Source organism: Denitromonas halophila, assembly GCF_007625155.1.
GTDB classification, from domain to species: Bacteria; Pseudomonadota; Gammaproteobacteria; order Burkholderiales; family Rhodocyclaceae; genus Nitrogeniibacter; species Nitrogeniibacter halophilus.
In genome coordinates this window covers 1-53,904 of the sequence record NZ_VMNK01000007.1, presented here as the reverse complement: position 1 = coordinate 53,904, position 53,904 = coordinate 1, and the positions used below count along the sequence as shown (strand labels likewise).

Sequence of the window (53,904 nt, the reverse complement as noted above, 5' to 3'; positions counted from 1 at the left end):
GTCGTGCTGCACGTCGGTGAGCAGGGCGCGCACGTCGTCGGGCAGGGTTTCGGTGAGCAGCAGGCCGACGCAGGCGTTGAGTTCGTCGATTTCACCTAGCGAGTGGATGCGCAGGCTGTTCTTGGAAACGCGGTTGCCGTCGCCGAGGCCGGTGGTGCCGGCGTCGCCGGTGCGGGTGTAGATCTTGGAAAGGCGGTGTCCCATGGCGGTGTCTTGTGGTTGAGTGAAGTTGCTCGATTGTAGCGGCGCTAGCGGCTGGGTGCATTGCGGCGGCTTACCAATGCTTACAACCGGTTTGTCTTCCGTTCGCGGTGGGTCGGCGTTATTGCCGGTGTGGGCCCCACTCACACACACTGAACAGGAGTTTGATCATGAAGACACTTATTACGCTTGGCGCCATTATTGCGGCCTGCACGCTGTCGGTGCCGGCCATGGCAGAGCGCGGCGGTGATCGGGTGGATGCTCGCCAGGATCGCCAGCAGCATCGTATTGACCGTGGCGTGCGCTCGGGCGACTTGACCCGCCCCGAAGCGCGCCGACTCGAGCGCGGTCAGAACCGCATCGATCGCATGCAGGATCGGGCTCGGGCTGACGGGCATGTGAGCCGCCATGAGCGGGCACGCATCCACAAGGAAGTCGCGCGTCAGGACCGCCACATTTACCGTGAGCGGCATGACCGCCAGGTGAGCCGCCGCGACCACAACGACCGCGGCTGGCATCGCGGCCATCGCAATGCGCCGGCCTATGGCTACTACGGCTATCGCCCGGTGGTGCATCACGCGCCGGTGGTTCGCCGGGTCTATGTGGACCGTGAGCCGAGCATCTCTTTCGTGCTTAATCTGCCGTAACTCAAACGGTGTTCGATGGATCGCCCCGCCAGGGCGCCGGTGCGACCGGTCCGGCGGGGCGATGTCCGATTATTGGCGGGCGTTTTGTGCGCCCTGAAATTGGTCGCCTTGAAGGCGGTTTTTGCGCCCGGTGGCTGCCCCGTTTGTGCAAAGCGCCATGCTAAGATGCCCGCTTTGATTTGATCGCGGCCCGTGTTGCCGCCAGACGCCAAACGCCATCATGAAAAGCGCCCAGATCCGCCGCACCTTCCTCGAATTTTTCCAGTCCAAAGGGCATGAGATCGTCGACTCCAGTTCGCTGGTGCCGCACGAGGACCCGACGCTGTTGTTTACCAACGCGGGCATGAACCAGTTCAAGGACGTGTTTCTCGGTTTTGACAAGCGCCCCTACACCCGCGCCACCACTTCGCAAAAATGCGTGCGCGCCGGTGGCAAGCACAACGACCTCGAAAACGTCGGCTACACCGCCCGTCACCACACCTTTTTCGAGATGCTGGGCAACTTCAGCTTTGGCGACTACTTCAAGCGTGACGCGATTCAATATGCGTGGGAACTGCTCACCGTCAAGCTTGGCCTGTCCGCCGACAAGCTGACGATTACGGTCTATGCTGATGACGACGAGGCCTACGACATCTGGGCCAAGGACGTCGGCGTGCCGACCGAGCGCATCATCCGCATCGGCGACAACAAGGGCGCGCCCTATGCCTCCGACAACTTCTGGATGATGGGTGACACCGGCCCCTGTGGCCCCTGTACCGAAATCTTCTACGACCACGGCGCGGAGATCCCCGGCGGCCCGCCGGGATCGCCCGATGAAGACGGTGACCGCTTCATCGAAATCTGGAACGTCGTGTTCATGCAGTTCAACCGCGACGACAAGGGCGTGATGCATCCGCTGCCCAAGCCCTCGGTGGACACCGGCATGGGCCTGGAGCGTGTGGCGGCCGTGTTGCAGGGCGTGCACGCCAACTACGAGATCGACCTGTTCGTGACTCTCATCGCTGCCGCGGCGCGCGAGACCTCCGCGGCCGACATGGACAGCCCGTCGCTGAAGGTTATCGCCGACCACATCCGCGCCTGCGCCTTCCTGATTGCCGACGGCATCATCCCCGGCAACGAGGGCCGCGGCTATGTGCTGCGCCGGATCATCCGCCGCGCCATCCGCCACGGTTACAAGCTGGGCGCCCGCGCTGCCTTCTTCTACAAGCTGGTGCCCGATCTGGCCCGCGAGATGGGCGAGGCCTATCCGCAACTGGTGGACGATCAGGCGCGCATCATGGATGTGCTGCGTCAGGAAGAGAGCCGCTTCTTCGAGACCATCGAGCACGGCATGGCGATTCTCGATGCCGAGCTGGCGGCCATGGCCGACAAGGGCGGCAATGTGTTCGATGGCGAGACCGCTTTCAAGCTGCATGACACCTACGGTTTCCCGCTCGATCTCACCGCCGATGTCTGCCGCGAGCGCAGCGTGACCGTCGACGCCGAGGCCTTCGACGCCGCCATGGATCGCCAGAAGTCGCAGGCCCGCGCGGCCGGCAAGTTCAAGATGGCGGCCGGGCTGGAATACACCGGCGTCAAGACGCAGTTTCACGGTTACACCACGCTCTCGCACGAAGGCCGTATCACTGCGTTGTACCGCGATGGCGCGCCGGTCGAGCGCCTGATGCCGGGCGAGCAGGGCGTGGTGGTGCTCGACAACACGCCGTTCTATGCCGAGTCCGGCGGTCAGGTCGGCGACCAGGGCGAGCTGTCCAAGGGCGGTGCCTGCCTCACCTTGTTCAAGGTGGAAGACACGCAAAAGATTCAGGCCGATGTGTTTGGCCATCACGGCGAAGTCATCAACGGCGAGCTGGTGGTGGGCGACACCGTGGCGGCGCAGGTCGACATCGCCGCGCGCGCCAGCACCGTGCGCAACCACTCGGCCACGCACATCATGCACAAGGCGCTGCGCGAAGTACTCGGCAGCCATGTGCAGCAAAAAGGCTCGCTGGTCGACCCCGACAAGACGCGCTTCGACTTTGCTCACAATCAGCCGATGACGGCCGACGAGATCCGTGAAGTCGAGCGCCGCGTGAACCGCGAAGTCTTCGCCAACGCCGCCACCGATGCAGCCGTGATGGCGCTCGACGACGCGCAAAAATCCGGCGCGATGATGCTCTTCGGCGAGAAGTACGGCGACGAGGTGCGCGTGCTGAGCATTGGCAGTTCCAAAGAACTGTGCGGCGGTACCCATGTGGGCCGTACCGGCGACATCGGGCTGTTCAAGATCGTCGCCGAAGGCGGCGTGGCTGCCGGCGTGCGTCGGGTGGAAGCGGTTACCGGCGAAGCCGCCGTGGCCTGGGTGCAGAACCAGCAAGCGCTGCTCGACGGCGCGGCCGCCGCGGTACGGGCGCCGAGCAGCGAACTGCCCGAGCGTATCAGCCAGTTGCAGGACGGCATGAAGTCGCTCGAAAAAGAATTGGCCCGCCTCAAGTCCAGGCTGGCCGCCAGCGCGGGTGCCGATCTGGCCAGCCAGGCCGCTGACGTGAAAGGCACCAAGGTGCTGGCCGTGAGTCTCGACGGCGCGGATGTGAAAGCGCTGCGCGAGACCATGGACAAGCTCAAGGACAAGCTCGGCTCTGCCGTCATCGTGCTGGCCTCGGCCGCCGACGGCAAAGTCACGCTGATTGCCGGCGTTACCGCCGATCTCACCGCCAAGGTCAAGGCCGGCGAGCTGGTCAACTTTGTTGCCCAGCAGGTCGGCGGCAAGGGCGGCGGCCGGCCGGACATGGCCCAGGCCGGCGGCACCCAACCCGAAAACCTCCCCGGCGCGCTCATGCGTGTGTCCGAGTGGGTGGGTGAGCGCCTGTAAGCGACGCACATTCAGTAGTACCCACGGGCCGGCACAACCGGCCCGTTTCTATTTCAGCGATAAGATTGCGAAAAAACGGAGACTGCCATGCAACAACATTTCGCCAGCGACAATTACGCCGGCATTTGCCCCGAAGCCACCGCCGCCCTGCTCGAAGCCAACACCGGGCATGCGCCGGCCTATGGCGATGACGACTACACCCGCAAGGTCTCCGACCGCCTGCGTGACATCTTTGAAACCGATTGCGATGTGTATTTCGTGTTCAACGGCACGGCCGCCAATTCGCTGGCGCTGGCGACGCTGTGCCAGTCCTACCACAGCGTGATCTGCCATCAGCTGGCGCACGTCGAAACCGATGAATGCGGCGCGCCGGAGTTTTTCTCCAACGGCGCCAAGCTGCTGACCATCGCCGGCGAGCAGGGGCGGCTCACGCCGGAGGCCATCACCGAGGTGGTGACCCGGCGCAGTGATTTGCACTTTCCCAAGCCGCGCGGCCTCACGCTGACCCAGACCACCGAAGTCGGCACGCTCTACCAGCCCGACCAGGTCGCTACCATTGCCGACACCGCCCGCCAGCTCGGCCTGCGGGTGCATATGGATGGCGCGCGCTTTGCCAACGCCGTGGCGTCGCTCGATGTGGCACCGGCCGATATCACCTGGCGTGCCGGGGTCGACGTGCTGTGCTTTGGCGGCACCAAGATGGGCTTGCCGGTGGGCGAGGCGGTGGTGTTCTTCGACCGGAAGCTCTCCGAGGACTTCGCCTGGCGCTGCAAACAGGCCGGCCAGCTGGCCTCGAAGATGCGCTTCCTCTCTGCGCCGTGGCTGGGTATGCTCACCGATGACGTGTGGCTCAAGCACGCTCGCCACGCCAACGCCATGGCGCAGCGCCTGAGCGCCGGCCTGGTGGCGGCCGGTATCGAATTGCTGTTTCCGACCGAGGCCAATGGCGTGTTCGCGCGATTGCCGGCACCGGTGGACGCCGGTTTGCGCGCTAAAGGCTGGCGTTTCTACACCTTCATCGGCGCGGGCGGTGCGCGCTTGATGTGCGGCTGGGACACGTTGCCGGCCACGGTCGATGCGCTCCTCGCTGATATCCGGGCACTCTCTGGCGCTGCCGATGCGCTTTGAACCCGACGATTGGCGCTATTGCCCGCGCTGCGGCAGCGGCCTCATCGATGCCCATCTCGGCGACCTGCCGCGCCGTGTCTGCCCCGATGCCGCCTGCGGTTTCATCGCCTGGGGCAACCCAGTGCCGGTGGTCTGCGCGTTGGTCGAATGCCTCGACCGCGAGGGCCAGATGCTGCTGGCGCGCAACGCGGCCTGGCCGGAAGGCAAGTTCGCGCTCGTCACCGGCTTTCTGGAGCGCGACGAAGCGCCCGAGATCGCCGTGGCTCGCGAGGTGAAGGAAGAAACGGGCCTCGATGCCCAGGCGGTGCACTGGATCGGCAACTACGGTTTTGCGGACGCCAATCAAGTGCTGCTGGTGTATCACGTGCAAGCCACGGGCGAGATCACCCTGAATGAGGAGTTGGCCGAGGTCAAGCTGATTCCCAAGGACAAACTCAAGGGCTGGGAGCGGGGCACCGGCTATGCGGTTCTCGACTGGCTGGCGAAAAATGTCCTCGAATGAGGGAAAAAGCCATGTGTCTATGTCTTTGGTGCGATTCCAAAAGCATTGCCAGTCCTTAGAATCGAGTCTCGCATTCGACGAGGCTGGCCGGCGAGCGCCGCGATGACGGTGGGGCTGCTTCCATCTGGGCGGCGGTTGCGCCCAGACACCTTGCATGCACACTTTGAAAGCGAGACATCGCGATGACACTAGCCAGCGGGCAGGCCCTGGATTTCGATCTCGGCGCTCACGAAGCTGATGACAACATGGCGGCTCTGGCCAGCGGCCAGCGCTTAGCCATTGCCGGCGTGCTGGGTTACTTCGTCGGCGCCGCCTTCCAGACGCGCGGCTTCTTCGTGTTTGCCCTGCTGTTGCTGGCGAGCTTCGTGTGTTTGTGCATTGGCGCGGTGCGCATTACCCGCGCACTCGGCTACAGCCTGCCGGCGCGGGTGCTGGTGGTGTTGGGGCTGCTGGCACCGCTGCTCAATCTCATTACCTTGTTGCTGGTGAGCAATCGCGCCACGTCCGCCCTGCGTGTGAATGGTTGGCAGGTCGGTCTGCTCGGCGCCAGCGGCGGACGAGGTTTCTGGTTCAAGGCGGTCTGCGTCGGCCTCGTGCTGCTCGCCGTCGGTGCGGCGCTCGACTACAAGTGGAAGGGCGTGCGCTTTGAGGCGGCATCGTCGGTATCGGGCCTTGCTGCTGACTTCAATCGGAGCGTCGGTGCGCCGCGCATGGTCTCCCCCGGCGTGCGGATCGAAGGCGCTGACGCGCATGGCGGAGATTTCCGCGTGCGCATGCGCCTGCTCGAATTCACCGGCAACGCCCTGCGCCCCGAACAACGCATCCAGATGCGCGAGGTCGCCGCTCAGGCCATCTGTAAACTTCCCGCAGCCATCCGCAGCGCGTTCGACAAGCACAAGGCGCGTCTGATGTACCAGATCGAAAACAGCCGTGGCGACAGCATCGCCCAGATTCTCGTCACGCTCGACAGCTGCCAATGATGGAGCGCTTCCGTCGGCCAGGATGGCTCGGCTAAACTGGCCGCGTTAACGACCGATCTCGCAGGAGTCCGCCATGTCATCCGCCTGGAGTTGCCCTCACGATATCGACGGTATTTGCCAGCGCGTCAAGGGTGCAGTGTGCGAGCCCGGCATGCGCGGCTGCGAGCTTGAAGGCAAGGTGCGCTTCGCGCGGGATGAAATGAATCAGTCGAGAAAGCCGGTCAAGGCGAAAGCGGACGAGGAGAAGCCGGCCGTGAAGGCGCCGAAGCGGCGGGTGCCGTTTTGATCCCTTGTGGTTCAAGCTGAACGCCTATAGCCATGCTCGACGCTATCCTGGAATTTGCTACGAGGTTTTTGGTTGAATTCCTCTTTTACACGTTCTTGTACGGTGTGGGCTGGGTGATGCTTAAGGCGATGACGCTCGGGCGTTATCCGCCGCATCCGTCACAAAAACACAATCGGGAACTGGTTGCGCTGTTCCCGGTGGCAGCGTTCTTTGTGGGTGCCACCATCGCGTTTTCGTGAGCTCTTGGCGCGCCAGGCACGGTGCGTCCACCAGCGAGCGCCGTTGGCATTGTGATACGCATGCTGAGCCCGAAGCCGTTTCGGCAGCGTTGGGTGTGAAAAGCGCTTTTTCCTGTGCTGACCCATGGAGAAGCGCCTGCCAGTCTGGCAATTGCGCCCCACTCATTGCCCAACGCCCGCGCGGCGATTAAAGTTCGGCATGGCCACCGCGTCGGTGGCACCACAAAGGGATTTCCATGACACTGCCTGCCGACTTTGTTCACGAACTGAGCTTGCTGATCCAATACGACGCGAGCAACTCGCAGACGGGCTTGAAGGTGCACCACGATGCGGCCCCGGAAGCGATTGCCGCGGCACAGCGCTTGTTCGACAAGGGCTTGGTGAGCCAGCATGACGGCGGCTATTTGACCAAGCTGGGGCAAGACGTGGTTGAGCATCTGCAAGCAGTGCGTAGCATTCTGGCTTGAATCTGTGTGGCGGGGCGTGGCCTGCGCCCCACTCGCCACTCGCCGCCGCCTTGATGCGTGGCCCGGATGCAGCGCAGCGGAATCCGGGCCCATCGCCTGATCAAGCACCGCCCCTGAAGTCCGGCAGCGGCCTTTAGTCGGCCGCTGCCGGCCCCTGATGAAACACCAGTTCCTCGACCGCTGCGCCGCCAAGCAGATGCTCCTCCACGATCCGCTGCAGGTTGGCGGGGGTGACGTTGTAGTACCACACCCCGTCGGGCTGTACACACATCACCGGTCCTCCCTTGCAGGCGGCAAAGCAGCCGGCGCGGGTGCGCTTGACGCGGGCTTCGCCGGTGGTGAGGCCGGCGGCCTTGAGGACATTGCCAAGGCGGTCGAACAGCGCGTCTGACTCCCCATTGGGGGTGCAGCGCGGGCCGGTGCACACCAGCAGATGGCGTTTGTAGGCGCCGATCTTCGGTTTTTCTACGTCACTCATACGGCTTCGGCCTCGGTTTGGGCGAGCACCGCTTCGATGTAGTCCACGGGAAGTTGATACTGCGCGGCAATCTGCGCCGCGCTGTGGCCGCTGGCGCGAATGGTGTCTCGCCAGCCAGCCAGGCCGGTGGACAGCGAGCGCCCGGCCTGTTCGCCGTCGCGGGTGTCGCCATTGGTGACGTCGTACTTGTTGGCATAGCCCCGCGGCGTGACCATCAGGCCGTCGCGGATGAAGGTGGCCGAGTTGCCGATCAGCACCGTCGACAGCATGCCGATGTCGGCCTCGCACATGGCTTCGAGGGTGGTCATCTCGATACGCTGCTTGGGCCGGTAGGCGGACTTGACGATGGCCACCGGGGTGTCGGGCCGACGGTAGCGCAGGAACAGGCGCCGGGCTTCGACGATCTGCTGCGTGCGGCGGCCGCTCTTGGGGTTGTAGAGCGCGACGACGAAATCCGAGGCGGCCACGGCGTCGAGCCGGCGGGCGATCACCGGCCAGGGCGTGAGCAGGTCGGACAGCGAGATGGCGCAGAAGTCGTGGGTCAGCGGCGCGCCGACCAGCGCGGCGCAGGTGTTGAGTGCTGAGGCGCCGGGCACGATCTCGACCTCGATGTCGAAACCCGGTGTCCAGCCGGCCTCGAACAACACCTCGTAGGTCGGCCCGGCCATGCCGTACACGCCGGCATCGCCCGAGGAAATCAGCGCCACCTTCTTGCCCTCCCGCGCGCGGGCCAACGCCTCGATGGCACGGTCGAGTTCTTCGGTCATCGATTTCTTGACGACTTCCTTGCCTTCGATGAGATCGGCCACCAGGCGGATGTAGGTGACGTAGCCGATGATGGTGTCGGCCTCGGCAATCGCCTCGCGGGCGCGCTGAGTCATGTGTTCGACATGGCCGGGGCCGATGCCCACGAGCATGATCTTTCCGGGTGTGGTCATTGGGGAATCCTTGCAATGGAAACGGTGGCGTTGCGGCCGTCGGGGCCGCGCAGCTTGTGTTTTTCGAGGATGAGATCGTGCATGTCGGTGCCGGCGGCGAGCAGGGCGGCCGCTTCGGACACCGACGGTGTGCCGGTGTACTTGCGCACGGTGTCCGACGGGTTGGGCACTTTTACGCGGGTCAGTTCGGCGGCCGGGTAGAAGCGCACCGGCCAGGCGTTCCAGGCGATCACGGTGAGCAGGCCGTCTTCGTCGGCCTTGAGGTCGATGCTGGCCACCCGCGCCACGGCGGCATGGCTCAGGCCGCAGCGCGCCAGCGCCTCGGCGATGGTGCGGTCGATGGTCTGCCAGGGGGTGCCGCGGTCGCAGCCGAGGCCGAGTGCGACCTTCATTCGGCCGCCCCCGGTGCGGGGCGGTAGACCACCAGCCGGTCGGCGATGGCGGCGTATAGCGCGGCGGGCAGCTCGCCGGTGTGGCGGTGGGTGATCCACAGCACGGCGCCGTGGCGGTGCGGATCGATGGCGTCGATGCGGTCGACCACCTGGATGTTGCCGGGCAGCGCGCCGCTGCGGCCGTTGGCGTGGCCGCACCACCAGTCGGCGCTGCCGGTCTCTTGCACCACGGCGACGGGTTCGTCGTTGACCACCGCGGCACTGGTCTTGACGATCACCGCCTTGCTGGCTTCGAAGCGCCAGCCCAGCTCGCGACCTAGCAGGTCGACGGCCAGCGTCTGGCGCGCGTCGGAGGCGGTGGTGAGCACGGCCTGCGCGCCGATGGCCTCGGCCACCGCGCCGGCCAGCGCGTTGGCGCCGCCCAGATGGCCCGAGAGCATGGGGATGGCGAAGCGGCCGGCCTCGTCCAGCGCCACCACGCCGGGGTCGCTTTCCTTGTCGCCCAGGTGTGGGGCGATCAGGCGCACCATGGCGCCGAGCGAAACCACGGCCACGATGGCGTCGAAGGCCTTGAACAGGCCCGGGATCTGGTCGGCCGTCTTGCCTTCGTAGCAGGCCGCCATGCCGGGCGCGGCGGCTTCGGCGATGTCGCGGAACTTGGCCGGGGCGAAGAGTTGCGCGCCGGGCAGTGCGCGTGCGATGCGGCCGGCCAGGGCGATGCCGTGGCGGGTGATGGAGACGACCGCAATGCGGTCATTGGCGAAGGGGAGTGAGCTCATTTTCTTGTTGTGCCGGTGTCAACCGGCCTCGGCGATGGGTTGGGAGGAGGTGGCACGCTTGCGGCAACCGCGACGCAGTTCGCCGCGGGCGCGTTTGGGGTTTTGCACCAGCATCAGCGAGAGGTAGTTCACTGTTTCGCCGCGCAGGCGGGCGACGTCGTGCACCACCCGCTCTTCGGGCGAGCCGACCTTTTCGATGAAGCAGCTGGTGGCGAGCAGGCCGCGCCGTTCGAGCAGGTCGAGAATCTCGTCCACCAGCGGCTTCACCTTCATCAGCACCAGGGTGTCGAACTCGTCGAGCAGGTGGTCGATGAGGCCCACGCCGTAGGCGGCGGGGATGATGGCGACGGTTTCGTCTTCCTCGGCCAGCGCCACGTCGGCGCAGGCGGCCGCCGCGGCGAAGGAGCTGACCCCGGCGATGGTGTCCACCGCCACTTCGGGCGCCAGCTCGCGCACCGCGCGGGCCAGATGGCGGAAGGTGGCGTAGGTGGAGGCGTCGCCCTCGACCAGGAAGGCGACGTCGCGCCCTTCGGCCAGCAGCTCGACGGTACGCGCCGCGGCGCGCGCCCAGGCCTTGGCCAGTGCGACGGTGTCGCGGGTCATCGGGAACACCAGTTCAACGGCGTCATCCGGCACGGCGAGACCGCCGCGTACGGCGATGTCGAGCGCGTAGGAGCGCTCTTCGGCGCGCTTGACCGGGTAGGCCCAGCGCGCGCCCGATTGCAGCGCGGCCCAGCCGCGGCGGGTGATCAGCTCCGGGTCGCCGGGGCCGAGGGAGACGCCGATCAGGCAGCCGTAGTGCGATGCGTTCATGCAGATTCCTTGTGGGCGGTGACGATCCACACCGGGTTCTGGGCGGCCAGCCGGTGCATGTCGAGAATGGGCTGGCTGCGTGCGGCCGATAGCTGGGTGACGTCCCAGCGCGCACCGGCGCCGACCAGCGTGGCGGTGGCGGTGGCGAGGTTTTCGATGGTCACGAAATTCATCACCAGTCGGCCGCCGGGCTTGAGGCGGGTGAGGATCAGCGCGATCAACGCGGCCAGTTCGCCGCCCGAGCCGCCGATGAACACGGCGTCGGGGTCGGGCCAGGTGTCGATGTGTTCGGGTGCCCTGGCCTGCACCAGGGTGTAGTTGCTGGCGTTGAAGCGGCGCGCGTTCTCGCGCGCGTTGGCGGCGTCGGCGTCGTTTTTCTCGATCGCCCACACATGGCCGTGGCGGGCGATGCGGCTCGCTTCCAGGCCGACCGAACCCGACCCCGCGCCGATGTCCCACACCACGCTGTCGCCGCGTAGCGCCAGTTTGGCCAGCGACACGGCGCGCGCCTCGAGCTTGGTGATGAGGCCTTTTTCGGGGCTGCGCTGGACGTAGTCGAGGTCGTCGAAGCCGAACACGGCGCGCCCGGCATTCGAGTCGCGTTCGATCAGCACCACGTTGGGGTCGTCGAAGCGCATGGCCGCCGCCTCGGGCAGCGGCAGATCGGTGAATACGGCTTCGTCGGGCAGGCACAGGCGGCTGGCCACGCTGATACGCGCGCCGTCAAAGCCGGCGGCGAGCAGGGCGCGGGCGATGCGGTCGGGCGAGTTCTCCGGCCCGGTGAAGGCGGCCACGCGTGGGTGCTCGGCGACTTGCCGCACCAGGCGGTAGAGGCCGTGATCGGGCGCGGCGCCTTCGATCCATTCGCCGGCGTCCCGGCTGTGCACCGAGCCGATAATGACGTCCTGCCACGGTTTTTTTAGCCGGGCGAAGAGCAGCTGCAAGGTGGACGGCGCGGGCAGCACGGCCACCGCCGCGGCGCCGAGCTTGCGCACCAGAAAACTCGCCATGCCGTGGCACAGCGGATCGCCGGTGGCGAGCACGACGGTGCTCAGGCCGTCGGCGTGGGCCTGCGCGATCCACTCGGGCACCTTGCCGAGTGCGCCGTCCATGGGGCGTACGGTGGCGGTGCCGGGCAGGTGGCGCTCGAGCAGGGCCAGGGTGCGCGCGGCGCCGATGACGAGGCCGGCCGTGGCGAGGCGTTGGCGGGCGGCGTCGGACAGGCCGGCCCAGCCGTCGTCGAGGATGCCGACCAAGGTGCAGTGTTCAGACAATGTCGTCTTCCTCCAGGGTCACGATGGGTTTGCCTTCGAAGTTGCAGGCCAGCACGGTGAGCCGGTGCGGGCCGGGGTAGCGTTCGCGCAGGCTGCGGATGGCGCGGGCTGCCAGCGCGCGGTGGAAGGCCACCGCCAGGCCCAGCTCGGCGAGGCGCTCGGCGGCGAAGCGGGCGGTTTCGGCGGCGCGGATCTCCTCGACCAGATCGGCCGGCGCGCCGACTTCGAGGGCGGCGCTGGCGATCAGCTCGCGGTCGATTTCCTCGCGCCAGGCGTGGGTCACCGACAGGCCCTGGCCGATCTTGGTGAGCTTGCCGACCATGGCCCCGACGATGATGTGGCGCATGCCCTGCTTGACCGCGGTGCTGAAGGCGGCCTTGACGAAGTCGCCCATCTGCACGAAACAGGCCTCGGCCAGGTGCGGGAATTCGCGCATGGCGCATTTCTCGGTGCGCCCGCCGGTAGTGAACACCACGGTGGTCTGGCCCTGGTTGGCGGCCACGTCCACCGCCTGAATCACGCTGGCGCGGAAGGCGGCGGTGGAGTAGGGGCGCACGATGCCGGTGGTGCCGAGAATCGAGATGCCGCCGAGGATGCCGAGCCGCGCGTTGAGCGTCTTCTTGGCCATCTCCTCGCCGCCGGGCACGGAGAGGGTGACTTCCAGCGCGTCGCCGGCGGCGAGGATGGGGGCGCCGGCGGCCATCACGTTTTCGACGATATTGCGCCGGGGCACCGGATTGATGGCCGGGCCGCCCACCTCCAGCCCGAGGCCGGGCATGGTCACCACGCCCACGCCGGAGCCACCCTTGAGGATGATCTCGCCGCCCCCGCCGGGGATGCGACGCACGTCGGCGGTCAGGTGCGCGCCATGGGTGGCGTCGGGGTCGTCGCCGGCGTCCTTGATGCTGACGGCGTGGGCGGTGCGTCCGTCGGTGCGCCCGTCGGTGATCTTGAAGACTACATGACGGGTGTTGGGCAGCACGGTCTCGACTTCACCCGGCACGGCACCGCGCACCAGGCCGAGTGTGGCGGCGACCGCTGCGGCGGCTGAGTTGGCACCGGTGGAAAAGCCCGTGCGGTTGCCGCGATCACGCCTGGCGTCGCCCTTGCGGACCTTGTCGGGGAGCGTGTGGCCGCTCATTGGGGGATCAGGCCGCCTCGCGCTGGCGCGCTTCGGCCAGACCGAGCAGGGCGTGAATCGCCGCTACCACCAGCGTAGAGCCGCCTTTGCGGCCGCGGATGACGATCCACGGCACCTCGGTGAGCTCGGCCATCAAGTTCTTGGATTCGGCCGCCGAGACGAAGCCGACCGGCATGCCGACCACCAGCGCCGGCCGGGCGCCTTCGTCGCGGATCAGTCGCACCACTTCGATCAGCGCGGTGGGCGCGTTGCCGATGCCGACGATGGCGCCGTCGAGCAGGCCGAGCCGGTGCGCCTTGCGCATGGCCTGCACGGCGCGGGTGGTGTCTTCCGCACGGGCCTGAGCGATGACGTCGTCGTCAGAGATGAACTGGTGCGTGGCGAGGCCGAAGTGCGCTAGCCGGCTGGCCGACAGGCCGACGCAGATCATCTCCACGTCGGCGACGATGCGGCTGGCGCCGCCGAGGATGGCGGCCAACGCGGCGTCGGTGGCCTGCGGGTGGAAGTCGGTCAGGCCGTTGAAGTCGAAATCGGCATTGGCGTGGATCATGCGCCGCACCACCGGCCATTGGTTGGAGCTATAGGCATGCGGGCCGACCTCGGCGTCGATGATCGAGAACGAGTCGTGCTCGATGGCGCGGCCGGCGGCGGTGAGCTGTTCGGTAACGGTGTTGGCGGTCATGGGCTCAGGCGTGTGCGTGGTGGTGATGGTCGTGACCATGGCCGGTGTGGGTATGGCTGTGGTCGTGCAGATGCTCGGCTTCGGCGGCGAGGCGGTACTTGCAGCCGTCGCATTCGAGCAGGCCGCCCTCCGATGCCCCGGCGCCGAGGGCGCGGGCGTCGACCAGCTCGAACACGCCGGCGTCGAAGCCGAAGGCGCCGCCGAGCGCGAAGGCGATCTCGGGGTATTGCTGGCGCAGGCGGGCGAGCTGCGCGTTGATGCGGTCCATCAACACGCCGCTGAAAAGGTACACCGGCACGATGGCGATCTGCGACATGCCCAGGCGCACCTGGCGCTGCACCACCGATTCGAGGCGCGGCCAGGTGATGCTGGTGAAGGCGAGATCGACCAGATCGTGGTCGCTGTCCTCAAACAACCAGCGTGCCAGCTTGGCCAGCTCGCCGTTGGCGCCGGCGTCGGACGAGCCGCGGCCGAGCAGAATCACGCCGGTGGTGCGCGGGTCCGGGTGGTGCAGCTCGGCCATCAGGCGGTCGAGCTGGGCTTGCAGCACGCCGAGGATCTCGCGACCCATGCCGAGGTGGCGCGCGCAGGCGAAGTGCACGCCCCGGTGGCGCTGGCGGGCGCGTTCGATGGCGGCCGGCAGCTCCATCTTCACATGGCCGGCGGCGTTGAGGATGAAGGGCAGGGTGATGACGCGGCGGGCATTGTGCGCGGCACGGTCGAGGCCGGCATCGAGCAGCACCTCGGCGTACTCGATAAAGCACACTTCGATGCGCCATCCGGGCCGGCGGGCGCGCCATTGCGCGGCGAAGCGTTCGATTTCGGCATTGCCGGCCGGGTTGCGCGAGCCGTGGCCGACGAGCAGGACGGTGGTGTCATTCATGGGGTGTCCTCGGCCGCGCTGGCGCGGCGGAAGCGGTGGCTGAAGCGGGGGTCGTAGAGCTTGCTGCGGGCGATGTCCGGCCAGTGGCGGGCGCCCAGCGCCGGGCTGGCGATGATCATGGCCTGGCGGGTGATGCCGGCCTCGGCGCAGCGGGTGGCGATATCGGCCAGCGTGCCGCGCACGATGGTTTCCGCGCCCGGCCAGCTGGCCTTTTGCACCACCACGATGGGTGCGTCCTCTGGCCAGCCGGCGGCGCGCAATTCGGCCTGCACGGTGTCGAGCAGGGTGATCGACAGGAAGATGCACAGCGTGCTGCGGTGCGCGGCGAGCGCGGCGAGGTCTTCGCCGGCGGGCATGGGCGTGCGCCCGGCCACGCGGGTGAGGATCACCGTTTGCGTCACTTCCGGCAGGGTCAGCGTCTCGCCGGCGGCCGCGGCCGCGGCCATGGCTGAGGACACGCCCGGCACCACCGCCCAGGGCACGGCGGCGGTGTCGAGCGGGCGGGTCATCTCGGTGAGCGCGCCGTACAGCCCGGGGTCGCCAGTCTGCAGGCGCACCACCACGGCGTGGCGCGCGGCGGCGTCGATCAGCCAGGCGCAGATCTGCTCCAGCGTCATGCCCTTGGAGTCGCGGATCTCGCAGCCGGCCGGCGTGAAGCGGGTGGCGGCGCGGTCGACCAGCGAGCCGGCGAACAGCACCGCGCCGGCCTGCTCAAGCAAACCGCGGCCCTTGACGGTGATCAGGTCCGGGTCACCCGGACCGGCGCCGACGAACCATACCGTTCCCGTCATGCGCGGCCTGCGAGGTCGAAGCACAGGCGTATCGCCGGGCGGTCGGCGTGGCGTTGCAGCAGACGCACGGTGGCCATCGTGAGCAGCGGCTCGATGGCGACGATGGCCAGGTAGGACGCGGCAAACGTGCCCCAGGCGGCTAGCGGCGTGGCCACTTCGCCCAGCATGAGCCAGAAGCCGACCATGACGGTGACGCCGCTGTAGTAGATGGCGTCGAGCTTGAGGATGTTGGCCACGCTCAGCGTCCGGATGCGCTTGCCGACGGTGTGGTGCAGCACCATCAGCGGCACGGCCAGCGAGAGGGTATTGACGCCCAGGTGCAGCAGATCGGCCGGCTCGAACAGCAGGCCTTGCACCAGCAGGCCGAGGCCGAAGCCGAGCACGGTGGGCACGAAGCCGAGGGTCAGGTAGATCGGCATGGCGCCGACAAAATGCAGCTCGGACGGACCGATCGGCACGTGAAAACTCTGCATGCACAGGGAGAAGAACACCGCGGCGAGCACGGTGCGCAGGATCAGTGCGGGCTGCCTGAAAAGACCGATGGCATGGGCGGCGAGAACGCCGCTGGCCGATACGGAGGCGAAGAGGATCTTGGCTTGCGCGAGCATGCCGGGTTCGATATGCATGATGACTCCTGGGGTTTAAGAGGACTGAGGGTTGAACAAGGCCGCGATGGCGACCGGATTGGATGGGAAGTACAGGTGCAGGAACGAGGCGAACAGTCGCCCGTCGCGCCAGATCGGCTCGGGGGTGCCGTTGTGACGTTGGGCGATGCTGTGCTCGCTTTGCTCGCGCAGGCAGTTCGCCTGGGCATGGTGAAAGGTATGGCCGCGTACTTCGCCCTCGGGCAGCAGCACGCTGTGCATGCCGAGGTTGACCAGGCGTTTGGCCATGCGCGCCTTGCCGGGGAGCAGACCGATCAGCTCCGCGGTATGGCCGTCGTGGTCGGTGAGCGTGTCGAGCAGGGCCAGCAGGCCGCCGCATTCGGCGACGATGGGTTTGCCCGCCCGATGATGTGCGCGCACCGCGCGGCTGAAGCTGTGATTGGTGGCAAGCGCTTGGAGGTGAAGTTCGGGGTAGCCGCCGGGCAGGTAGAGGGCGTCGGCTCGGGGCAGGCCGGCGTCTTCGAGTGGCGAGAAAAAGATCAGCTCGGCGCCGAGCGCGCGCAGGGTGTCGAGGTTGGCGGGGTAAAGAAAGGCAAAGGCGGCGTCGCGGGCGATGGCGATGGTGACGCCCTCAAGCTGGCGCGGGATCGCCGGCTGCGCAGGTGCGCTGAAAGCGACCGGGGCCGGTAGCGGCGGATTGACCGCGTCCAGCGCGTCGGCGGCGCGGTCGATGCGCTGCGCGAGGTCGCGCACTTCGTCGGCCTGTACCAGCCCGAGGTGACGCGAGGGCAGGGCGGCCGCTTCGTTGCGCGGCAGGGCACCGAGCCAGACGATGTCGTCCGGCAGGCTCTCGCGCAGCATCTCGGCGTGGCCGGCGCTGCCGACGCGGTTGGCGAGTACGCCGAAAAAATTCAGTGTGGGGCGATAGCTTGCCAGGCCGAGTGCGATGGCGCCGAAGGTCTGCGCCATGGCCGAGCCGTCAATGACAGCGAGCACAGGCAGGCCCAGCGTCTCGGCCAGTGCGGCGCTGGAGGCGATGCCGTCGTGCAGGCCCATGACGCCTTCGACCAGGATCAGGTCCGATTCCGCCGCCGCAGCATGCAGCAGCTGTCGGCAGTGCGCCTCGCCACCCATCCACAGATCGAGTTGATACACCGGGTGGCCGCTGGCCTGGGCCAGGATGGTCGGGTCGAGGAAGTCGGGACCGGTCTTGAACACGCGCACCCGGCGGCCCTGGCGACGATGCCATTGGGCCAGCGCGGCGGTGGCGGTGGTTTTGCCCTGGCCAGAGGCCGGAGCGCTGATCAGGAGGGCCGGGCAGTGGTGGACTGCGGTCGGCGAATCTGCAGGCGTCATGTGTCTCTCCGCACGCTCACCCGCGTGCAAAGTGGATCGTTACGACATGCAGAGGATTTCAGATGGCAGAAACCGGTGTGAAGTGCCGGATGCCCGCTGGATCGCCCGCCGCGATGCCGCTCGTCTGCGTCGGGCCGGTCTCCGGACTCACGAGTAGCGCTGTTGCGCCGGCATCGCGCCTTCCCGTGCAGTGGCACAGTGGCATGTTGCGATGTTTGACTCGTTCACCGTTGCGGGGGCAGTGTCGGGATTGTTTTGGCCAAAGGCCTGAAAACTCACCGACTTCCCGTTTAATCCCATGGCTTTCGCCAAGGGACACCAGATCACATGCGGCGGATCATGCCACACATTCATGACAGATGCGAGTGGGGCGTGGCGAAAAAAGGGGCGCCAGAATGTTGACGGCTTGAGCCGGCGCGTGGCGCGCCGGCTCAAGCCGTGGCGTGTCGATCAGCTGCGCTTGGGGGGGGCTGTTCAGAACGGCAGCGCCAGCCCCGGCCAGACGGCATCGATCGCGCTGCGGAAGGCCGCCTGAATACGCTCGATGGCCGCTTGCGAATCGGCCTCGAAGCGCAGCACGACGACGGGGGTGGTGTTGGACGGCCGCGCCAGACCGAAGCCGTCGGCGTACTCGACGCGCACGCCGTCAATGGTGATGACCTCGTTGGCGCCGTCGAATGCGGCCTGTTCGCGCAGGCGACGCACCAGCTCAAAGGGCTCACCTTCGGCCATTTTGAGGTTCAGCTCGGGGGTGCTGAGCGCATCGGGCAGCTCGGTGAGCGCGGCGTTGGCGTCCGGCCGGGCGGAGAGGATCTCGAGCAGGCGGGCGCCGGTGTAGAGGCCGTCGTCGAAGCCGTACCAGCGTTCCTTGAAGAACACATGGCCGCTCATCTCGCCGGCCAGCGGGGCGCCGGTTTCCTTGAGCTTGGCCTTGACCAGCGCGTGGCCGGTGTTCCACATCAGCGGCTCGCCGCCGTGCTGGCGAATCCAGCCGGCCAGGTTGCGGGTGCATTTGACGTCGTAAATGATCTGGCCGCCCGGCACACGCGAGAGCACGTCGGCGGCGAAGAGCATGAGCTGGCGGTCGGGGTAGATGATCTGCCCGTCCTTGGTGACCACGCCGAGGCGGTCGCCGTCGCCGTCGAAGGCCAGGCCGAGTTCGGCGTCGGTCTCGCGCAGGGCGCGGATGACGTCCTGCAGGTTCTCGGGCTTCGACGGGTCGGGGTGATGGTTGGGGAAGTTGCCATCGACCTCGCAGAACAGTTCGGTCACTTCGCAGCCGAGGCGGGCGAACAGCTGTGGTGCGACCGCGCCGGCCACGCCGTTGCCGCAGTCGATGACGATCTTCATCGGGCGGGCGAGGCGCACGTCGCCGAGCACGCGGTCGAGATAGGCGTCGATCACCTCGGCCTGACGCACCGTGCCGGTGCCGTGCGCGAGGTTGCCAGTTTCGATGCGTTTGCGCAGATCCTGGATCAGCTCGCCGAACAGAGTCTGGCCGCCGAGCACCATCTTGAAGCCGTTGTAGTCGGGCGGGTTGTGACTGCCGGTGACGCTGACGCAGCCGTCGGCATTGAGGTGGTAGGCGGCGAAATAGGTGAGCGGCGTGGGCACGCAGCCGATGTCGATCACATCCACGCCGGCGGCGCAGATGCCTTCGGCCAGGGCGCCGGCCAGCGACGGACCGGACAGGCGGCCGTCGCGACCGACGGCGATGCTTTTGAGGTTGCGGGCGCGGGCTTCGGAGCCGAGGGCGTGGCCGATGGCGCGGGCGACATCCGGCGTCAGCGATTTGTCGATGATGCCGCGGATGTCGTAGGCCTTGAAAATTTCGGGAGCAAGTTGCATGAGATGTCCGGAGATGCTGAATGAATGGAAAGGGTTGGCGCAATTATCCCGGATTTGTGCTGATTTCGTGTGACGAATGGGTCACGTCGTGCGGCGAGCGAGGCGCTCGAAACCGCTGATCAGCCGTTCGGGAAGCCAACCGAGCGAGCCGGGAAAGCGGCCGCTCAGGAAGCCGACATGGCCGCCGCCTTCGGGCAATTCCTGCTTGACGGCGCGGGCGCAGTCGCCCGGCAGCGGCAAGGCGGCGGGCGGTACGAAGGGGTCGTTGCGGGCGTTGAGCAGCAGCGTGGGGGTGGTGATGTGCTTGAGCCAGGGGCGGCTGGAGGCGCGCGACCAGTAGTCGAGTACGCCGTTGAAGCCATGCACCGGGGCGGTAAAGGCATCGTCGAATTCGTACAGGGTGCGCGCCTTGCGGATGCGTTCGACGTCGAGCGCGGCCTTGTGGATGGCGATCTTGTCGAGCGCTTTGGCTTTGAGCGTGCGCAAAAAGCGCTGGGTGTAGATGCGGTTGAAGCCCTGGCCGAGCGCCATGCCGGAGACGGTCAGATCGAGCGGCGGGCAGATGGCGGCGGCGCCAGCGATGTGATGGCTGGCCGCGTCGCCTTGCTCACCCAGCCATTTGAGCAGCGCATTGCCGCCCAGCGAGACGCCGACGGCGAAGATGGGCCCGTGGTGATAGCGCGACGCGATGCGGGCAAGAATCCAGCCGATCTCGGCGCTGTCGCCGGAGTGGTAGGCGCGCAGCAGGCGGTTGGGTCGGCCGGAGCAGCCGCGAAAGTGCGGCACCACGCCGTTCCAGCCGCTGGCGGCCAGCGTATGCATGAGGGCGCGCGCATAGTGTGACTGGCTGGAGCCTTCCAGCCCGTGGAAGAGCACCACCAGGGGGGCACGCTCTTGCAGCGGTAGCCAGTCGGCATGGATGAAGTCGCCGTCGGGGGTTTCCCAGCGCACGCGGGTGTAGTTGGGCGTGCGCGGCATGCGCGCCAGCGGCCAGATGGTTTGCAGGTGGCCGCCGGGGAGCCAGGCGGGCGCGTGGTAGGTGCCGGGATTCATGCGAGCCGGTGGGTCATCCTGGCATGGCGCAGGTCTCAATGCACCAGCATTGGCGCATCGGGGTCACCGGCGTGCAGGTCGGGCGTGGGCGAGGCGTGATGCGCCAGCAGGCGCCAGCCCTTGGCACCACGAATGAAGATGTTGGTGGCGACGATGGGCGGATGCAGTTCGTCGTCACCATCGATCTGCACATGCTGCAGCACGCTGTGCATGGCCATGACGGTGCCGGCCGAGACCACCTGCTGGGTGACTTCGATCTTCAGGCGCGGGCCGTCGGAGAACAGTTGCTGCCAGGTGTTGCGCACGGCGGCCAGGCCGACGACGCGAGGCGCGCCGGGGTGCACGCAGACGACTTCTTCGTCGTCGCACCAGACGGCCATCATGGCATCCAGATCGGCGCGGGCGAGCGCAGCATAGAAAGCGACCTCAACCTCTTGCGGTGAGGTGAACGCGGTGTCGGACACGTGGGAATTCCTTCGGGCGTTCGAAAGTGCCAGTCAGGCGGCGGTGCGCCGCCTGACTGGCTACCGGTCAGTGGTGACCTTTGGGGCGTTCGCCGGTAAAGACATAGGTGGCGCTGCAGTAGGGGCAGCACACTTCGCCTTCGGTCAGTACGTCGAGAAATACGCGTGGGTGGCGGGCCCACAGCGGCGCGCCCGGTTGCGGGCAGTGCAGCGGCAGATCCTTGGCGGTGACGTCGATGCGGCGGAAGGCGTCCTTGTTGTCAGCCATGATGAGTCTCTCGTGAAATCAAACGTAAGTGAGCCAGTCGTCGTATTCGGGCGCACGGCCATTGACGATCTCGAAGAAGCGGGCCTGAATCTTTTCAGTGATCGGGCCACGCTTGCCGGCGCCGATGACGCGGTTGTCGAGCTCGCGGATCGGGGTGACTTCGGCGGCGGTACCGGTGAAGAAGGCCTCGTCGGCGATGTAGATGTCGTCGCGGGTCAAGCGGCGGGACTGGACTTCGAGGCCGAACTCGCGGGCCACGCGAATGACTGAGTCACGCGTGATGCCGGTCAGTGCCGAGGCAATTTCGGGCTCGTAGATCTTGCCGTCCTTGATGACGAAGAGGTTCTCGCCTGCGCCTTCGGCGACAAAGCCTTGCACGTCGAGCAGCAGCGCTTCGTCGTAACCGTCTTGCGTGGCTTCGAGGTTGGCCAGAATGGAGTTGGCGTAGGTGCTTGAGACCTTGGCGCGCGGCATGGTGACGTTCACATGGTGGCGCTGGTAGGACGAGGTCTTGACCCGGATGCCTTTCTCCAGGCCTTCTTCACCCAGATAGGCGCCCCAGGGCCAGGCGGCAACGGCGACGTGCACCGTGGCGCCGCGGGTGGAGATACCCATTTTTTCCGAGCCGTAGAAGGCGATCGGACGCATGTAGCAGGACTCAAGCTTGTTGGCCTTGACCACATCGATCTGCGCCTGCATCAGCTCGTCGAGCGAGTAGGGCAGGTTCATGTGGTAGATCTTGCCGGAGTTGATCAGGCGCTGGGTGTGCTCGCGCAGACGAAAGATCGCCGGGCCGCGGGCGGTGGCGTAGGCGCGCACGCCTTCAAAGACCGCCAGACCGTAGTGCAGCGAGTGAGACAGCACGTGGGTGGTGGCATCACGCCACGGCACCATCTTGCCGTCATACCAAATAGAACCGTCGCGATCGGCCATGGACATGTTGAAGTCTCCAGCGAAATGTTGTGTTGAGCGGCGCCCTCGGATGGGGCACACGAATCGCGCAATTCTATCGCAACTTGTGGCTGGCTGTGGCCGCGCTAAAATGCGCATCTTTAATGTCGGGGCTGTGCATGGAGCGGGTCTGGAAACCGAATGTGACGGTGGCAGCGGTTGTCGAGCGCGATGGTCGCTTCTTGCTGGTCGAAGAAGAAACCTCGGATGGGCTGCGTTTCAACCAGCCGGCGGGGCATCTGGAAGCGGGTGAGTCGCTGGTCGAGGCGGCCGCGCGCGAGGCGTTGGAGGAAACGGCGCATCCATTTACACCCGAGTATCTGGTCGGTATTTATCAATGGCCGCGGCCGGATGGTGAGGTCACTTATCTGCGCTTTGCCTTTGGCGGCAGCGTGGGCGAGGCGATTGCCGGGCGGCAGCTCGACGCCGGTATTGTGCGCGCCGTGTGGATGACCCGCGACGAGATGGTGGCCACCGTTGGGCGGCATCGCAGCCCGCTGCTGTTGCGTTGTGTGGATGATTATCTGGCCGGCCAGCGGGCGTCGCTGGATTTATTGCGGCACTATTCGGAATCATGATGCGCTGGTGTGCTCCTGCCTTGACGATGCTGACCCTGTGGGTGAGCGCGCCATCGCACGCCTCGGTGGACGTGTCGATCTGCTACAACTATGGCTGCGTCACCGAGACGGCGGTGCGCTATTCGGACACGGCGCTGGTGTCGTGGCAGCGTCAACTCGCTGCGGCGAGCAGCGCGGCCGAGGAGCGCAGCATTCTGGCCGAGGTGGTTGGCGGGATGTACCGCGAAGCGGGCAAACAGTCGCCCATTTTTGCAGATCGCGGCGGCAACTATGCCGATGACGGGGTCTATGGCCGCATGGACTGTATCGACCACGCCAATTCAACGACGCGTCTGCTCGGCATCCTCGAGGCGCGCGGCGCCTTGCGGTTTCACAAGTTGATGCCGCCTGTGCGGCGGACGACGGGGGTGCTGTTCCAGCATTTTGGCGCGGTGCTAGAAGAAATTGCCCCTCCGCCGCAACCGGTGGCGCCGGCCTTGATTCCCGATCATGTGCCGACCTTGCTCGCTTTGTGTGATTGCGCCGAGGTATTGAACGATGTGCCCGTGCCGCCGGTGGCGGCGACGGGCTCCCCAGGTGCCCAATTTGCAGTTGATACCTGGTTTTACGACCATGGCACGCCTGCGGTGATCTTGCCGCTGGCGGAATGGCTCGATGGAGAAGGACCGAATGTCCAGTAAGCAAGATCCGAACGGGATGAAGGTGGTGGTCGGCATGTCCGGCGGGGTGGATTCGTCGGTGGCGGCGCTGTTGCTCAAGCAGCAGGGCTACGAGGTGGTCGGCCTGTTCATGAAGAACTGGGAAGACGATGACGACGATGAGTACTGCTCGACCCGGCAGGATCTGGTCGACGTGGCCTCGGTGTGCGACGTGATCGGTATTGATCTCGAAGTGGTGAACTTCTCGGCCGAGTACAAGGACCGCGTGTTTGCCGACTTCCTCAAGGAATACCAGGCCGGGCGCACGCCGAACCCCGACATCCTGTGTAACTCCGAGATCAAGTTCCGCTGTTTTCTCGATCACGCCATGCAGCTGGGTGCCGACAAGATCGCCACCGGTCATTACGCCCGCGTGCGCGAGTGGCGCAGCGACGGGCGCAGCGAGTTCCAGTTGCTCAAGGCCGAGGACGGCACCAAGGATCAGAGCTACTTTCTGTACCGGCTCAATCAGCAGCAGCTGTCGCGCACGCTGTTTCCGCTCGGCGATATCTACAAGCGCGAGGTGCGGCGCATGGCCGAGGCGGCGGGCCTGCATGTGCACGCCAAGAAGGACTCGACCGGTATCTGCTTTATCGGCGAGCGCCCGTTCCGCGAATTTCTCAGTCGCTATTTGCCGACCCAGCCGGGTGAAATCCGCTCGCTGGACGACGACCGCGTGCTTGGCGAGCACCAGGGCCTGATGTATCACACCATCGGTCAGCGCAAGGGGCTGATGATCGGTGGCATCAAGGGCATGGAAGACGCCGGTGGCGAGCATGACGCCTGGTATGCGGCCAAAAAGGACATGGCGACCAATGTGCTGTACGCGGTACAAGGCCACGAACACCCGGCCTTGCTGCGCGAGCGACTGGTGGCCACCGAGCTGAACTGGATTGCCGGGCGCGATCCGCACACCCATTGGGTGTATACCGCCAAGCCGCGCTATCGCACGCCCGACCAGCCCTGCGAGATCGACCGCGTCGGCAATGGCGAAGTCGAAATTGCGTTTGCTGAACCCCAGTGGGCGCTCACGCCCGGGCAGAGCGTGGTGGTGTATGAATCCAAGGTGTGTCTGGGTGGCGGCGTGATCGTCTGAACGACGGTGGTTCAAGGCGCGGCGCGCCGGTGACCATTGCGGCTATCGGCGCGCGCTAAACGGGCTGTCGTGATTCGGCAGACTCAGGCCACCCGAGCCGGCGGACAGGCCGGTTCTGCCCAGCGGTCGGCAAAGGCGTTGCACTTTTCGACAAACTCGCGGGTGCTCTTGGGCATCGGGACGCGCGCGCGGGTGATGTAGATCAGCAGGTCGGTGCCGGCACGCATCAACTCCACGCCGGTGTCGGCGTTGCGAATCTGGCTGCGGATTGGTCGTGCTGGCAGTTTGGGCGTGAAGCCGTTCATTTGCTCGCCTGCGACCACAAAGGCCGGCCAGATGTCGAAAATGGCCGGGTCGGTACGCAGGGTCTCGCACTTCTCGCGGGCGGCTTCGGCATAGGCGTGAACCAGGGGTTCAACGCCAGCAAAGATGCCGTTGCAGGTAAAGGCATGGACCATTGCCGTGGCGATTTTGTCGATATCGCGCATGGCCTGCGCGATCTTGATGTAGCGACTCTCGTAAAAGTCTTCGACCGGAATGGAGAATGCCCGGAAGGGTTCGCCCCATAGCTCGTCGATGCCCTCTTCGCCGCTGATGTGATTGACCAGGCGACCCAGCTCCAGGGCTTTTTGCAGACAGGCGCCACACTGGCGCATGAGCGGGTTCTCCTGGCCGATGTCGACACCCAGGGCCTGCAGTTCGACCAGCTTGGTGAAGATATCGGCGGCGCGGTTGAACAGGGCGCCGGCCAGCATGCCGCCTTTGACGCGGCGCATGGCCTCGTTGGTTTCGGCCTCATAGGCTGCGCGTGCAGCCTCCAGGCGAAAGCCGGGGATATTGATACCGTGCTCGACGTGGTTGAACAACCGTCGGGTCAGCGCACCAATGAGTTTCTTTTTGGTGGCCAGTGTGTCTTCGGGCGGGTCGTAGACCTTGATCCAGTAACCGCCGTAATACACCCGTAATCGGTTGTTAATGACCCGTCGGGTACCCTCTGCGGGGTTCTCGTCCATATACGCCACCGTGCAACGGCGATGTGCCGTTCCAAATCGTGTTGAGCGTTCCAGTCTAGTACAAAGGTTGTAATTTGTGCACTGCGGAAGGGACAAACGGTCGTTTAGATCACCATTCTGGCGCGCAGGCTGATGCGCCGTTTGCGCAGAACGCGCCAGCGCCACGCCGCTTGGGTGAGCACATACCCGCAGATGGCACCGACAATCGCCATCAATAACATGCCTAGCAGCAAGGGCTGACCAATACCCGACAGCCAGGTCCAGGCGTGCTCAAACCATGCGCCGAAGCTTTCATACACCGGTGGTGTGGCCTCTTCGGGCTTGGGGGCAATGCCCAGCAGACCGGCGCCCAGATGGTAGGCAAAGTAGTACAGCGGCGCGTAGGTGAGCGGATTGCTGATCAGGGTGCTGACCGCGGCGATCCAGAGATTGGCGCGTAGCGACAGCGACACGATGACCGCCGCGGGAATCTGCGCCACCGGAATCATCAGCCCGAAAAATGCCCCGATTGCCACCGCCTTGGCCACCGTGTGGCGATTGATCCGCCACAGCGAGGGATCGTGCAGGCGCGGCCCGACCCAGCGCAACAGGCGGTGGCCTTTGATGCTTTCATGGGAGGGGAGGAAGCGCTTGATCATCAAGAAGTCCGGGGGCGAGATCGGTCGCGGCCAAAATGGCGAGCATAGCAATATGAAGCGTGCAGGCGGCAATATCAAGCCCGTCCGGCGCCTGCCCGGCGGCGCACATCGGGGCGAATCAGACCGCGCGCAGCGCCTCGGCCGGCGGCAAGGCGGCGGCCTTGCGGGCGGGATAGTAGCCGAAGAACACGCCGACGCTGGCGGCGAACACAAAAGCCACGATCACCGCCGTGGCGCTGACCACCACGGTCATGTCAAACAGCGTGGCGGCCAGCCAGGCACCGCCGATGCCAGCGGCCGCCCCAAGCGCGCCGCCGATCAGGCAGATGAGCAGGGTTTCGAGCAGAAATTGGCCGAGGATGTCGCGCCGCCGCGCGCCGACCGCCATGCGGATGCCGATCTCGCGGGTACGCTCGGTGACCGACACCAGCATGATGTTCATGATGCCGATGCCCCCCACCAGTAACGACACCGATGCAATCGCGCCGAGCAGCAGACGCATGGCGCGGGCTGATTCGGCGGCCGCTTCATTGCGGGCGGTGAGGTCGCGCACCGAGAAGTCGTCTTCCATCTCGCCGCTGAGGCGGTGGCGCTGGCGCAGCAGTGCGCCGACGTCTTTCATCGCTTCGGCCAGACGCCCCGGCTGAGCCTTGGCGGAGATGAAGCGCACCGCGCCGGGAAAGGGGCTGCCGAAGAGCTGGCGCTGCGCGGTGGTGAGTGGAATGAATACAAGATCATCCTGATCGCGGCCTGACAGGCTCTGGCCTTTGGCGCGGAACACGCCCTGCACCTCGAAGGGTTGGCCGTTGATGCGCACCGTCTCGCCGATGGGTGAATTGGCGCCGAACAATTCTGTGGCCACGGTGGCACCGAGCACCACCTTGCGGCGGGCGGCGCGCACATCGGCGTCGTCGATGGACTCCCCCGCGGCCAGATCCCAATTGCGCACCAGCGGGAAGGCCGCCGTGCTGCCATACACCGAGGTCGGCCAGTTGGTGCCGCGAAACTGCAATTGCGCGCTGCCCCAATGGGTGGGGGCGGTGTCGAGTACGCTGCCCAGTTGGGCAATGGATTCGGCGTCATCGGTGTCGAGGGTGGGCACGCTGCCGGCGGCGTAACGCAGGCCGCCGAGCGTGGGTGCGCCGGAGACAACCACAAACAGGTCGCTGCCCAGCGCGTCGATGGTCTCCTGCACCTTGGCGCGCGCGCCGTCGCCGATGGCCAGCATCAGCACCACCGCACCCACGCCGATGATCATGCCGAGCATGGCCAGCAGGGTGCGCAGCGGGTGGGCGCCAAGGGCGCGGACGGCTTCGGGGATGAGGGCGGGGTTCACGCCCCAAACTCTACAGCAGGTCGGGCGAGATCACGGCGCGCAGCACGGTCTGGGTTTCGCCGTCGCGCACGCGGTTGCTGAACCACCACAGCGCGCCTTTCTTGATCGTCCAGTCGGTTTCGCTGCCCGATAGCAGCATGGCGGCCAGGCGGCCGAGTGAGGGTTGGTGGCCGACCAGCAGTGCGGCACCCCGGCCTTCGGGCCAGCCGGTGGCGGCGAGGATGTCCGGCACACCCATGTCGGGCGCGAGCGCCGGCACGATCTCGAATTTGTCCGAAAAGGCAGCCACCGTCTGCCGCGTACGCAGCGACGGGCTGACCAGCGTGCGCAGGTGTTTGGGGCGGTTTTCGCTGAGCCACTGCGCGATTTTCTTGGCCTGTTTGTGGCCGCGCTCGGTGAGCTCGCGGGTCAGGTCGGGGGTGCCGTCAACGGCTTCGGCGTGGCGCCACAACAACAAATCCATGGTGTCCTCGGTGGTGGCGTCAGCGACTGGCGCGCCAAGGGGTTTTGCCCGTCAGCAGGGCTTCGATTTCGAGCAGGACGCGCCGCCGTGTGCGGGCGTACAGCGGGGCGTGCCAGCCAATGGTGAAGTGGGCGGGGCCGATGAGCGCCGGTTCGCGATCGGCCCAGTCGAGCATCAGGCTGCGGGCGATGGCCGCGTCGTTCAGGTAGCCCAGGTCGGCCTGTGCCTGACGCACGCCGGCCAGGTATTGTTTGACGTCCTTGCCGCCGAACAGCGGCCGGAAGAACTCGATGCCGTAGCGCAGTTGCTTGAGGCTGACCCGCAGATCGTGCAGTTGATCGGGGTCGAGAATGTCGGCCGTGGTGAAGCGCTTGCGGGCGCGTTTGCGCAGGGTGGCCAGTTGCAGCCGGGCAAAGGCGGTGAGGTCGGCGGCGGCGTTGAGGGCGTCGCCGTTGAGCTGATGGATGTCGGCGGCAAAACCGAGAATGCGCTGGCCGTGGTCGGCGTGGGTCAGCCGGGTCTGTGCGTCGCTGCGGGCGGCGTCGCGCAGGGCGAGTGCATGGGCGCGCAGCGGATCGGTCAGCGTGGCGCCCATCAGCGGTTCGGGCTCGGCGGGGTCGAGAATGTCGGACAGCAGTACGTCGATATTGCGGGTGTCGCCGAGGTCGGCGGCCGTGTCGCGCAAGACTTCGGTCCAGCGCTCGGCGAAGGTGTCGGGCAGGACGGGGCCGAACAGGCGGATCAGTGAGCGCAGCCGGCGCAGCGCCACGCGCAGCTGGTGGACATATTCCGGGTCGTCATGCACCAGGGCGCCGAGGGTGTTTTCCTGCCACTGCTGCAGGCTGTCGAAGGCCAGGGTGCGGAAAGCGTCGAGGGGCGACTGTTTGGCGTGAATCGCCGACTTGGCCGCTTGCCGCGGAGCGTCGGGTGTATCGAGAAACAGGCGGTAGCCGCGCTCGGCCTTGCTGCGGTCGGTGGGCATCAGGGCCACGCGCTCGGCCAGTGTGCCGGCGATGGAGAAGAGGTCTTGCGCGTTGCCGCGGACCAGCTCCAGCTCGACTTCGCTGATCGGTGCTTGCCGCTCGCCGGCGTCGATCTGGCCCTGGTCGATCATCATCAGCACTTCAACCTCGGGCGAGGGCGTCAGCCGTCGGGTTTCGCGCTTGAAAGTGGTGGTGAACACCGGCTGGATCTCGCCGGCGAGGGCCTCGAGCCGCTTGCGCACGGGTGGGGCGTCTATCTGCGAGAAATCGAACTCGGCGCTGTAGGGCTGTTCCCACTCGGGGCGCGACGAGAGACCGCCGGCCGAGTTTGCCGCGCACTTGATGGTCTGCAGCCAGGTGTTGCCTTGCTTGCGGGTGCGCACGGCGATGCGCGCCTTGTGCAGGGTCAGCTCGGCGGTGTCGAAATAGGTGTTGATCAGGGTTTGTGCGTTGCCGAGTTTTTCGGCGCCGGTGACCAGCGGATGGCGACGCAGGGCGCGGATCGCATCGGGGGCGAGGGCGAGTTTGAGTTCGGTTTCGGTACTCATGAGGCCACCATTGTCTTTTGTTTATGTGACAGATTGATGATTGCCGGCGGCGCCGGACGAGACGTCGGACTGGATGCGCCCGTCTTGCAGGCGGATGACGCGCCGCGCATGGGCGGCCACGTCTTCTTCGTGGGTCACCATGATGATCGACACACCCTGACTGTTGAGCGTATCGAACAGTGCCATGATGTGTGCCGAGGTGGTCGAGTCGAGGTTGCCGGTGGGCTCGTCGGCCAGCACCCAGGCTGGTTCATTGGCCAGTGCGCGGGCGATGGCCACGCGCTGTTGCTGGCCGCCGGACAGGCGCGCTGGGGTCCGCTCGCCCAAGCCGCCGAGGCCGACCCGATCGAGCATGGCAATGGCGCGCTTCTGGCGTTCGCGGTGCGAGAGGCCGGCGTACATCAGCGGCAGGGCGACGTTGTCGATCAGGTTGGCGCGCGGCAGCAGGTTAAAGCCCTGGAACACGAAGCCGAAGAAGCGGTTGCGCAAGGCGGCGAGGGCGTCGCCGGACAGACCTTCGACCGCCGTGTCGCCGATGCGATAGTGGCCGGCAGACGGCGTGTCGAGGCAGCCGAGCAGGTTCATGAGCGTGGATTTGCCGGAGCCGGACGGGCCCATCAAGGCCACGAAGTCACCGGGGGCGAGGCTCAGATCCAGCGCATGCAGCACATCGACGGGCGCTTGCCCCGGCGACTGGTAGCACTTGCCGATGCCCTGCATCACCAGCGCCGCGTCGGCGTGGGTTGCCATCAGTGCAGGCGCAGGCGGAAGTTGCCGCGCCCCTCGGCATTGCCGCCGCTACGCTCGCCAATCACGATGGCGTCGCCTGCGGCGAGCGGGCTGTCGAGCAGCTCGGTGTGGGTGTCGTTGGTCGCGCCGAGCTGCACGCTGACCGCTTCGAGCGCCTGGCCCTTGGCGCGATACACCGTCGGGCCCTTGATGTGCGGTTTGGCGTCGGGGGCTTCGGCCGTTTTGTCGGCGGGCGGGCGAAAGCGCAGGGCGGCGTTGGGCACGCGCAATACGTCGTCGCGACGGGCCAGTTGGATGTTTACTTGCGCCGTCATGCCCGGCAGCAGCAGGCCGTCGGCGTTGTCGGTGTCGAGCACCACGTTGTAGGTCACCACGTTCTGTTCGATGGTCGGGTTGAGGCGGATCTGCCGCACCTGCGCGCTGCGATGCAGGCTCGGATGGGCGTCGACCGTGAAGCTGGCCGGCTGGCCAACTTTCAGTTCGCCCACATCGGCTTCGGCCACGCGGGTTTCGATCTGCATGTGGGTGAGGTCGCCGGCAATCTGGAACAGCGTCGGTGTCTGGAAACTGGCGGCCACGGTCTGGCCGAGGTCGACATCGCGCGCCACCACCACGCCGTCGATGGGCGCGCGGATGATGGCGTGGTCGAGGTTGGTCAGCTCCTGGTGCTTGCGGGCCTCAAGCTGGTCGACTTGCGCGCTGCGCGCGGCCAGCGCGGCGGCGGATTCGTCGAGCACGCTGGCGGCGATGAAGCCCTGATCAACCAGGCGAACGTTGCGTGCGTGCTGTGTTTTTGCCAGCGCGCGCTCGGCATGCGCGGCGGCGATCTCAGCCTCGATCTGCGCCAGCGCGGCGCGGATCAGTGCGGTGTCCAGTTCGGCCAGAATCTCGCCTTGCTTCACGGCTTGATTGAAGTCGGCGTTGAGCTTGGCGATATTGCCCGAAATGCGCGTGCCCACCTTGACCAGCACCACCGGTCGCACCGGGCCGCTGGCATTGATGCTGCGCACCAGTGGGCCGCGGTCAACGGTGGCGGTGCGCCACTGCGGGCCGGTCGGCGCTTGCGTTTGCGTCTGCCAGAAGTAGAAGCCGCCGTAAGCGAGGGCGGCGATGAGTGCGAGCCAGAGGAGGCGTTTCATCCGGCGCCGGTCAGGTGGCGTCGGCGCGCCAGTGTCCTGACTTGCCGCCCTGCTTTTCGAGCAGGCGGATGCTGTCCATGGTCATGCCGCGATCGACCGCCTTGCACATGTCGTAAATGGTGAGCAGGCCGACCTGCACGGCGGTGAGCGCTTCCATTTCCACCCCGGTGCGGCCGACGGTTTCGGCGGTGGCGGTGCAGGTGATGGTGTGGGCGGCGGCGTCGAGCGCAAAGTCGACGGTGACGCGGGTCAGCGGAATCGGGTGGCACAGCGGAATCAGGTCGGCCGTGCGTTTGGCGCCCTGGATGGCGGCGATGCGCGCGATGCCGATCACGTCGCCTTTTTTGGCGCTGCCGGACTGCACCATGGCAAAGGTCTCCGGGGCCATCGTGATGCGCCCTTCGGCGATGCCGATGCGGCGGGTTTCGGCCTTGGCACCGACGTCCACCATGTGCGCTTGGCCGTCGGCGTCGAAATGAGTAAAGCCTTGCGTCATGATGCGTCTGCCGCGGGTGCGGAACTGTTTAAGGGCGCGGGTATCATAGCACCACCATGATGAAACGAATCCTAGCCTTCGGGCTCAGTGCGGTGCTCTCGGTGCAGAGCGTGGCGGCCGGTTTGCCGGATCTGGGTGAGTCGTCTGCGGCCGATCTGTCGGAAGCGGCTGAACGCCGTATCGGCGAGCAGATCATCCGCGAAATACGCTGGCGCGAGCCCTCCTATCTGGATGATCCGCAGGTCGAGTCCTATCTCACCGACCTGGGCGGTCGCCTGGTGGCGGCCACCAAAAGCGGCGGCAGCTATCAGTTTTTTGCCTTGCGCGACCCGACGCTCAACGCCTTTGCGATGCCCGGCGGTTACATCGGCCTGCACACTGGCCTGATTCTGTCGGCACGCAGCGAGTCGGAGTTGGCCTCGGTGGTGGCGCACGAAATTGCCCACGTCGAGCAGCGCCACATCGCCCGCCTGGTGGGCAAGCAAAGCCAGTCGAGCATCATCATGCTGGCCTCTTTGCTGGTGGCGGTGCTCGCCGCACGCAGCAGCGACCAGATCGCTCAGGCGGCGGTGGCGGGCGGCACCGCCGCCGGCATCCAGAATCAGCTCGGTTACACCCGCGAGTTCGAACGCGAGGCCGACCGGATTGGTCTGCAGACGCTGGACGCGGCGGGTTTCGATACCCGCCAGATGGCCAGTTTTTTTGAGCGCCTGCAGCAGGAAACCCGCCTGTACGAAAACAACGCCCCGGCTTATCTGCGCACCCACCCGCTGACCACCGAGCGGATCGCGGACATGGGCAACCGGGTTGAAGGCGGGCGCTATCGGCAGGTGACGAGTTCGAATGATTTCACCTTGGTTCAGGCCCGGCTCTCTACGCTCGAAGGGGCCGCGCCAGACGTGTTCCGTCGTGAAACGCGGGCCTGGGAAAAAGCCACGCAGCCGACCGCCGCGCAGCGCTACGCCTATGTGCATGCCGCGCTGCGGGCGAATGAGCTGGATCGCGCCGAGGCGGCCTGGCGTGATTTTCCGAAGGCGCAGCAAAGCGCCATGATCGTCGCGCTGGGCGCCGAACTGGCGATGGCGCGGCGTGACTTTGCGGCCGCCATCTCGCGCCTGAAACCCGCCGTCACCACCTATCCGCAGGCCCGCTATCTGGGCTATTTGCTTGCTGACGCCCGTATCGCTGCGGGCGATCTGAAGACCGCGATCGCCGAACTGCGAGAGGCCACCACGACACGCCCGGACGACTTCCATAGCTGGACGCGTCTGGCCAAGGCCTATCAGGCCAGCGGCAACGTGAGCGAGTCGCATCGCGCCCAGGCCGAGGTTTACGCCTTGCAGGGCGCGTGGTCTTCGGCCGCCGGGCAGCTCGAGATTGCGCTACGCGAAGGTAAGGCCGATTTTTATACGCAGTCTGCGATGGATGCCCGCTTAAGAGAGTTTCGCGCCCGCTATGATGACGAACGCGCCTGGCGCGGTCGCGACGGCCGGTGACGCGCGCGCCGCATCGCTCTAGAATGTTGCGCTAACGCCACAAGGAATGAGCTGACATGAATGTCGACAAAGAAGTAGACGCGAGCGGGTTGAGCTGCCCGCTTCCGATCCTGCGGGCCAAGAAAGCGCTTTCGGAGATGGCGGCCGGGCAGGTGCTGCGCGTGCAGGCGACCGACCCCGGCTCGGTGAAAGACTTCGAAGCCTTTGCCCGCCAGACCGGCAACGAGTTGCTCAAGAGCGAGGCCGTGGGCGAGAGCACCTTTGAGTTCTTCCTGCGGCGCAAATAGCGCGTGCCCGCCATACGCTTCGTCCGACAACGCCCCGACGCCGGGGCGTTTTTTTGTGCGAAGCGACTGGCCGGGCCGCGCTGCGGCGACAGCGTCGATATTTTTGCGTTTCTGATGCAGATCAATATTGGGGGTGGCCGCCGGGCGTTAAATCACTCCAGCATTTAGAACAAGTCTAAAAAATGACATCACCCTTCAGAGCCGATTGCCCGATTCGCCGTCATTTTCTTGTGCTGGAGGATGTCCATCATGAAACGCTCGCAAATTGCCCTTGCCATCGCCTGCGCGCTGAGCGCGCCCCTGTTTGCGGCGGCGCCCGCCGCGGATGAACCGATCGAGGTCATCCGGCCGCCACAGAACATCAACCTCGGTATGGTCGAATTGGGCAAGAAGCTCTACTTTGACCCGCGCCTGTCCAAGTCCGGTTTCATCTCCTGCAACTCCTGCCACAACCTGTCGATGGGGGGCACCGACAACATCCCGACCTCGATCGGCGACAAATGGCAGCAGGGACCGATCAACGCGCCCACGGTGCTCAACTCCAGCCTGAACGTGGCGCAATTCTGGGACGGCCGCGCCGCTGACCTGAAGGCACAGGCCGGTGGTCCGATCGCCAATCCGGGTGAGATGGGCTTCACCCATACCCTGGCCGTCAACGTGCTGGAGTCGATCCCGGGCTATGTGCGCGAGTTTGCCCAAGTGTTCGGTTCGGGCAAGATCGACATTGAACAGGTGACCTCGGCCATCGCCGAGTTCGAAAAGACCCTGGTCACGCCCAATTCGCGCTTCGACCAATGGCTACTCGGCAAGGCCGATGCGCTGACGGCGCAGGAGCAGGTGGGCTATCAGCTCTTTAAAAGCAGCGGCTGTGTGGCCTGCCACAACGGCGCGGCGGTTGGCGGAAATTCCTTCCAGAAGATGGGCGTGGTCGAGCCGTACAAGGCGACCAGCCCGGCGGAGGGGCGCTCGGCGGTCACCGGGCAGGACATCGACCGGTTCAGCTTCAAGGTGCCGACGCTGCGCAATGTGGAAATGACCTACCCGTACTTCCATGATGGCGCGGCCAATACGCTCACCGAGGCGGTCGACATCATGGGGCGCCTGCAGCTTGGACGCACCTTCAATGCCGAGGAAAACGCCAGCATCGTGGCTTTCCTCAAGACGCTGACCGGCGACCAGCCCAGCTTCACGCTGCCGATCCTGGCGCCGTCGAGCGACAGCACGCCGCGGCCGAAGCCGTTCTGAGACCCGTCTGGACCGTCGGGCCGCGGCCGCCTACACTTGGCCCAGGCCGGCATTGCCGGACAGGCCACATGCAGATGGCTGCGTTCCCGACGGAGACACTTCGATGGACACTTCAATCAACCGACAGATGGCCGACCGGCTGCGCGAGGCAGGCATTCCGGTCACCCTGCAGCGGGTCGAGATTGCGCGCGTGATGCTGTCGAAGCCGGCGCACATGTCCGCCGACCAGGTCTTCAGCGCGGTGCGCGAGCATGTTCCCGAAACCTCGCGGGCGACTGTCTACAACACCCTCAAATTGTTCAGGGAAAAGAAATTGGTCAGAGAGCTCATCGTCGATCGGGAGCGCGTCGTCTACGACTCCAATACGGCGCCTCACTACCATCTGTACAACGAGGACAGCGGGCAACTTACCGATGTGGCGGCAGAAGAGCTGCAGGTGGTCGGTATGCCGGAGTTGCCGTCCGGCCTCACGCTCGAAGAGGTTGATGTCATCATTCGGGTGCGCACCGCCGCCAGCTGACGCTGCGGCAGGGGGCGCCGCCGCGCAAGTGTAAAACCTTGTGGCGCAGACTGACGCGCGGCGTGGCCGTGCTGGGTTTGATCGGCCGCAAACCCAGCACGGCCACGGCGGATTCGTCGATGCGGCGGGCTTTTCTGGGCGCGGCGTGGGCATTCAAGAATGCCTGTTCGGCGGTCGTTGATTGGCCACGCCCCGGTTGAGGGCATTGGCCGCGGTATGTTGCGGTCCAGTCAGACCACAACGCCCGAGCCCAGAGACCGCATGCGCCAGACAAACGCTGAATCTCCCCCCACCATCGCTAGCCGCTTCCACAACGAGGTGACTGCCTGGATCGTGCTCGCCGTGTCACTGGTGATCACCGCGATCGGTTGGTACATCTCGCAGACCTATGTCGAACGCCGTGCGGCCGACCGGTTTGCCTACGAGGTCGAAGACGCCCGTCAGCGCATTCTCGGGCGGATGCTCGAATACGAGCAGGTGCTGCGAGGCGGAGTGGCGATGGTCGCGTCGCTCGGGCGTCCGGCCACCCGGGCGGAGTGGCGCACCTTTGTCAGCGGCTTGGAAATCCAGCGTCATTTTCCCGGCATTCAGGGCGTTGGCTATGCGGTGATGTTGCCGTCGGAGCAACTGGCGGCGCATATCGACAGTGTGCGGGCGGAGGGGTTTGACGACTATGCCGTCACGCCCGTGGGCGCGCGGGACGTCTATAGTGCGATCGTCTATCTCGAGCCATTCGACTGGCGCAATCGCCGTGCCTTCGGCTACGACATGTACTCCAATCCGATGCGTCGAGCGGCGATGGACCATGCCCGCGACACCGGGCTACCGGCGGTGTCGGGGCGGGTGACGCTGATGCAGGAGACGGCGAAAGATGTGCAGGCCGGCTTTCTCGTCTATTTGCCGGTGTATCGGGCGGGCGCCCCGGATGATACGGTCGAGGCGCGCCGCACCGCATTGATCGGGTATGTGTACAGCCCGTTCCGCATGGTCGACCTGATGCGCGGCATTCTCGGTGGCGACACCCCGGATGTGGGCTTCGTGCTGCACGATGGCGACAGCCAGAATGCCGATACCCTGCTCTACGCCAGCGATACGGCGGTTGCGCTCGATGGCGCGGTTCGCCGTCAGACGGCCACCTTGTCCTTACCGGGCCGGGACTGGAGCGCGACCTTCTACAGCACCCCCCGTTTTGAAGCGGCCATGTCGAGCCGTCAGCCCGAAATGATCGCGGTCGGCGGCCTGCTGGTCGATGTGCTGCTGTTCATGGTGATCTGGTCACTCGGCACCGAGCGCCGGCGGGTGGAGGCGAGGGCGATGGCCATGACCGCCGATATTCGCGAAGCCACCGAGCGACTCGATCTGGCGCAGGAGGCGGCCGGGATCGGCACCTGGGAAATCGACCTGACCCAGGGGCGGGTGATCTGGGATGCGCGCATGCTTCAGCTGTACGGGATGGACGAGACACGGTTCTTCGGCCGGCTGGCCGACTGGCAGCGCTGCGTGCATCCGGACGATGTCACGCGTGTGCAGACGGTGATCCAGGCCGCGATTGCCCGGGGCGGCGTCTTCGATTCGGTGTTCCGCATCTGCCTGCCGGATGGGCGGGTCCGCCATGTCGAGGCGCACGGCTCCGCCCAGGTCGATCCGGCCGGTCGCCCGCTGCGCATGGTGGGGGTCAACCGTGACATCACCGACCAGCATGAAGCCAACGCCAAGATCGCGCTGGCGGCGAGCGTGTTCGACCATGCCCATGAAGGCATCATCATCACCGACGAGCACCAGCGGATCATCGATGTCAATCCGGCGTTTACCGTGGTCACCGGCTACCGCCGCGACGAGGTCCTCGGCGAGACGCCGGCGCTGCTGCAATCGGGCCGGCACGACGCGGCCTTCTACGCCGCCATGTGGGCCGAACTCAAGCGCACGGGTTTCTGGCGTGGCGAGATCTGGAACCGGCGCAAGAACGGCGCCTTGTACGCGCAGATGGAAACGATCTCGGCCGTGCCGGATGGCGATGGCGGAACGTGCCGCTACATTGCGGTGTTCAGCGACATCACCAAGATGGTCGAGCAGCAGGAAAAGCTCGAGCGCATGGCTCACTACGATGCACTGACCGGGCTGCCCAACCGCAGCCTGCTGGCCGACCGCCTGGCCCAGGCCATGGCGCTGGCCCGGCGGACCGGCACGCGGCTGGCGGTGTGCTATCTCGATCTGGACGGCTTCAAGCCGGTGAATGACCGCTTCGGCCACGCGGCGGGCGACCAGTTGCTGATCCAGGTGGCCGAGCGCCTCAAGGGGCTGCTGCGCGACAGCGACAGCGTCGCGCGGCTGGGCGGCGACGAGTTCGTGGTGCTGCTCAACGGCATTGAAGACGCGCTGGCCTGCGAACATGCGCTCGAGCGCCTGAGCGAGGGCCTGAAGGACACCTACACCGTGTCGGGTAGCGAGACGGCGGCCGTGTCAGCCAGCATCGGCGTGACCTTGTATCCGATGGACGATGTCGATGCCGACACCCTGCTGCGCCACGCCGACCACGCGATGTACTTTGCCAAGGAGCAGGGCCGCGGCCGCTACCACCTGTTCGATGCCGAGCAGAATCGCCAGATGCAGGCCCATCGCCAGACGGTCAGCCGTATTGGCCGGGCGATCGTGGCCGGCGAGTTCGTGCTCCACTATCAGCCCAAGGTGGACATGCGCGCCGGGCGTGTGGTGGGCGCCGAGGCCTTGATCCGCTGGGCCCACCCCAAGCGCGGCCTGCTGCCGCCGGCGGCCTTCCTGCCGGCGGTCGACGACGGCGACCTGGCGATTCCGCTGGGCGAGTGGGTGATCGGCGATGCCATGCGCCAGCTGTCCGAATGGCTGCGCCAGGGCTTGCAGATCAAGGTCAGCATCAATATTTCCGGGGCGCACCTGCAGCAGCAGGATTTCGCTGCGCATCTGGAGCAACACCTGCGCAACCATCCCGAGGTGCCGGCCTCGCTGATCGAGCTTGAACTGCTCGAAACCACGGCGCTCGATGACATCTCCAAGGTGTCGGAGATCATCGCCCAATGCCGCGCGCTGGGCGTATCGGTGTCGCTCGACGACTTCGGCACCGGCTACTCCTCGCTGACCTATCTCAAGCAGCTGCCCGCCGACACGCTGAAAATCGACCGCTCCTTTGTGCGCGACATGCTCAGCGATGCGGACGATCTGACCATCGTCGAGGGCATCGTCGGGCTCAGCCGCGCGTTCCGGCGTCAGGTGATCGCCGAAGGCGTCGAGTCTGAGGACCACGGCAAGCTGTTGTTGCGGGTCGGCTGCCACCTGGGTCAGGGCTACGGCATTGCACGGCCGATGCCGGCGGAGGCGCTACCGGAGTGGATCCGCAGCTACCGGCAGCCGGTCGCCTGGCAGCAGATCAGCGACATGCCCTGGCTGCGGGATGACCTGCCGCTCTACGCGGCGGAGTTTCATCACCGCCAGTGGCTCGATCAGCTTGTGGCCAGCCTGGCGCCCGACACCGCGACGACCCCGCCGCTCAAGGATGATCCGGCCTTGCACCGATTTGCCCAGTGGTACGCCGGCGAGGGGCAGATACGCTATGGACACCTGCCCGAGTTTGTCGCCATCGGGCCGGCGCATCGCCGGCTGCACCGGCTTGCCGATGCGCTCGCTCAGACTTACGGCGTGGCCTCGGGGCGGGATCGGGATGCGCTGTGTGCCGACATGCTCCGTGCCCGCAAAGCGTTCCTTGAACGCCTCAACGCCTTGTTGGCGGTGCTGGGCGATGGTGTGCCGCCGGCCGCACCCACGGCGGAGGCGGTGCCCGCCACCGTGTAGGCTGGCGGGCTGGGTTATTCCGGCTGGCAGATCGCGCCCGCGGTGATGGCGCGCAGTGTGCGCAGCATGAGGAAGGCGATCACTGCCGTGGTCAGCACCACCAGCGCCGCGCCCAGCCAGCGCAGGCCGTCCAGACCGGTGGCCTCGGCCATGCGAAGCGTGGCGATGGACAGCGCGGCCAGCGGAAAGGAATAGGCCCAGGCCGAGACGAAGAAGGGCACACGGAAGAAGCGCAGCGCGTTGGACGCGAGCAACATGGCCAGGAACAGCGCCGTGTAGTAGAGCACGCGGGCGAAGGCGTCGAGTTCGCCGGTCAGGTTCAGGTAGGCGATGAAGCCCACCGATGGCGGCGCCAACAGGATGAACAGGGTGGGCGTCAGGCGCAAGGCCAGTGGCGCATGGAAGAACAGGCGGTACATCACGATCGCCATCAGCACCATCCAGAACACCAGCCCGATACTGAAGAAGAACCACGACACCTCGGGCGGCGCCACATGCACGCCGATCACCGGCACGATGATGTTGCCCACCACCGGAATGAACCACGCCGGGTTGAGGTGCGTCACCTCATAGTGGGTGTGGTGGATCCAGCTGTTCATGGCCATCAGTGTGAAGCCCAGGTGCAGCACCGCACCGATTGCCCACAGCCAGCGGGCCGCCTCGGGCGCGGCGCCATACCAGGCGATGGCCAGCAGCAGGATGCCGATGGAAAAGGTGGGGAAGAAGTTCATCCTGACCGGATGGCGGCGCTCGGCGGCGACGGCCTCCGGGTAGCGCAAGAGCTTGAGCGCGTAGAGCAGCGCGATCAGCACGAACAGGCCCGTGGCCAGCACGGTCAGCGCCTGGCCGACGACTGCCGGCCAGCCGAGCAGATGCCCCGCCTTCTGCCAGGCAATGGCCAGGCCGGCCGAGCCCATGACGGTGGAGAACAGGGCGACCGGAAAGTGCGCCAGTCGGGCGCTCTTGATGGCGGGGGCGGCAGGTGTGTCGGTGGGGTTTGCTGTGCTCATGTCGGGATCCGGCGTAAGTGAAGTGGCAAGGTCGGGCCAGTGGCCTCGGCGGATGGACCGAGGCAGCACGGCAACGCTGGCTTGATGCGACGCCGCCGCGCTCTGGCCGGGTTACAGCGATTTCCTGGAGAAATACCAGTCCACGTAGTCATAGCCCTCCGAGGCCCGCTTTTCGGCGGCTTCGGCGGTCTTGGGGGGCGGCACGATGACCGCCTCGCCCGGCTTCCAGTTCTCCGGCGTGGCGACCCCGTGGGCGTCGCTGGTCTGCAGCGCCTGCAGGAGGCGGACGAACTCATCGATCGAGCGGCCGTTGCTCATCGGGTAGTAGACCATCGCGCGCAGCTTGCCCTCGGGGTCGATGAAGAAGGTGGCACGCACCGCCGAGGTATCACCGGCGCCCGGGTGAATCATGCCGTAGGCCTTGGCGACCTCCATCTTCAGGTCTTCGATGATCGGGAAGGTGATGTCGACGCCGAAGTTCTGCTTGATGCTGCGCGTCCAGGCCAGATGCGAGAACAGGCTGTCGATCGACAGGCCGAGCAGCTCGCAGTTCATGCTGCGGAAGGTGTCGGCGGCGCGGGCGAAACCCATGAACTCGGTGGTGCACACCGGCGTGAAATCGGCCGGATGCGAGAACAGGATCAACCATTTGCCACGATAGTCTTCAAGGCTGCGTGGCCCGAAGGTGGTCTCGGCCTTGAAGGCGGGTGCGGGTTCGTTGATTCTGGGGAAGGCGGGGCAGGGGGCTTGCGGTTCCATCATTGACTCCTTGTTGCGGTGATTGATGATGAACTGAATATAAGTAAATGCTAATTTACAGTGAAGTCGATTCTGCCTATGGGTGGCATAGGCCACGACCATCGGGGTGGCTTACCGGGGAGCGCCGTCTTGCGGGGCCATCTTGGCCTTGTTGAGGGTGTAGCTCCACGGCAGGCCGGCGTTCTTCCAGCCGTCGACGAGCCGCCAGTGCTTGCGTTCGCCGTCCTTGATAGTGCGGCCTTCGAAGCCGTCTACCACCACATAGACCCGCTCGTAGCCCTGCCCCTCCAGGGCCTTGGCACTGGGCGCGCCGCGCGTGCCGCCGGAGCGGCACATGAGGACGATGGCCGTGTCCTTGCCGAGCTTGCGCGCGGCGAGCGCACGGGCGACGGCTGGGGCGAAGTCTTCGTTGCGCTGCATCAGGAAGACGTTCTTCTTGTCGTTCCAGCGGCTGCGGTCGGCCGTCATGAAGGGGATGTTCACATCCACCACGTCGGTGAAGCCGGTGAACATGATCTCGACCGGGTCGCGCACATCCACCAGCAACACGGCGTCGCCGCCGGGGCCGGTCTTCATCTCGTAGGCCTCGCGTGAGTCGACATAGAGGCCCCACGATGTCTGCTGTTTCGGGTCGGTCGGGGCATCGGCGGCGAGGCACTGGGCGGCAAGGCCCAGGGTGAGGACGATACCGACCGCAGTGGGAAAGTGGCGGGGCATGGGAATCTCCTTTTTCAATGAAAATGTCAGTGTGTTTTTTCGGGGGTGGCGCGCAGGTCTTCCTCCACCTCGTCCCAACCGGTGATCATCGCCTTGATGTGGGCGAACACCGTGTGGCCGGTGGTGGTGAGATAGACATGGGCGATGACGAAGACCAGCATCATGAAGGCGCCGGCGGTGTGCACCGTGGCCACCTGTTCCAGGCTGAGCCAGCGGTCCAGCCCAAGGCCGCCCCAGTAGGCATAGAACAGGTAGAGCAGCCCGGATCCCCAGATGATTGGTGAGACCAGCGCCAGCAGTACCAGATAGGCGAGACGCTGCAGCGGGTTGTGCTTCTTGAGCGCGGTCTTGTGATAGGGGTGAGGGGCACCGACAAAAATGCCAAACATGTAGTAGCGCGCCATAGCCACCAGTTTGCTGGCGGTGGGGATGTATTGGCGCCATTCGCCGGTGGTGAATTGCCAGAATATGGTGAAGGCCCACAGCGCCAGCAGCGTCCAGGCCGACAGCGTGTGCAGGCGCACGGCGCGCTCGAAGCCGAGGCTGTGGTAGCTGCCGTGGATCTCGAAGCCGGTGACCAGCATCAGGATCACCAGCACGGCCTGGGACCAGTGCCAGAAGCGTTCATAGCGTTTGAAGACGTAGATGCGCGTCATCGGGGTGGTGTGCGACATGGCTCAGTCCTCCTTGCGCAGATGGGTGACGACACGGGCGGTGGCATGCAGGCTGACGCCGAGCAGGGCGGCCAGGGCGGCGAGCCAGCCGAGGCGGTCGAGCCAGGGGCTGCGGTCGCGGCCGGGGATGTACACGCCCTCGATGCCGGCCAGGCGGCCGTCGTCGGCATGGCATTCCTGACACGCGACGGCCTTTTCCTTGGGTGCGACCATGTGGGTGATCGGCCACAGCATCTGGGTGTCGACGAAGTCGTACTTGCCGCTGAAGGGCGCGCCGGTGGCTTCGGCGCCGGCGGCCAGGGCCTTGGGCCAGTCAAAGTTGTACCAGAAGGCCGAATCGTTCGGCACGCCGACACTGGGCACCAGCAGCGTGTTGCGCTCGGTGTCGTAAGGCTGGCGGCCGTGGAAGACCTTGACCGGCCAGATGCGGGCATTTGGCGCGCCGGGCTCGCCATGGAAGACGTTGATCGGCACGCGGGTCGTGGGATCGATGGTGTCGTTCAGCAAGGTGTAGGTGACCCGGCCGTCGAACCACTGATAGGCCGGCGTCACGTTCTGGCCATGGACGAAGGCGCCCTTCTTGCTGTCGTAGATCACATGGCCGTGATCGTCCTTTTTCTGTAAGGGCTTGCCCTCGGCGTCTAGCTGTCCGGCTTGCGACCAGTCCCAGGCCATCTTGGTGGACACGCCGCCGCGGGCGAAGGCCGGGATGTGGCAGCTCTGGCAGGCGAGGGTGTCGGTGTGCGCGTTGAGTCGCTCGGCGGCGAGCAGGCTTTCCTTGTGCGGCTTGTCGCCATGGCAGGCCTGGCAGGCGGCCGGGTTGCGCTCGGACTTTTCGCCGCGCAGCAGGGCCGGGTGCGGGTCGGCGGCGGTCATCGCGATGCGGCTGCCGGCCACGGCGTGCTGGTCGCTCACATGGCAGGTACTGCAGCTGAAGTTCAGCCCGTCCTTGTCCATGTGCACATCGAGCTCGTGCGTCGCGGTGTTGAGCGAGGAGTCGAGGTCGCCATGCTTGACGCCGTCGCCGCCACCGCCGTTGTAGTGGCAGGCGCCGCAGTTGTCGCGGCGGGTGGGGCCGACGGCCTGGGCGATCTTGGCCAGGTCGATCGGTTCGACGAACTTGCCCGAGCCCGGCGGATACTCACTGCGCACCGTGACCGGGTTGCCCGCGAAGCCGAAGGGCTTGGTGTACTCGCCAGTGTTGTGACAGGCCAGGCAATCGACCCGGCTGGCGTCGGTAAAGTCGAAGTGCTTGTCCTTCCAGCCATAGCCGATGTGACAGGACTGGCAGAAGGGTTCGTTGGACTGGTCGCCGATGCAGAAGGCGTTGACCATGGTCTTCTTGCCCAGACGCTGGCCGGTGGCCGGGTTGGCGTAGTCCCAGGTCCAGTGGCGGGTCTGCATGATCTGGTGGCTGGCCTCGGTGTGGCATTTGAGGCAAGCGCGGGTGACCGCCTCGCCGCTGTCGAAGGGGCCGGCCAGTTCCTCGAACTTGCTGTGGTCGGCGGTCGATGCCTTGCCGCTGGCGCCGACCGCGCCGGCCGTGCCGGCCATCAGCACGGCGAGCGCGAAGAGGGCGTGTATCGCTCGGTGTCGCATGATGTTTTTGTCTCCTCGTATGACGCCTCTGGTCGGGCGTTCTGCAGTGGTGTGGATGGTGCTGCTGCGCTACTGGCGCGGTTGGGGGGATGGGGGGCGCGGTTCGGGCCGGGCGTTGGCGGTCAGGAAGCGTTCGCGGCAGCCTTCGGCGAAGGCGGCATTGCGGTGGCGCTCCTCGGCGATGGTGCTCACCGTGCGGCCGTTGAAGTCATGACCGGGGAACATCAGCGTTTCGCCCGGCAGCAGGAAGAGCCGCTGGGTGACGCTGTCGTACAACTGCCCGGGGTCGCTCTGCGCGGCATCCAGGCGGCAACCGCCGATCTCCAGCGTGTCGCCGCAGAACAGGCGGTCGCGCCACAGGAAGCTCACCGAATCGGGGGTGTGCCCCGGCGTGGCCAGCACCCGCAGCACCTCGTTGGCGAAGACCACCGTCTCGCCATGCCCCTTGCGCTGCGCCGGGCCGTCGTAGGGCGAGTCGATCCCCACCACCAGTTCGGCGCCGGTGAAGCGGCACAGCTCGCCGCAGTGGCCCTGTTCGGGCGAGTGCATGTGGGTGCGCAGGACGTAGAGCAGGCGCAGGTCGCGTTCCTGCAGCAGCGCGAGCAGCAACTCGGACTGTTCGGGCAGCGGGTCGATCAGCACCGCGTCGCAGGCGCTCATGTCGGCCAGCAGGTAGCCGATCGAGTGGCTGGGTGAATGGAAAATCTGGCGAAAGTACATGCCGAAATCCTTGAGCTGTCGCGCAAGCGAGGACGTCTTAGGCATGTCGTATCAAGTTCTATGCCACGGGTCGCGTCATGAAATACCCGCAGTAAAACAGGGGGTTAGATGCACCGACCGGCGGTCGGTGGAGGCGGATGGCAGTGGCAGTGCGTGGCTGTTGGCAGCGTCTGCTGTCATTGATGGCAGTCGGCCTGGCATGGCCGCCATGCGGCGTCGTCGGGTGCGGGTGTGCGGCCGGGCGATGCGAGGCATGCGCCGGTCAGGGGGTGGCGATCGGCTTCCGGCTCAGTGCGATTGCGCAGGTGGTCCGCCATGGCCGTGAACGCGGCATTCAGCGCCGCCCGCAAGGCGGTGTCCGGCACGGTGTCGTCGAGCGCCATGCGCAGGCATTGCAGCCATTGGTCGCGCTCGCTGAAGCCGATCGAGAACGGCAGATGGCGACGTCGCATGCGCGGCATGCCATAGCGGGCGGTGAAGCGATCGGGGCCGCCCAGCCAGCCGGAGAGAAAGGCGCGCAGACGGGCTTTGGTCTCGGCCAGATCGCTGTGATGCATCCGCCACACCGGGCGGGCGTCGGGGCGTTCGGCCATGTGCACATAGAGGCGATCGACGAGTTCGGCGATGCCCTCGTCGCCCAGCCGGGCATAGAGAGACGGCGAGTTCGGTTCAGTCATGAAAATCTCCGGTTGTCGGAAGGGAGGGCGGGGGTGTCACCCGAGCCGCCACAGCGCCAGCAACACGCCGACGCCGCAGGCCGTGCCGGACAGCAGCCAGCGCAGGGGCGGCAAATGCGGCATGAATCCGACGCCGCGCACGAAGCCGGCGCTCATGGCCCAGAACAGCGCCATGGCGGCCCAGTGGTCGGCATGGCCGGCGCTGTCGGCCAGCCAGCGTGGGTTCGCGGTGATGCCCAGCGCGATGGCGATGGCGGCGAGCAGCGGCAGCCAGGCGATGCGCACGGGCTTTGTCGGTGCGCTACTCATCGCCGCGGGCATCGGGGGCGAGGGCCGTCTGGCGGCCGTCTTCATGCTCGCCCCACAGGGCGTTGAGTATGGCCAGCAGCACGGCGAAGCCGATGCCGAGCATCCAGGTGAAGTACCACATGGCGGTGTCCTCCAGATCAGTAGGCGGAATGGCTGTTTTCGCGCACGTAGGCGGCCGTGACCTTGCCGGACATCACCTGATAGGCCCAGCGGGTGTAGGCGATGATGATCGGTATGAAGATCACGGTGGCGAAGAACATGAGGGTGAGCGTCAGATGGCTCGACACGCTGTCCCACACCGTGAGGCTGGCGTCTGGGGCGCTCGAGGACGGCAGGATGAACGGGAACATCGACACGCCGGCCGTGCCGATGACGCCGGTGACACCGATCGACGAGGCGATGAACGCCGCCAGCGTGCGCCCCTTCATGGCCAGCGCCAGCGCCGTGGCGATGCCCAGGTAGGCGAGCACCGGCACCGCGATGGTGGCGGGATGATTCTGGTAGTTGTGCATCCAGGCGCCGGCGCTCCGGACCACCTCCTTGGCCAGCGGGTCGGGCAGGGCGGCGGGATCGATCACCGAACTGATGGCATAGCCCGGAATCCATTGCAGCCAAACGCCGGCCAGACTGAAGCCGACCAGCAACACCCCGCCGAACAGCAGCGCCGCGACACGGCTGCGCCGATGGATATCGCCTTCGGTGCGGTGCATCAGGTAAATGGCGCCATGGCAGGTGATCATCGCCGTGCTGACCAGGCCGCACAGCAGGGCAAAGGGGTTGAGCAGCCCCCAGAAGCTGCCGGTGTAGTAGGACACCAGGCTGTTGTCGAAGTGGAAGGGTACGCCCTGCAGCAGGTTGCCGAAGGCCACGCCGAAGATCAGCGGCGGCACCGCGCCGCCCACGAACAGGCCCCAGTCCCAGGTGCTGCGCCAGACCGGGTGGTGGATCTTGCTGCGGTAGTCGAAACCCACCGGGCGGAAGAACAGCGGCCACAACACTGCCAGCATGGCCCAGTAGAAGCCCGAGAAGGCGGTGGCATAGACCAGCGGCCAGGCGGCGAAGATGGCGCCGCCGCCGGTGATGAACCACACCTGGTTGCCGTCCCAGTGCGGGCCGACGGTGTTGATGACCACGCGCCGTTCGACGTCGTCGCGGCCGACGAAGGGCAGCAGGGTGCCCACGCCCATGTCGTGGCCGTCCATGATGGCAAAGCCGACCAGCAGCACGCCCACCAGCAGCCACCAGATGACCTTGAGGGTCGGGTAATCGATGATCATGTCTTCAGCTCCTTCAGGCGGATGCGGTTTCGTTCAGATAGCGGCCGGTGCCTAGGCTGCCGGGGCCCTGGCGGGCGAACTTCACCATCAGATACATCTCGACGATCAGCAGCACGGTGTAGAAGCCGACGAAGCCGGCCAGCGAGCCGTAGAGCGATTCCACCGACAGGGTCGAGACCGACAGATGGGTCGGCAGCACGCCGTAGATGGTCCAGGGCTGGCGGCCGTACTCGGCCACGAACCAGCCCATCTCGCAGGCGATCCACGGCATCGGCAGGAACCACAGCGCCCAGTGCAGCAGCCAGCGCCGGTCGGCGAAGTCGCCCGTGATCGAATACCAGGTGGCCAGTGCGAACAGCACAACGAAGGCGAAGCCCAGCGCCACCATCAGGCGGAAGGTCCAGAACAGCGGGGTGACGCGCGGAATGGTGTCGGCGGCGGCCCGGTCGATCAGCGCGGGGGTGACCTGGTCCATGTCGATCACATACTTCTTGAGCAGCAGCCCGAAGCCCAGATCGGCCTGATGGGCCGCAAGCTGTGCGCGGGCGGCGCTGTCTTCGGGATTGCGCCGCACTGCCTCCAGCGCCTTGACCGCCTCGATGCCGGAGACGATGCGCGTGCGGTTCTCGGCGAGGATCTCCTTGAGGCCGGGCAGCACGGTGTCGGTCGAGCGGGTGCCGATCAGGCCGAGCACCCAGGGGATCTCGATCTCCCAGTCGTTCTTCATCCCGGCCTCGTCGATGCCGGCGATGAGCTTGAGCCCAGCCGGCGCCGGTTCGGTCTCCCACATCGCCTCCATCGCGGCCAGCTTGGTCTGCTGTGCCTCGCCGACGGTGTAGCCGGACTCGTCGCCGAGCACCACCACCGACAGCGCCGAGGCCAGCCCGAAGGCGGCGGCGATGCGGAAGGAGCGCTTGGCAAACTCGACATCGCGACCGCGCAGCAGGTACCAGGCGCTGATCGACAGCACGAACATGGCGCCGGTGACATAGCCGGCCGACACCGTGTGCACGAACTTGGCCTGGGCATCCGGGTTGAACACCACGGCCCAGAAATCCACCATCTCCATGCGCATGGTGGTGGCCGAGAACTCGGCGCCGACCGGGTTCTGCATCCAGCCGTTGGCGATCAGGATCCACAGCGCCGACAGGTTGGTGCCGATCGCCATCATCAGCGTCACCAGCAGGTGCTGCTTGCGCGAGAGGCGGTCCCAGCCGAAGAAGAACAGGCCGATGAAGGTCGATTCGAGGAAGAAGGCCATCAGCCCCTCGATCGCCAGCGGGGCGCCGAAGATGTCGCCCACGTAGTGCGAGTAGTAGGCCCAGTTGGTTCCGAACTGGAATTCGAGCGTGATGCCGGTAGTGACGCCGAGCGCGAAGTTGATACCGAACAGCTTGCCCCAGAAGCGGGTCATGTCCTTGTAGATGGGCCGGCCGGTCATCACATAGACCGACTCCATGATGACCAGGATCCAGGTCATGCCGATGGTGAGCGGCACGAACAGGAAGTGGTACATCGCAGTGGCGGCGAACTGCAGCCGAGACAGGTCGACGAGTTGTTCACTGATCATGGGGGTGTCCTTGCGAAGTGGGTTGCGCGCCCTGACTGATCCGCGTTTCCATGGCCTGCGGGGTCACGGGGGGGGGCGTGTCGCGCACCACCGCCCACCACAGGGCGGTGATCGCGATCAGCTTGATGATCACGATGAGGATCAGCTCACGGGCAAGTTGTCGGTCTTTCATGCCTTGGTGTTCCCTATCTGTCCCTACACGTCATACAAGACGCGTGCCAGACGCTGTGCCGATGCGATTCTTGACGTAAAACAAGGTATTGCGTGCGTTGATCGTCATCTTGACGCTTGACGCGTGACTGACAGCGGCAGACTATTGGCAGTACCACTGACAACTCTGGCAGCGCACCATGGCACGTGACCCCCGCCCGCTGATCGAACTGAAATCCTTTCTCGAGACGCTGCCCGAGCCGCACATCCTGTTTGATCGGGACTACCGCATCCTGGCCGCCAATTCGGCCTACCGGCAGGCCAACGACGTGACCCATAGCGTCATCGGCCGCACCTGCTACGAGGTCTCGCATCACTACACCGTCCCCTGCGACCAGGCCGGCGAGAGCTGCCCGCTGGCGCGCAGCCTCGAGTCCGGCCAGCGCGAGCGGGTGCTGCACCTGCATCACACGCCCAAGGGCGAGGCCTATGTGAACATCGAGCTGTCACCGGTGCGCGATGTGGCCGGCGAGGTGGCCTTCTTCGTCGAGAAAATGGAGCCGCTCAAGGTGGCACGTGGCCTGTCTGACCGGGCCGGTCTGATCGGACGCGCACCGCGCTTCCAGGCCATGCTGGGGTTGCTGGCGCGTGTGGCACCGTCGGAGGCCACGGTGTTGTTGCAGGGCGAGTCCGGTACCGGCAAGGAGCTGGTGGCCAACGCCTTGCATGAAGCCAGCCACCGCGCCGATCGCCCCTTCATCGCTGTCGATTGCTCCGGCCTGCCCGAAACCTTGTTCGAGAGCGAGCTGTTCGGTCACGAGCGCGGCGCCTTCACCGGCGCCACGGCGCGCAAGCCGGGTCTGGTCGAAGTGGCCAGCGGCGGCACCTTGTTCATTGACGAGGTCGGCGATATTCCCCTGGGCATGCAGGTCAAGCTGTTGCGCCTGCTCGAGACCGGCACCTACCGCCGTGTGGGTGCCACCGAACTGCGCACGGCCGATATCCGTGTGGTGTCGGCTACGCACCGATCGCTTCGCGAGATGGTGGACGAAGGCCGATTCCGCCAAGACCTCTACTACCGGCTCAATACTTTCCCGATCGAGGTGCCGGCCCTGCGTGATCGCGCTGAGGATGTTCCACTACTGGCGACCAGCATGCTCGCGCGTGTGGCGCCATCGCGGACCCTGCGTCTGTCACCCGCCGTGCTGCGCTGCCTGAGCGCCTATCGCTTCCCCGGCAATGTGCGGGAGCTGCGCAATATCCTGGAGCGCGCCAGCCTGATGTGCGACGGCGAAGAAATTGGCCTGGAACACCTCCCAGCCGGCCTCTGTGACGCACCGCTGACAGCGCAGACACGCACACTCGCCAGCGACGACAGTTGCGGCACCGAGGACCTGGCTGGCATGGAGCGTCGCGCCCTGCAAGCCGCGCTGGCCGAGCACCACGGCAACCGCCGGCAGTTGGCTACCCGACTCGGCGTGTCCGAACGCACGCTGTACCGGAAGCTGAAAGCGCATGGACTGGCGGGGCGCACCGTATCGGATGCCGGCGGCTGACCGAGGTGTCGGAAGTGGCAGCGCCTGACTGCCAATCAGTGTCTTGAATGGCAGTTTTGCCGTGTCTCGACATCGAAGAGAAATAGGATAATCCATTGCCAATCAATGGTTTATCCGCATTTTGTGGTTCTGGCACGGGACTTGAGTAAGGAAGCGCAGGCAAGCCCCGGCGCACACCCGCGTCAATTTGGCTCTTCACGAGTCGCCAAATGGATCTCCCCAACCCCCAAGGTGCGGGTTCAGGCGCCGGGGTTCGCCACCTGAACAACGAGGTGCTGAACTCATGACTGACACACTTGCCGACCGCCGCCGCTTGTTGATTGCGACCTCTGCCGTGGGTGCTGCAGCCACCGCTGGTGTGGCGGTGCCGCTGGTTGCGAGTCTGACACCCTCCGAGCGCGCACGTGCCGCTGGTGCGCCAGTGGAAGTCGACATCGGCAAGCTCGCCCCGGGCGACATGATGACAGTCGAGTGGCGCGGCAAGCCGGTGTGGATCCTGCACCGCACCGACGCCATGCTCGCCAGTCTTGAGGGCAATGAGGCCGACCTGGTTGATCCCGCGTCGGCTCACCCCATGCAGCCGGCGTATGCGCAAAACCGCCACCGCGCCATCAACCCGCGCTACCTCGTCGCGGTGGGTATCTGCACCCATCTGGGCTGCTCGCCAAGCGAGAAGTTCGGCGCCGGTGCCGCCAGCGGCCTGGGCGCCGACTGGCCCGGCGGCTTCCTGTGCCCCTGCCACGGCTCCACCTTCGACCTGGCCGGCCGGGTGTATCTGCACAAACCCGCGCCCGACAACCTTGAAGTGCCGCCACACAAATACCTCAGCGACACCCGGTTGATTATCGGCGCCGACGACGACGCCGCTTAGGCGGACGCCAGCTCGCGCAAGTCAGCGGTCGCGTCTGCGCCAAAATCGTCCGACAACAGATAGCGAACCAACTGCGCCGCGCACACCGCCGGCACCAGCAATGCGCCGTCGCGCTTGAGCGCCTCGAAGCGCTCACGGGCCGGAAAGCGGGCGCCGTCGCTGCTGCGCACCTGTAACTGCATATCGGTGTCGACCAGCCCCGGCGCCAGACTGCAAATGCGCAGCCCCGGTACGCTGTCCTCGAGCGCCGCGCGGGCGTGGTGGTCCAGCGCCGCCTTGGTGGCGCCATATACATTCCAGCCCGCATACGCCTTGCGTGCCGCGCCGCTCGATACATGCACGATGCGCCGGTCGCACGCGGCCGGGCTGGCCGTCACGAACGCGTCGGCCAGCATCAGCGGCGCCGCCACGTTCAGGCTCACCGCCTGCGCCACTGCCGCGCTGCCTTGCGTGCCCAGCGGCCCGACCGGCGCCACGGTGCCGGCGTTGTTGATCAGCAGTACGGTGTCTTCGTCGGCGAGAAAGCGGGCTATCTCGCCGCCAGCGAGCCAGCGTGCCAGCGCGTCCGGATTCGACAGGTCCAGCGCGGTCTGTGCACACGCCGCGCCCGGCTGCGTCAGCGCCGGATTGTGTTGACGGGCCAGGCCGAGCACGGGGATGCCGCGTTCGAGCAGCGCCATGGCAATGGCGGCGCCCAGGCCGCGACTGGTGCCGGTGACAATGGCTTTCATTGGTGAAGTCCTTGGCAGTATCGGGGAGGGAGTTCGCCCGATAGTGTAGGTCGATTGGGCCAGACGTGACGACGCCCGACTGGCGGCATCTGCTGCTGGTCGGGCGTTGTCGGTTGGCCGGGTGCGAAGGACGGGCCGAATGCGCTCAGGCGTCGGTCAGGACATCTTCCACCCGTAGCCGGATGCGGCGGCCGTCCGGAAAGGTCCAGTCGATCTGTTCGCCCACCGACAGACCGATGAGCGCCGAACCGACCGGTGCAAGAACGGACACCTTGCCGGCGGCGGCGTCCGCGTCGGTGGGATAGACGATTTCGATGTCGCGGGACACCCCGGTGGCGTCATCGATGTAGCGGACACGGGAGTTCAGCATCACCACGCCGCGCGGCACGGCGCGGGTCGGCATCACCACCGCGCCTTCGAGCTCGGCGCGCAATTGAGGCTCCGGGTTGAGTGCCATGAGCCGGACAAAGTCGGCGTCGCCCAGGATGATGTAGTCGCTGCGCATTTCGTCTCCATAGATGTGTGTGGATGCTTCGCTGCATCCGGAACCCATGGTAGGTGAGGCCAACCAAATTGATAAGATCGCGAAAGGGCACAGCATTGGTGCCAAATTGGCGACAAAGGGCAGACGCAATGAGCAAGGTCGATGGCATGCTGATCTTCGCGCGGGTGGTCGAGGCGAAGAGCTTCTCCGAAGCGGCGCGGCGCATGAATGCCACGCGCTCCAAGTTGAGCAAGGCGGTGGCCGCGCTGGAGGCCTCGCTCGGTGTTCGCTTGCTCAATCGCAGTACCCGGCGGCTGAGCTTGACCGAAATCGGTGCGGCCTACTATGCGCATTGCGCGCGCATCGTCCAGGAGCTGGAGGACGCGGATCAGACCATCGGCCACCTGCAGGCCGAGCCACGGGGCGTGCTCAAGATCAGCGCCTCGGTGGCCTTCGGCACCTTGCACATCGCGCCCGCGCTGCCCGATTTCCTGGCGCGCTACCCGGCGCTCAGTGTGGACATGACGATCAACGACCGTATCGTCGATCTGGCCGATGAGGGCTATGACGTGGCCGTGCGCATTGTGCCCGAGCCGGCGCCGGCTCTGGTGGCGCGGCGGCTGGCACCGATCCGTCGCATGGTCTGCGCCACGCCGGCGTATTTCCGCCAGCACGGTGTGCCGCGCACACCGGAAGATCTGGTTGGCCACAATTGCCTGCACTACACCCACATGGGCGAGCGCGACATGTGGCACTTTTCGGGGCCGGTGGGGCGGATCGCGGTGCCGGTGTCGGGCCGCCTGCACATCAATGATGACGAAGCCCTGTCACAGGCGGTGCTGGGCGGCCTGGGTGTGGCCTTGCTGCCGACCTTCATCGTCGGCGCGGACCTGCAGGCCGGCCGGCTGCAGGCGGTGTTGTCCGAATACGTGCCGGTCGAGCGTTTTGCCTATGCGGTGTACCTGCCCACGCGGCATCTGCCGGCGAAGGTGCGGGTGTTCATCGATTTCCTGCTCGAGCGCTTCGGCCCGCAACCGTACTGGGATGCACGTCAGGGTGCGGCTCGGGACGTGTGAATCTACCGACCATGTGCATCGATGACCGCGTTGCTTGGCCGGCCCAGCCTGTCATGGCCCTCAATGCGCACCGGCCGCGCCGCCGGTGCCGGCCAGCGCCTGGCGCCGGGCCAGGTCGTCGCGCGCCTTGGCCATGTCGGACTGGCGCAGTTCGACGGCTGCCGCCAGCGAGCCGCTGGTGGCGAACAGGGTGCGCACCTCGCGCACCGTCTGCGCCAGTTGGGCCTCGGCCTGGTCGAGCGCGATCTTGGCGTCGGCCTCGTCGAGCTGCACCAGGGTGTCGCCAGCGCGCACGAAGTGGGTGTCGTCGGCATGGATGGCCAGCACCGTGCCGGCGGTCCGCGGGGTGATCTGCACCACGTTGCCCGCCACATAGGCGTCGTCGGTGTCTTCCGCGTAGCGGGAGACCAGCGCCCAGCAGGCGCCGTAGGCGATGCCGGCAGCGGCAAAGACGGTGCCCAGCGCGATCATCAGCGGCTTGCGGCGGCGGTCGGGCAGATTGGCGGTGGTGACGGGGGTGTTGGGGTTGGGCGTGCTCATGTTTTTATCCTCGGCATGTCGGGCTCAGGCCGCGGGGTGGGGGGTGGCGGGCAGGGCGT

The 53,904-nt window shown here is 66.1% G+C and carries 60 protein-coding genes and 1 riboswitch (1 of these 61 only partly in view); of the genes, 19 read left to right on the top strand and 41 right to left on the bottom strand.

Features of this window, described 5'->3' with window-relative positions; all coding sequences use genetic code 11:
• Positions 1-204: the start of a cob(I)yrinic acid a,c-diamide adenosyltransferase gene (locus FHP91_RS09745; protein ID WP_144309409.1), read on the bottom strand. 348 nt of this gene lie to the left of the window's left edge; only the first 204 of its 552 coding nucleotides appear in the window; it begins with the start codon at positions 202-204; its stop codon lies beyond the left edge, outside the window.
• Between the two features lie 167 nt (positions 205-371).
• Here FHP91_RS09745 and FHP91_RS09740 point away from each other — a divergent pair, with 167 nt between their 5' ends.
• From FHP91_RS09740 to FHP91_RS09705, 8 genes are all read left to right on the top strand, one after another.
• Positions 372-848: a hypothetical protein gene (locus tag FHP91_RS09740; RefSeq protein ID WP_144309408.1), complete on the top strand. Its 477-nt coding sequence runs from the start codon at positions 372-374 to the stop codon at positions 846-848.
• A gap of 220 nt (positions 849-1,068) precedes the next feature.
• Positions 1,069-3,699 carry an alanine--tRNA ligase gene (gene alaS, locus FHP91_RS09735; RefSeq protein WP_144309407.1) on the top strand — a complete coding sequence of 877 codons (2,631 nt, stop codon included), beginning with the start codon at positions 1,069-1,071 and terminating at the stop codon, positions 3,697-3,699.
• Between the two features lie 87 nt (positions 3,700-3,786).
• A complete protein-coding gene (locus FHP91_RS09730) occupies positions 3,787-4,827 on the top strand; it encodes a threonine aldolase family protein (RefSeq protein ID WP_144309406.1) in 1,041 nt (346 codons plus the stop codon).
• Complete coding sequence (locus FHP91_RS09725) at positions 4,817-5,329, top strand: NUDIX domain-containing protein (protein WP_144309405.1); 513 nt, start codon at positions 4,817-4,819, stop codon at positions 5,327-5,329. The genes FHP91_RS09730 and FHP91_RS09725 overlap by 11 nt, the downstream gene beginning before the upstream one ends.
• A 182-nt stretch (positions 5,330-5,511) precedes the next feature.
• Entirely contained in the window at positions 5,512-6,309 is a 798-nt protein-coding gene (locus tag FHP91_RS09720; RefSeq protein ID WP_144309404.1) for a hypothetical protein, read from the top strand.
• 73 nt (positions 6,310-6,382) lie between these two features.
• Complete coding sequence (locus FHP91_RS09715) at positions 6,383-6,595, top strand: hypothetical protein (protein ID WP_144309403.1); 213 nt, start codon at positions 6,383-6,385, stop codon at positions 6,593-6,595.
• 32 nt (positions 6,596-6,627) lie between these two features.
• The gene (locus FHP91_RS09710) at positions 6,628-6,834 is read left to right on the top strand and encodes a hypothetical protein (protein ID WP_144309402.1); all 207 of its coding nucleotides are present in this window, start codon (positions 6,628-6,630) and stop codon (positions 6,832-6,834) included.
• A 236-nt stretch (positions 6,835-7,070) separates the two neighbouring features.
• On the top strand, positions 7,071-7,301 hold the full coding sequence (locus tag FHP91_RS09705; protein ID WP_144309401.1) for a TIGR02647 family protein: 231 nt from the start codon (positions 7,071-7,073) through the stop codon (positions 7,299-7,301).
• Positions 7,302-7,434: 133 nt separating this feature from the next.
• Here the strand turns inward: FHP91_RS09705 and FHP91_RS09700 are convergent, their stop codons facing one another.
• From FHP91_RS09700 to FHP91_RS09620, 17 genes are all read right to left on the bottom strand, one after another.
• Positions 7,435-7,779, bottom strand: a complete 345-nt coding sequence (locus FHP91_RS09700) for a (2Fe-2S) ferredoxin domain-containing protein (RefSeq protein WP_144309400.1) — start codon at positions 7,777-7,779, stop codon at positions 7,435-7,437.
• On the bottom strand, positions 7,776-8,717 hold the full coding sequence (cobJ, locus tag FHP91_RS09695; RefSeq protein ID WP_144309399.1) for a precorrin-3B C(17)-methyltransferase: 942 nt from the start codon (positions 8,715-8,717) through the stop codon (positions 7,776-7,778). Before cobJ ends, FHP91_RS09700 begins: the two co-directional genes overlap by 4 nt.
• On the bottom strand, positions 8,714-9,109 hold the full coding sequence (locus FHP91_RS09690) for a cobalamin biosynthesis protein (protein ID WP_144309398.1): 396 nt from the start codon (positions 9,107-9,109) through the stop codon (positions 8,714-8,716). Before FHP91_RS09690 ends, cobJ begins: the two co-directional genes overlap by 4 nt.
• Positions 9,106-9,888 (bottom strand): cobalamin biosynthesis central domain-containing protein, encoded by a 783-nt coding sequence (locus FHP91_RS09685; protein ID WP_144309397.1) that lies wholly within the window; start codon positions 9,886-9,888, stop codon positions 9,106-9,108. Before FHP91_RS09685 ends, FHP91_RS09690 begins: the two co-directional genes overlap by 4 nt.
• Before the next feature lie 18 nt (positions 9,889-9,906).
• Entirely contained in the window at positions 9,907-10,701 is a 795-nt protein-coding gene (cobI, locus tag FHP91_RS09680) for a precorrin-2 C(20)-methyltransferase (protein WP_144309396.1), read from the bottom strand.
• A complete protein-coding gene (cbiE, locus tag FHP91_RS09675; protein ID WP_144309395.1) occupies positions 10,698-11,975 on the bottom strand; it encodes a precorrin-6y C5,15-methyltransferase (decarboxylating) subunit CbiE in 1,278 nt (425 codons plus the stop codon). The genes cobI and cbiE overlap by 4 nt, the downstream gene beginning before the upstream one ends.
• Complete coding sequence (locus FHP91_RS09670; protein WP_144309394.1) at positions 11,968-13,116, bottom strand: cobalt-precorrin-5B (C(1))-methyltransferase; 1,149 nt, start codon at positions 13,114-13,116, stop codon at positions 11,968-11,970. The genes cbiE and FHP91_RS09670 overlap by 8 nt, the downstream gene beginning before the upstream one ends.
• Positions 13,117-13,123: 7 nt before the next feature.
• A complete protein-coding gene (locus tag FHP91_RS09665) occupies positions 13,124-13,798 on the bottom strand; it encodes a precorrin-8X methylmutase (protein ID WP_144309577.1) in 675 nt (224 codons plus the stop codon).
• Between the two features lie 4 nt (positions 13,799-13,802).
• A complete protein-coding gene (locus tag FHP91_RS09660) occupies positions 13,803-14,681 on the bottom strand; it encodes a sirohydrochlorin chelatase (protein WP_144309393.1) in 879 nt (292 codons plus the stop codon).
• Entirely contained in the window at positions 14,678-15,472 is a 795-nt protein-coding gene (gene cobM, locus FHP91_RS09655; RefSeq protein ID WP_144309392.1) for a precorrin-4 C(11)-methyltransferase, read from the bottom strand. The genes FHP91_RS09660 and cobM overlap by 4 nt, the downstream gene beginning before the upstream one ends.
• Positions 15,469-16,098, bottom strand: a complete 630-nt coding sequence (locus FHP91_RS09650) for an energy-coupling factor ABC transporter permease (RefSeq protein ID WP_144309391.1) — start codon at positions 16,096-16,098, stop codon at positions 15,469-15,471. The genes cobM and FHP91_RS09650 overlap by 4 nt, the downstream gene beginning before the upstream one ends.
• A 15-nt stretch (positions 16,099-16,113) precedes the next feature.
• Positions 16,114-17,433: a cobyrinate a,c-diamide synthase gene (locus FHP91_RS09645; protein ID WP_144309390.1), complete on the bottom strand. Its 1,320-nt coding sequence runs from the start codon at positions 17,431-17,433 to the stop codon at positions 16,114-16,116.
• A 115-nt stretch (positions 17,434-17,548) separates the two neighbouring features.
• Positions 17,549-17,771, bottom strand: a riboswitch (cobalamin riboswitch).
• 136 nt (positions 17,772-17,907) lie between these two features.
• Entirely contained in the window at positions 17,908-19,281 is a 1,374-nt protein-coding gene (locus tag FHP91_RS09640) for a phosphomannomutase/phosphoglucomutase (protein ID WP_144309389.1), read from the bottom strand.
• A gap of 81 nt (positions 19,282-19,362) precedes the next feature.
• Complete coding sequence (locus tag FHP91_RS09635; RefSeq protein WP_144309388.1) at positions 19,363-20,334, bottom strand: YheT family hydrolase; 972 nt, start codon at positions 20,332-20,334, stop codon at positions 19,363-19,365.
• A gap of 35 nt (positions 20,335-20,369) precedes the next feature.
• On the bottom strand, positions 20,370-20,798 hold the full coding sequence (locus FHP91_RS09630; protein WP_144309387.1) for a YybH family protein: 429 nt from the start codon (positions 20,796-20,798) through the stop codon (positions 20,370-20,372).
• A 67-nt stretch (positions 20,799-20,865) separates the two neighbouring features.
• The gene (locus FHP91_RS09625; protein ID WP_144176503.1) at positions 20,866-21,066 is read right to left on the bottom strand and encodes a zinc-finger domain-containing protein; all 201 of its coding nucleotides are present in this window, start codon (positions 21,064-21,066) and stop codon (positions 20,866-20,868) included.
• A gap of 18 nt (positions 21,067-21,084) precedes the next feature.
• The gene (locus tag FHP91_RS09620) at positions 21,085-22,005 is read right to left on the bottom strand and encodes a branched-chain amino acid transaminase (RefSeq protein ID WP_144176502.1); all 921 of its coding nucleotides are present in this window, start codon (positions 22,003-22,005) and stop codon (positions 21,085-21,087) included.
• Between the two features lie 131 nt (positions 22,006-22,136).
• Between FHP91_RS09620 and FHP91_RS09615 the strand changes: the two genes are divergently transcribed.
• The 3 genes from FHP91_RS09615 to mnmA are packed head-to-tail and all read left to right on the top strand — an operon-like array spanning position 22,137 to position 24,389.
• Positions 22,137-22,595, top strand: coding sequence for an NUDIX hydrolase (locus FHP91_RS09615; RefSeq protein ID WP_144309386.1), 459 nt, complete (start codon positions 22,137-22,139; stop codon positions 22,593-22,595).
• A 26-nt stretch (positions 22,596-22,621) separates the two neighbouring features.
• Positions 22,622-23,275, top strand: coding sequence for a hypothetical protein (locus FHP91_RS09610; protein ID WP_144309576.1), 654 nt, complete (start codon positions 22,622-22,624; stop codon positions 23,273-23,275).
• 16 nt (positions 23,276-23,291) lie between these two features.
• Positions 23,292-24,389 carry a tRNA 2-thiouridine(34) synthase MnmA gene (mnmA, locus tag FHP91_RS09605; RefSeq protein WP_144309575.1) on the top strand — a complete coding sequence of 366 codons (1,098 nt, stop codon included), beginning with the start codon at positions 23,292-23,294 and terminating at the stop codon, positions 24,387-24,389.
• A gap of 83 nt (positions 24,390-24,472) precedes the next feature.
• Here mnmA and FHP91_RS09600 read toward each other — a convergent pair whose 3' ends face one another.
• The 8 genes from FHP91_RS09600 to moaC form a co-directional block, all read right to left on the bottom strand.
• Positions 24,473-25,402 (bottom strand): hypothetical protein, encoded by a 930-nt coding sequence (locus FHP91_RS09600; protein WP_144309385.1) that lies wholly within the window; start codon positions 25,400-25,402, stop codon positions 24,473-24,475.
• Positions 25,403-25,506: 104 nt separating this feature from the next.
• Positions 25,507-26,040, bottom strand: a complete 534-nt coding sequence (locus tag FHP91_RS09595; protein ID WP_144309384.1) for a DUF2062 domain-containing protein — start codon at positions 26,038-26,040, stop codon at positions 25,507-25,509.
• Positions 26,041-26,158: 118 nt separating this feature from the next.
• A complete protein-coding gene (locus FHP91_RS09590) occupies positions 26,159-27,376 on the bottom strand; it encodes an ABC transporter permease (RefSeq protein ID WP_144309383.1) in 1,218 nt (405 codons plus the stop codon).
• A gap of 10 nt (positions 27,377-27,386) precedes the next feature.
• Positions 27,387-27,839, bottom strand: coding sequence for a SixA phosphatase family protein (locus FHP91_RS09585; RefSeq protein ID WP_144309382.1), 453 nt, complete (start codon positions 27,837-27,839; stop codon positions 27,387-27,389).
• Between the two features lie 19 nt (positions 27,840-27,858).
• Positions 27,859-29,370, bottom strand: coding sequence for a CYTH and CHAD domain-containing protein (locus FHP91_RS09580; RefSeq protein ID WP_144309381.1), 1,512 nt, complete (start codon positions 29,368-29,370; stop codon positions 27,859-27,861).
• A 21-nt stretch (positions 29,371-29,391) separates the two neighbouring features.
• On the bottom strand, positions 29,392-30,120 hold the full coding sequence (locus FHP91_RS09575; RefSeq protein WP_144309380.1) for an ABC transporter ATP-binding protein: 729 nt from the start codon (positions 30,118-30,120) through the stop codon (positions 29,392-29,394).
• A complete protein-coding gene (locus tag FHP91_RS09570; RefSeq protein WP_144309379.1) occupies positions 30,120-31,259 on the bottom strand; it encodes an efflux RND transporter periplasmic adaptor subunit in 1,140 nt (379 codons plus the stop codon). Before FHP91_RS09570 ends, FHP91_RS09575 begins: the two co-directional genes overlap by 1 nt.
• Positions 31,260-31,269: 10 nt before the next feature.
• On the bottom strand, positions 31,270-31,755 hold the full coding sequence (moaC, locus tag FHP91_RS09565; RefSeq protein ID WP_144176494.1) for a cyclic pyranopterin monophosphate synthase MoaC: 486 nt from the start codon (positions 31,753-31,755) through the stop codon (positions 31,270-31,272).
• Positions 31,756-31,814: 59 nt separating this feature from the next.
• Here moaC and FHP91_RS09560 point away from each other — a divergent pair, with 59 nt between their 5' ends.
• The 5 genes from FHP91_RS09560 to FHP91_RS09540 all read left to right on the top strand — a co-directional run bounded on the left by FHP91_RS09560 (position 31,815) and on the right by FHP91_RS09540 (position 39,125).
• Complete coding sequence (locus FHP91_RS09560) at positions 31,815-33,251, top strand: M48 family metalloprotease (protein ID WP_313791151.1); 1,437 nt, start codon at positions 31,815-31,817, stop codon at positions 33,249-33,251.
• Between the two features lie 56 nt (positions 33,252-33,307).
• Positions 33,308-33,538 carry a sulfurtransferase TusA family protein gene (locus tag FHP91_RS09555; protein ID WP_144176492.1) on the top strand — a complete coding sequence of 77 codons (231 nt, stop codon included), beginning with the start codon at positions 33,308-33,310 and terminating at the stop codon, positions 33,536-33,538.
• Positions 33,539-33,787: 249 nt separating this feature from the next.
• Positions 33,788-34,783: a cytochrome-c peroxidase gene (locus FHP91_RS09550; RefSeq protein ID WP_144176491.1), complete on the top strand. Its 996-nt coding sequence runs from the start codon at positions 33,788-33,790 to the stop codon at positions 34,781-34,783.
• 103 nt (positions 34,784-34,886) lie between these two features.
• On the top strand, positions 34,887-35,303 hold the full coding sequence (locus tag FHP91_RS09545; protein ID WP_144309378.1) for a Fur family transcriptional regulator: 417 nt from the start codon (positions 34,887-34,889) through the stop codon (positions 35,301-35,303).
• Between the two features lie 261 nt (positions 35,304-35,564).
• Complete coding sequence (locus FHP91_RS09540; RefSeq protein WP_186301496.1) at positions 35,565-39,125, top strand: EAL domain-containing protein; 3,561 nt, start codon at positions 35,565-35,567, stop codon at positions 39,123-39,125.
• A 14-nt stretch (positions 39,126-39,139) separates the two neighbouring features.
• Here FHP91_RS09540 and FHP91_RS09535 read toward each other — a convergent pair whose 3' ends face one another.
• The 12 genes from FHP91_RS09535 to cydP form a co-directional block, all read right to left on the bottom strand.
• Positions 39,140-40,135: an SLAC1 anion channel family protein gene (locus FHP91_RS09535; protein WP_144309376.1), complete on the bottom strand. Its 996-nt coding sequence runs from the start codon at positions 40,133-40,135 to the stop codon at positions 39,140-39,142.
• A gap of 111 nt (positions 40,136-40,246) precedes the next feature.
• Positions 40,247-40,894 carry a peroxiredoxin gene (locus tag FHP91_RS09530; RefSeq protein ID WP_144176487.1) on the bottom strand — a complete coding sequence of 216 codons (648 nt, stop codon included), beginning with the start codon at positions 40,892-40,894 and terminating at the stop codon, positions 40,247-40,249.
• 111 nt (positions 40,895-41,005) lie between these two features.
• Positions 41,006-41,611 (bottom strand): rhodanese-like domain-containing protein, encoded by a 606-nt coding sequence (locus FHP91_RS09525; RefSeq protein WP_144309375.1) that lies wholly within the window; start codon positions 41,609-41,611, stop codon positions 41,006-41,008.
• 26 nt (positions 41,612-41,637) lie between these two features.
• Positions 41,638-42,285 (bottom strand): cytochrome b/b6 domain-containing protein, encoded by a 648-nt coding sequence (locus FHP91_RS09520; RefSeq protein WP_246116270.1) that lies wholly within the window; start codon positions 42,283-42,285, stop codon positions 41,638-41,640.
• A gap of 3 nt (positions 42,286-42,288) precedes the next feature.
• Positions 42,289-43,884 carry a tetrathionate reductase family octaheme c-type cytochrome gene (locus FHP91_RS09515; RefSeq protein WP_144309374.1) on the bottom strand — a complete coding sequence of 532 codons (1,596 nt, stop codon included), beginning with the start codon at positions 43,882-43,884 and terminating at the stop codon, positions 42,289-42,291.
• A 69-nt stretch (positions 43,885-43,953) separates the two neighbouring features.
• The gene (locus tag FHP91_RS09510; protein WP_144309373.1) at positions 43,954-44,649 is read right to left on the bottom strand and encodes an MBL fold metallo-hydrolase; all 696 of its coding nucleotides are present in this window, start codon (positions 44,647-44,649) and stop codon (positions 43,954-43,956) included.
• A gap of 131 nt (positions 44,650-44,780) precedes the next feature.
• Positions 44,781-45,281: a group II truncated hemoglobin gene (locus FHP91_RS09505; RefSeq protein ID WP_144309372.1), complete on the bottom strand. Its 501-nt coding sequence runs from the start codon at positions 45,279-45,281 to the stop codon at positions 44,781-44,783.
• 36 nt (positions 45,282-45,317) lie between these two features.
• Complete coding sequence (locus FHP91_RS09500) at positions 45,318-45,566, bottom strand: cyd operon YbgE family protein (protein WP_246116269.1); 249 nt, start codon at positions 45,564-45,566, stop codon at positions 45,318-45,320.
• 16 nt (positions 45,567-45,582) lie between these two features.
• The gene (gene cydX / locus FHP91_RS09495) at positions 45,583-45,711 is read right to left on the bottom strand and encodes a cytochrome bd-I oxidase subunit CydX (RefSeq protein ID WP_144309370.1); all 129 of its coding nucleotides are present in this window, start codon (positions 45,709-45,711) and stop codon (positions 45,583-45,585) included.
• Positions 45,712-45,727: 16 nt separating this feature from the next.
• Positions 45,728-46,867 carry a cytochrome d ubiquinol oxidase subunit II gene (cydB, locus tag FHP91_RS09490; protein ID WP_144309369.1) on the bottom strand — a complete coding sequence of 380 codons (1,140 nt, stop codon included), beginning with the start codon at positions 46,865-46,867 and terminating at the stop codon, positions 45,728-45,730.
• A gap of 13 nt (positions 46,868-46,880) precedes the next feature.
• Positions 46,881-48,437, bottom strand: a complete 1,557-nt coding sequence (locus FHP91_RS09485; RefSeq protein ID WP_144309368.1) for a cytochrome ubiquinol oxidase subunit I — start codon at positions 48,435-48,437, stop codon at positions 46,881-46,883.
• Complete coding sequence (gene cydP / locus FHP91_RS09480; protein ID WP_144309367.1) at positions 48,427-48,609, bottom strand: cytochrome oxidase putative small subunit CydP; 183 nt, start codon at positions 48,607-48,609, stop codon at positions 48,427-48,429. The genes FHP91_RS09485 and cydP overlap by 11 nt, the downstream gene beginning before the upstream one ends.
• Positions 48,610-48,787: 178 nt before the next feature.
• On the opposite strand from cydP, the gene FHP91_RS09475 reads away from it, so the two are divergent.
• The gene (locus FHP91_RS09475) at positions 48,788-50,143 is read left to right on the top strand and encodes a sigma-54 interaction domain-containing protein (protein ID WP_144309366.1); all 1,356 of its coding nucleotides are present in this window, start codon (positions 48,788-48,790) and stop codon (positions 50,141-50,143) included.
• Between the two features lie 283 nt (positions 50,144-50,426).
• On the top strand, positions 50,427-51,014 hold the full coding sequence (petA, locus tag FHP91_RS09470; protein ID WP_144309365.1) for a ubiquinol-cytochrome c reductase iron-sulfur subunit: 588 nt from the start codon (positions 50,427-50,429) through the stop codon (positions 51,012-51,014).
• On the opposite strand, the gene FHP91_RS09465 is transcribed toward petA, so the two are convergent.
• Positions 51,011-51,745, bottom strand: a complete 735-nt coding sequence (locus FHP91_RS09465; protein WP_144309364.1) for an SDR family oxidoreductase — start codon at positions 51,743-51,745, stop codon at positions 51,011-51,013. The two genes, petA and FHP91_RS09465, sit on opposite strands and share 4 nt — an antisense overlap.
• Before the next feature lie 145 nt (positions 51,746-51,890).
• Complete coding sequence (locus tag FHP91_RS09460) at positions 51,891-52,250, bottom strand: GreA/GreB family elongation factor (RefSeq protein ID WP_144309363.1); 360 nt, start codon at positions 52,248-52,250, stop codon at positions 51,891-51,893.
• 128 nt (positions 52,251-52,378) lie between these two features.
• On the opposite strand from FHP91_RS09460, the gene FHP91_RS09455 reads away from it, so the two are divergent.
• Entirely contained in the window at positions 52,379-53,305 is a 927-nt protein-coding gene (locus FHP91_RS09455) for a LysR family transcriptional regulator (RefSeq protein WP_144309362.1), read from the top strand.
• A 60-nt stretch (positions 53,306-53,365) separates the two neighbouring features.
• Here the strand turns inward: FHP91_RS09455 and FHP91_RS09450 are convergent, their stop codons facing one another.
• Positions 53,366-53,845 carry a biotin/lipoyl-binding protein gene (locus FHP91_RS09450; RefSeq protein ID WP_144309361.1) on the bottom strand — a complete coding sequence of 160 codons (480 nt, stop codon included), beginning with the start codon at positions 53,843-53,845 and terminating at the stop codon, positions 53,366-53,368.
• Between the last annotated feature and the right edge of the window lie 59 nt (positions 53,846-53,904).

What these genes read in the sequence shown, in the direction of transcription:
- FHP91_RS09740 (WP_144309408.1), top strand. Translation starts at nt 372, where the DNA reads ATGAAGACACTTATTACGCTTGGCGCCATTATTGCGGCCTGCACGCTG.
- alaS (WP_144309407.1), top strand. Translation starts at nt 1,069, where the DNA reads ATGAAAAGCGCCCAGATCCGCCGCACCTTCCTCGAATTTTTCCAGTCC.
- FHP91_RS09730 (WP_144309406.1), top strand. Translation starts at nt 3,787, where the DNA reads ATGCAACAACATTTCGCCAGCGACAATTACGCCGGCATTTGCCCCGAA.
- FHP91_RS09725 (WP_144309405.1), top strand. Translation starts at nt 4,817, where the DNA reads ATGCGCTTTGAACCCGACGATTGGCGCTATTGCCCGCGCTGCGGCAGC.
- FHP91_RS09720 (WP_144309404.1), top strand. Translation starts at nt 5,512, where the DNA reads ATGACACTAGCCAGCGGGCAGGCCCTGGATTTCGATCTCGGCGCTCAC.
- FHP91_RS09715 (WP_144309403.1), top strand. Translation starts at nt 6,383, where the DNA reads ATGTCATCCGCCTGGAGTTGCCCTCACGATATCGACGGTATTTGCCAG.
- FHP91_RS09710 (WP_144309402.1), top strand. Translation starts at nt 6,628, where the DNA reads ATGCTCGACGCTATCCTGGAATTTGCTACGAGGTTTTTGGTTGAATTC.
- FHP91_RS09705 (WP_144309401.1), top strand. Translation starts at nt 7,071, where the DNA reads ATGACACTGCCTGCCGACTTTGTTCACGAACTGAGCTTGCTGATCCAA.
- FHP91_RS09700 (WP_144309400.1), bottom strand. Translation starts at nt 7,779, where the DNA reads ATGAGTGACGTAGAAAAACCGAAGATCGGCGCCTACAAACGCCATCTG.
- cobJ (WP_144309399.1), bottom strand. Translation starts at nt 8,717, where the DNA reads ATGACCACACCCGGAAAGATCATGCTCGTGGGCATCGGCCCCGGCCAT.
- FHP91_RS09690 (WP_144309398.1), bottom strand. Translation starts at nt 9,109, where the DNA reads ATGAAGGTCGCACTCGGCCTCGGCTGCGACCGCGGCACCCCCTGGCAG.
- FHP91_RS09685 (WP_144309397.1), bottom strand. Translation starts at nt 9,888, where the DNA reads ATGAGCTCACTCCCCTTCGCCAATGACCGCATTGCGGTCGTCTCCATC.
- cobI (WP_144309396.1), bottom strand. Translation starts at nt 10,701, where the DNA reads ATGAACGCATCGCACTACGGCTGCCTGATCGGCGTCTCCCTCGGCCCC.
- FHP91_RS09670 (WP_144309394.1), bottom strand. Translation starts at nt 13,116, where the DNA reads ATGAGCGGCCACACGCTCCCCGACAAGGTCCGCAAGGGCGACGCCAGG.
- FHP91_RS09665 (WP_144309577.1), bottom strand. Translation starts at nt 13,798, where the DNA reads ATGACCGCCAACACCGTTACCGAACAGCTCACCGCCGCCGGCCGCGCC.
- FHP91_RS09660 (WP_144309393.1), bottom strand. Translation starts at nt 14,681, where the DNA reads ATGAATGACACCACCGTCCTGCTCGTCGGCCACGGCTCGCGCAACCCG.
- cobM (WP_144309392.1), bottom strand. Translation starts at nt 15,472, where the DNA reads ATGACGGGAACGGTATGGTTCGTCGGCGCCGGTCCGGGTGACCCGGAC.
- FHP91_RS09650 (WP_144309391.1), bottom strand. Translation starts at nt 16,098, where the DNA reads ATGCATATCGAACCCGGCATGCTCGCGCAAGCCAAGATCCTCTTCGCC.
- FHP91_RS09645 (WP_144309390.1), bottom strand. Translation starts at nt 17,433, where the DNA reads ATGACGCCTGCAGATTCGCCGACCGCAGTCCACCACTGCCCGGCCCTC.
- FHP91_RS09640 (WP_144309389.1), bottom strand. Translation starts at nt 19,281, where the DNA reads ATGCAACTTGCTCCCGAAATTTTCAAGGCCTACGACATCCGCGGCATC.
- FHP91_RS09635 (WP_144309388.1), bottom strand. Translation starts at nt 20,334, where the DNA reads ATGAATCCCGGCACCTACCACGCGCCCGCCTGGCTCCCCGGCGGCCAC.
- FHP91_RS09625 (WP_144176503.1), bottom strand. Translation starts at nt 21,066, where the DNA reads ATGGCTGACAACAAGGACGCCTTCCGCCGCATCGACGTCACCGCCAAG.
- FHP91_RS09620 (WP_144176502.1), bottom strand. Translation starts at nt 22,005, where the DNA reads ATGTCCATGGCCGATCGCGACGGTTCTATTTGGTATGACGGCAAGATG.
- FHP91_RS09615 (WP_144309386.1), top strand. Translation starts at nt 22,137, where the DNA reads ATGGAGCGGGTCTGGAAACCGAATGTGACGGTGGCAGCGGTTGTCGAG.
- FHP91_RS09610 (WP_144309576.1), top strand. Translation starts at nt 22,622, where the DNA reads ATGCTGACCCTGTGGGTGAGCGCGCCATCGCACGCCTCGGTGGACGTG.
- mnmA (WP_144309575.1), top strand. Translation starts at nt 23,292, where the DNA reads ATGAAGGTGGTGGTCGGCATGTCCGGCGGGGTGGATTCGTCGGTGGCG.
- FHP91_RS09600 (WP_144309385.1), bottom strand. Translation starts at nt 25,402, where the DNA reads ATGGACGAGAACCCCGCAGAGGGTACCCGACGGGTCATTAACAACCGA.
- FHP91_RS09595 (WP_144309384.1), bottom strand. Translation starts at nt 26,040, where the DNA reads ATGATCAAGCGCTTCCTCCCCTCCCATGAAAGCATCAAAGGCCACCGC.
- FHP91_RS09585 (WP_144309382.1), bottom strand. Translation starts at nt 27,839, where the DNA reads ATGGATTTGTTGTTGTGGCGCCACGCCGAAGCCGTTGACGGCACCCCC.
- FHP91_RS09580 (WP_144309381.1), bottom strand. Translation starts at nt 29,370, where the DNA reads ATGAGTACCGAAACCGAACTCAAACTCGCCCTCGCCCCCGATGCGATC.
- FHP91_RS09575 (WP_144309380.1), bottom strand. Translation starts at nt 30,120, where the DNA reads ATGGCAACCCACGCCGACGCGGCGCTGGTGATGCAGGGCATCGGCAAG.
- FHP91_RS09570 (WP_144309379.1), bottom strand. Translation starts at nt 31,259, where the DNA reads ATGAAACGCCTCCTCTGGCTCGCACTCATCGCCGCCCTCGCTTACGGC.
- moaC (WP_144176494.1), bottom strand. Translation starts at nt 31,755, where the DNA reads ATGACGCAAGGCTTTACTCATTTCGACGCCGACGGCCAAGCGCACATG.
- FHP91_RS09560 (WP_313791151.1), top strand. Translation starts at nt 31,815, where the DNA reads ATGAAACGAATCCTAGCCTTCGGGCTCAGTGCGGTGCTCTCGGTGCAG.
- FHP91_RS09555 (WP_144176492.1), top strand. Translation starts at nt 33,308, where the DNA reads ATGAATGTCGACAAAGAAGTAGACGCGAGCGGGTTGAGCTGCCCGCTT.
- FHP91_RS09550 (WP_144176491.1), top strand. Translation starts at nt 33,788, where the DNA reads ATGAAACGCTCGCAAATTGCCCTTGCCATCGCCTGCGCGCTGAGCGCG.
- FHP91_RS09545 (WP_144309378.1), top strand. Translation starts at nt 34,887, where the DNA reads ATGGACACTTCAATCAACCGACAGATGGCCGACCGGCTGCGCGAGGCA.
- FHP91_RS09540 (WP_186301496.1), top strand. Translation starts at nt 35,565, where the DNA reads ATGCGCCAGACAAACGCTGAATCTCCCCCCACCATCGCTAGCCGCTTC.
- FHP91_RS09535 (WP_144309376.1), bottom strand. Translation starts at nt 40,135, where the DNA reads ATGAGCACAGCAAACCCCACCGACACACCTGCCGCCCCCGCCATCAAG.
- FHP91_RS09530 (WP_144176487.1), bottom strand. Translation starts at nt 40,894, where the DNA reads ATGGAACCGCAAGCCCCCTGCCCCGCCTTCCCCAGAATCAACGAACCC.
- FHP91_RS09525 (WP_144309375.1), bottom strand. Translation starts at nt 41,611, where the DNA reads ATGCCCCGCCACTTTCCCACTGCGGTCGGTATCGTCCTCACCCTGGGC.
- FHP91_RS09520 (WP_246116270.1), bottom strand. Translation starts at nt 42,285, where the DNA reads ATGTCGCACACCACCCCGATGACGCGCATCTACGTCTTCAAACGCTAT.
- FHP91_RS09515 (WP_144309374.1), bottom strand. Translation starts at nt 43,884, where the DNA reads ATGCGACACCGAGCGATACACGCCCTCTTCGCGCTCGCCGTGCTGATG.
- FHP91_RS09510 (WP_144309373.1), bottom strand. Translation starts at nt 44,649, where the DNA reads ATGCCTAAGACGTCCTCGCTTGCGCGACAGCTCAAGGATTTCGGCATG.
- FHP91_RS09505 (WP_144309372.1), bottom strand. Translation starts at nt 45,281, where the DNA reads ATGACTGAACCGAACTCGCCGTCTCTCTATGCCCGGCTGGGCGACGAG.
- cydX (WP_144309370.1), bottom strand. Translation starts at nt 45,711, where the DNA reads ATGTGGTACTTCACCTGGATGCTCGGCATCGGCTTCGCCGTGCTGCTG.
- cydB (WP_144309369.1), bottom strand. Translation starts at nt 46,867, where the DNA reads ATGATCATCGATTACCCGACCCTCAAGGTCATCTGGTGGCTGCTGGTG.
- FHP91_RS09485 (WP_144309368.1), bottom strand. Translation starts at nt 48,437, where the DNA reads ATGATCAGTGAACAACTCGTCGACCTGTCTCGGCTGCAGTTCGCCGCC.
- cydP (WP_144309367.1), bottom strand. Translation starts at nt 48,609, where the DNA reads ATGAAAGACCGACAACTTGCCCGTGAGCTGATCCTCATCGTGATCATC.
- FHP91_RS09475 (WP_144309366.1), top strand. Translation starts at nt 48,788, where the DNA reads ATGGCACGTGACCCCCGCCCGCTGATCGAACTGAAATCCTTTCTCGAG.
- petA (WP_144309365.1), top strand. Translation starts at nt 50,427, where the DNA reads ATGACTGACACACTTGCCGACCGCCGCCGCTTGTTGATTGCGACCTCT.
- FHP91_RS09465 (WP_144309364.1), bottom strand. Translation starts at nt 51,745, where the DNA reads ATGAAAGCCATTGTCACCGGCACCAGTCGCGGCCTGGGCGCCGCCATT.
- FHP91_RS09460 (WP_144309363.1), bottom strand. Translation starts at nt 52,250, where the DNA reads ATGCGCAGCGACTACATCATCCTGGGCGACGCCGACTTTGTCCGGCTC.
- FHP91_RS09455 (WP_144309362.1), top strand. Translation starts at nt 52,379, where the DNA reads ATGAGCAAGGTCGATGGCATGCTGATCTTCGCGCGGGTGGTCGAGGCG.
- FHP91_RS09450 (WP_144309361.1), bottom strand. Translation starts at nt 53,845, where the DNA reads ATGAGCACGCCCAACCCCAACACCCCCGTCACCACCGCCAATCTGCCC.